Source organism: Salegentibacter flavus, from assembly GCF_900115145.1.
Classification (GTDB): Bacteria; Bacteroidota; Bacteroidia; order Flavobacteriales; family Flavobacteriaceae; genus Salegentibacter; species Salegentibacter flavus.
The window spans coordinates 1-57671 of sequence record NZ_FOVL01000007.1; the positions used below are offsets into that span (position 1 = coordinate 1).

Annotated in this window: 53 protein-coding genes; 27 read left to right on the plus strand and 26 right to left on the minus strand. The window is 40.4% G+C overall.

Features of this window, described 5'->3' with window-relative positions:
* Positions 1-346: 346 nt before the first annotated feature.
* The 4 genes from BM266_RS06940 (at position 347) to BM266_RS06955 (ending at position 5959) form a co-directional block, all read left to right on the plus strand.
* Positions 347-1102, plus strand: coding sequence for a 3-keto-disaccharide hydrolase (locus BM266_RS06940; protein WP_093407599.1), 756 nt, complete (start codon positions 347-349; stop codon positions 1100-1102).
* Between the two features lie 3 nt (positions 1103-1105).
* Positions 1106-1699 (plus strand): 3-keto-disaccharide hydrolase, encoded by a 594-nt coding sequence (locus tag BM266_RS06945; RefSeq protein ID WP_093407602.1) that lies wholly within the window; start codon positions 1106-1108, stop codon positions 1697-1699.
* 242 nt (positions 1700-1941) lie between these two features.
* Positions 1942-3735 carry an excinuclease ABC subunit UvrC gene (gene uvrC / locus BM266_RS06950; RefSeq protein WP_093407604.1) on the plus strand — a complete coding sequence of 598 codons (1794 nt, stop codon included), beginning with the start codon at positions 1942-1944 and terminating at the stop codon, positions 3733-3735.
* Position 3736: 1 nt separating this feature from the next.
* Positions 3737-5959, plus strand: a complete 2223-nt coding sequence (locus BM266_RS06955; protein WP_093407937.1) for a patatin-like phospholipase family protein — start codon at positions 3737-3739, stop codon at positions 5957-5959.
* On the opposite strand, the gene BM266_RS06960 is transcribed toward BM266_RS06955, so the two are convergent.
* Positions 5942-6952, minus strand: a complete 1011-nt coding sequence (locus BM266_RS06960) for an LLM class flavin-dependent oxidoreductase (RefSeq protein ID WP_093407934.1) — start codon at positions 6950-6952, stop codon at positions 5942-5944. The genes BM266_RS06955 and BM266_RS06960 overlap by 18 nt on opposite strands.
* 182 nt (positions 6953-7134) lie before the next feature.
* Between BM266_RS06960 and BM266_RS06965 the strand changes: the two genes are divergently transcribed.
* From BM266_RS06965 to BM266_RS07000, 8 genes are all read left to right on the plus strand, one after another.
* The gene (locus tag BM266_RS06965; protein ID WP_093407607.1) at positions 7135-8292 is read left to right on the plus strand and encodes a homogentisate 1,2-dioxygenase; all 1158 of its coding nucleotides are present in this window, start codon (positions 7135-7137) and stop codon (positions 8290-8292) included.
* Between the two features lie 31 nt (positions 8293-8323).
* Positions 8324-9466: a 4-hydroxyphenylpyruvate dioxygenase gene (gene hppD / locus BM266_RS06970; RefSeq protein WP_093407609.1), complete on the plus strand. Its 1143-nt coding sequence runs from the start codon at positions 8324-8326 to the stop codon at positions 9464-9466.
* 303 nt (positions 9467-9769) lie between these two features.
* Positions 9770-10546: a DUF3108 domain-containing protein gene (locus BM266_RS06975; RefSeq protein ID WP_093407612.1), complete on the plus strand. Its 777-nt coding sequence runs from the start codon at positions 9770-9772 to the stop codon at positions 10544-10546.
* A gap of 1 nt (position 10547) precedes the next feature.
* The gene (locus BM266_RS06980) at positions 10548-11513 is read left to right on the plus strand and encodes a tryptophan 2,3-dioxygenase family protein (RefSeq protein WP_093407614.1); all 966 of its coding nucleotides are present in this window, start codon (positions 10548-10550) and stop codon (positions 11511-11513) included.
* A 5-nt stretch (positions 11514-11518) separates the two neighbouring features.
* On the plus strand, positions 11519-12751 hold the full coding sequence (locus BM266_RS06985) for a peptidoglycan DD-metalloendopeptidase family protein (RefSeq protein ID WP_175494773.1): 1233 nt from the start codon (positions 11519-11521) through the stop codon (positions 12749-12751).
* Between the two features lie 117 nt (positions 12752-12868).
* A complete protein-coding gene (gene pgi / locus BM266_RS06990; protein ID WP_093407617.1) occupies positions 12869-14500 on the plus strand; it encodes a glucose-6-phosphate isomerase in 1632 nt (543 codons plus the stop codon).
* A gap of 186 nt (positions 14501-14686) precedes the next feature.
* The gene (locus BM266_RS06995) at positions 14687-17311 is read left to right on the plus strand and encodes a TonB-dependent receptor (RefSeq protein WP_093407619.1); all 2625 of its coding nucleotides are present in this window, start codon (positions 14687-14689) and stop codon (positions 17309-17311) included.
* An 85-nt stretch (positions 17312-17396) separates the two neighbouring features.
* Complete coding sequence (locus tag BM266_RS07000; RefSeq protein WP_093407622.1) at positions 17397-17834, plus strand: hypothetical protein; 438 nt, start codon at positions 17397-17399, stop codon at positions 17832-17834.
* Between the two features lie 3 nt (positions 17835-17837).
* Here BM266_RS07000 and BM266_RS07005 read toward each other — a convergent pair whose 3' ends face one another.
* Positions 17838-18902: an endonuclease/exonuclease/phosphatase family protein gene (locus BM266_RS07005; protein ID WP_394333120.1), complete on the minus strand. Its 1065-nt coding sequence runs from the start codon at positions 18900-18902 to the stop codon at positions 17838-17840.
* A 134-nt stretch (positions 18903-19036) separates the two neighbouring features.
* On the opposite strand from BM266_RS07005, the gene BM266_RS07010 reads away from it, so the two are divergent.
* The 4 genes from BM266_RS07010 to BM266_RS07020 all read left to right on the plus strand — a co-directional run bounded on the left by BM266_RS07010 (position 19037) and on the right by BM266_RS07020 (position 23740).
* Positions 19037-21238, plus strand: a complete 2202-nt coding sequence (locus tag BM266_RS07010; protein WP_317040960.1) for a TonB-dependent receptor — start codon at positions 19037-19039, stop codon at positions 21236-21238.
* Positions 21239-21469: 231 nt separating this feature from the next.
* Complete coding sequence (locus BM266_RS17520; protein WP_310688030.1) at positions 21470-21772, plus strand: hypothetical protein; 303 nt, start codon at positions 21470-21472, stop codon at positions 21770-21772.
* 120 nt (positions 21773-21892) lie between these two features.
* Entirely contained in the window at positions 21893-23269 is a 1377-nt protein-coding gene (locus BM266_RS07015; protein WP_093407624.1) for a DUF5689 domain-containing protein, read from the plus strand.
* A 66-nt stretch (positions 23270-23335) separates the two neighbouring features.
* Positions 23336-23740, plus strand: a complete 405-nt coding sequence (locus tag BM266_RS07020) for a hypothetical protein (protein WP_093407627.1) — start codon at positions 23336-23338, stop codon at positions 23738-23740.
* A 48-nt stretch (positions 23741-23788) separates the two neighbouring features.
* On the opposite strand, the gene BM266_RS07025 is transcribed toward BM266_RS07020, so the two are convergent.
* From BM266_RS07025 to BM266_RS07080, 12 genes are all read right to left on the minus strand, one after another.
* Positions 23789-24526: a hypothetical protein gene (locus BM266_RS07025; RefSeq protein WP_093407629.1), complete on the minus strand. Its 738-nt coding sequence runs from the start codon at positions 24524-24526 to the stop codon at positions 23789-23791.
* 94 nt (positions 24527-24620) lie between these two features.
* A complete protein-coding gene (gene hflX / locus BM266_RS07030) occupies positions 24621-25844 on the minus strand; it encodes a GTPase HflX (RefSeq protein WP_093407632.1) in 1224 nt (407 codons plus the stop codon).
* Between the two features lie 146 nt (positions 25845-25990).
* The gene (locus BM266_RS07035) at positions 25991-26887 is read right to left on the minus strand and encodes a DUF3078 domain-containing protein (RefSeq protein ID WP_093407634.1); all 897 of its coding nucleotides are present in this window, start codon (positions 26885-26887) and stop codon (positions 25991-25993) included.
* An 89-nt stretch (positions 26888-26976) separates the two neighbouring features.
* Positions 26977-27489 carry a DUF2480 family protein gene (locus BM266_RS07040; protein WP_093407637.1) on the minus strand — a complete coding sequence of 171 codons (513 nt, stop codon included), beginning with the start codon at positions 27487-27489 and terminating at the stop codon, positions 26977-26979.
* A gap of 11 nt (positions 27490-27500) precedes the next feature.
* Positions 27501-27824: an SUF system Fe-S cluster assembly protein gene (locus BM266_RS07045; protein WP_093407639.1), complete on the minus strand. Its 324-nt coding sequence runs from the start codon at positions 27822-27824 to the stop codon at positions 27501-27503.
* Position 27825: 1 nt separating this feature from the next.
* On the minus strand, positions 27826-28203 hold the full coding sequence (locus BM266_RS07050; RefSeq protein WP_093407945.1) for a SufE family protein: 378 nt from the start codon (positions 28201-28203) through the stop codon (positions 27826-27828).
* Between the two features lie 164 nt (positions 28204-28367).
* A complete protein-coding gene (locus tag BM266_RS07055) occupies positions 28368-29606 on the minus strand; it encodes an aminotransferase class V-fold PLP-dependent enzyme (protein ID WP_093407642.1) in 1239 nt (412 codons plus the stop codon).
* A 46-nt stretch (positions 29607-29652) separates the two neighbouring features.
* Positions 29653-30969 carry a Fe-S cluster assembly protein SufD gene (gene sufD / locus BM266_RS07060; RefSeq protein WP_093407645.1) on the minus strand — a complete coding sequence of 439 codons (1317 nt, stop codon included), beginning with the start codon at positions 30967-30969 and terminating at the stop codon, positions 29653-29655.
* A gap of 74 nt (positions 30970-31043) precedes the next feature.
* The gene (gene sufC, locus BM266_RS07065; RefSeq protein WP_093407647.1) at positions 31044-31793 is read right to left on the minus strand and encodes a Fe-S cluster assembly ATPase SufC; all 750 of its coding nucleotides are present in this window, start codon (positions 31791-31793) and stop codon (positions 31044-31046) included.
* Positions 31794-31834: 41 nt separating this feature from the next.
* Positions 31835-32221 carry a hypothetical protein gene (locus tag BM266_RS07070; RefSeq protein ID WP_139220604.1) on the minus strand — a complete coding sequence of 129 codons (387 nt, stop codon included), beginning with the start codon at positions 32219-32221 and terminating at the stop codon, positions 31835-31837.
* 17 nt (positions 32222-32238) lie between these two features.
* Complete coding sequence (gene sufB, locus BM266_RS07075; RefSeq protein ID WP_093407652.1) at positions 32239-33684, minus strand: Fe-S cluster assembly protein SufB; 1446 nt, start codon at positions 33682-33684, stop codon at positions 32239-32241.
* Positions 33685-33736: 52 nt separating this feature from the next.
* A complete protein-coding gene (locus BM266_RS07080) occupies positions 33737-34066 on the minus strand; it encodes a HesB/IscA family protein (RefSeq protein ID WP_093407655.1) in 330 nt (109 codons plus the stop codon).
* 244 nt (positions 34067-34310) lie between these two features.
* On the opposite strand from BM266_RS07080, the gene thiL reads away from it, so the two are divergent.
* On the plus strand, positions 34311-35378 hold the full coding sequence (gene thiL, locus BM266_RS07085) for a thiamine-phosphate kinase (RefSeq protein ID WP_093407657.1): 1068 nt from the start codon (positions 34311-34313) through the stop codon (positions 35376-35378).
* On the opposite strand, the gene BM266_RS07090 is transcribed toward thiL, so the two are convergent.
* The 5 genes from BM266_RS07090 to BM266_RS07110 form a co-directional block, all read right to left on the minus strand.
* Positions 35375-35626 (minus strand): hypothetical protein, encoded by a 252-nt coding sequence (locus tag BM266_RS07090; RefSeq protein WP_093407660.1) that lies wholly within the window; start codon positions 35624-35626, stop codon positions 35375-35377. The two genes, thiL and BM266_RS07090, sit on opposite strands and share 4 nt — an antisense overlap.
* A 73-nt stretch (positions 35627-35699) precedes the next feature.
* Positions 35700-36470 carry an alpha/beta fold hydrolase gene (locus BM266_RS07095; protein ID WP_093407662.1) on the minus strand — a complete coding sequence of 257 codons (771 nt, stop codon included), beginning with the start codon at positions 36468-36470 and terminating at the stop codon, positions 35700-35702.
* Between the two features lie 97 nt (positions 36471-36567).
* Entirely contained in the window at positions 36568-37860 is a 1293-nt protein-coding gene (locus BM266_RS07100; protein ID WP_093407665.1) for an aminopeptidase P family protein, read from the minus strand.
* A 105-nt stretch (positions 37861-37965) separates the two neighbouring features.
* Positions 37966-38256: a chaperone modulator CbpM gene (locus BM266_RS07105; RefSeq protein WP_093407667.1), complete on the minus strand. Its 291-nt coding sequence runs from the start codon at positions 38254-38256 to the stop codon at positions 37966-37968.
* Entirely contained in the window at positions 38253-39200 is a 948-nt protein-coding gene (locus tag BM266_RS07110; protein ID WP_093407669.1) for a DnaJ C-terminal domain-containing protein, read from the minus strand. The genes BM266_RS07105 and BM266_RS07110 overlap by 4 nt, the downstream gene beginning before the upstream one ends.
* 252 nt (positions 39201-39452) lie before the next feature.
* On the opposite strand from BM266_RS07110, the gene BM266_RS07115 reads away from it, so the two are divergent.
* The 6 genes from BM266_RS07115 to BM266_RS07140 all read left to right on the plus strand — a co-directional run bounded on the left by BM266_RS07115 (position 39453) and on the right by BM266_RS07140 (position 45641).
* Positions 39453-40115 (plus strand): succinate dehydrogenase cytochrome b subunit, encoded by a 663-nt coding sequence (locus BM266_RS07115; protein ID WP_093407672.1) that lies wholly within the window; start codon positions 39453-39455, stop codon positions 40113-40115.
* A 12-nt stretch (positions 40116-40127) separates the two neighbouring features.
* The gene (locus BM266_RS07120) at positions 40128-42131 is read left to right on the plus strand and encodes a fumarate reductase/succinate dehydrogenase flavoprotein subunit (protein WP_093407674.1); all 2004 of its coding nucleotides are present in this window, start codon (positions 40128-40130) and stop codon (positions 42129-42131) included.
* 65 nt (positions 42132-42196) lie between these two features.
* A complete protein-coding gene (locus BM266_RS07125) occupies positions 42197-42940 on the plus strand; it encodes a succinate dehydrogenase/fumarate reductase iron-sulfur subunit (RefSeq protein WP_093407677.1) in 744 nt (247 codons plus the stop codon).
* A gap of 94 nt (positions 42941-43034) precedes the next feature.
* Positions 43035-44201 carry a methionine aminotransferase gene (locus tag BM266_RS07130; RefSeq protein WP_093407680.1) on the plus strand — a complete coding sequence of 389 codons (1167 nt, stop codon included), beginning with the start codon at positions 43035-43037 and terminating at the stop codon, positions 44199-44201.
* A 9-nt stretch (positions 44202-44210) separates the two neighbouring features.
* Positions 44211-44843, plus strand: a complete 633-nt coding sequence (gene pdeM / locus BM266_RS07135; RefSeq protein ID WP_093407682.1) for a ligase-associated DNA damage response endonuclease PdeM — start codon at positions 44211-44213, stop codon at positions 44841-44843.
* A 6-nt stretch (positions 44844-44849) separates the two neighbouring features.
* Entirely contained in the window at positions 44850-45641 is a 792-nt protein-coding gene (locus tag BM266_RS07140) for a hypothetical protein (protein WP_093407685.1), read from the plus strand.
* A gap of 50 nt (positions 45642-45691) precedes the next feature.
* On the opposite strand, the gene BM266_RS07145 is transcribed toward BM266_RS07140, so the two are convergent.
* Complete coding sequence (locus BM266_RS07145) at positions 45692-47050, minus strand: dihydrolipoyl dehydrogenase family protein (RefSeq protein ID WP_093407947.1); 1359 nt, start codon at positions 47048-47050, stop codon at positions 45692-45694.
* 135 nt (positions 47051-47185) lie between these two features.
* Between BM266_RS07145 and BM266_RS07150 the strand changes: the two genes are divergently transcribed.
* From BM266_RS07150 to mfd, 3 genes are read left to right on the plus strand one after another with little or no spacing between them, the layout of a single operon-like run.
* A complete protein-coding gene (locus BM266_RS07150) occupies positions 47186-47422 on the plus strand; it encodes a hypothetical protein (RefSeq protein WP_093407687.1) in 237 nt (78 codons plus the stop codon).
* Entirely contained in the window at positions 47419-47712 is a 294-nt protein-coding gene (locus BM266_RS07155; RefSeq protein ID WP_093407690.1) for a type II toxin-antitoxin system RelE/ParE family toxin, read from the plus strand. The genes BM266_RS07150 and BM266_RS07155 overlap by 4 nt, the downstream gene beginning before the upstream one ends.
* Positions 47713-47763: 51 nt before the next feature.
* Complete coding sequence (gene mfd / locus BM266_RS07160; protein ID WP_093407692.1) at positions 47764-51144, plus strand: transcription-repair coupling factor; 3381 nt, start codon at positions 47764-47766, stop codon at positions 51142-51144.
* A gap of 157 nt (positions 51145-51301) precedes the next feature.
* On the opposite strand, the gene BM266_RS07165 is transcribed toward mfd, so the two are convergent.
* Both BM266_RS07165 and BM266_RS07170 read right to left on the minus strand, forming a co-directional pair.
* Entirely contained in the window at positions 51302-52105 is an 804-nt protein-coding gene (locus BM266_RS07165) for an NAD(P)H-binding protein (protein ID WP_093407694.1), read from the minus strand.
* A gap of 146 nt (positions 52106-52251) precedes the next feature.
* The gene (locus tag BM266_RS07170) at positions 52252-54567 is read right to left on the minus strand and encodes a M20/M25/M40 family metallo-hydrolase (protein ID WP_093407696.1); all 2316 of its coding nucleotides are present in this window, start codon (positions 54565-54567) and stop codon (positions 52252-52254) included.
* A 117-nt stretch (positions 54568-54684) separates the two neighbouring features.
* On the opposite strand from BM266_RS07170, the gene BM266_RS07175 reads away from it, so the two are divergent.
* Positions 54685-55152: a CBS domain-containing protein gene (locus tag BM266_RS07175; RefSeq protein WP_093407699.1), complete on the plus strand. Its 468-nt coding sequence runs from the start codon at positions 54685-54687 to the stop codon at positions 55150-55152.
* Between the two features lie 3 nt (positions 55153-55155).
* Here BM266_RS07175 and BM266_RS07180 read toward each other — a convergent pair whose 3' ends face one another.
* The 4 genes from BM266_RS07180 to BM266_RS07195 all read right to left on the minus strand — a co-directional run bounded on the left by BM266_RS07180 (position 55156) and on the right by BM266_RS07195 (position 57515).
* Positions 55156-55503 (minus strand): hypothetical protein, encoded by a 348-nt coding sequence (locus BM266_RS07180; protein ID WP_093407701.1) that lies wholly within the window; start codon positions 55501-55503, stop codon positions 55156-55158.
* A 72-nt stretch (positions 55504-55575) separates the two neighbouring features.
* On the minus strand, positions 55576-56190 hold the full coding sequence (locus tag BM266_RS07185) for a DEAD/DEAH box helicase (RefSeq protein ID WP_093407704.1): 615 nt from the start codon (positions 56188-56190) through the stop codon (positions 55576-55578).
* Positions 56191-56363: 173 nt separating this feature from the next.
* Positions 56364-56840, minus strand: a complete 477-nt coding sequence (locus tag BM266_RS07190; RefSeq protein ID WP_093407705.1) for a hypothetical protein — start codon at positions 56838-56840, stop codon at positions 56364-56366.
* Positions 56841-56879: 39 nt separating this feature from the next.
* Positions 56880-57515: a hypothetical protein gene (locus BM266_RS07195; protein ID WP_093407708.1), complete on the minus strand. Its 636-nt coding sequence runs from the start codon at positions 57513-57515 to the stop codon at positions 56880-56882.
* Positions 57516-57671 lie beyond the last annotated feature (156 nt).

Consider the following 57671-nt stretch of genomic DNA (forward strand, 5'->3'; position numbering starts at 1 on the left):
TGGTCACCTTAGAAAACTGGGATTTGATGTAAGGCTCACCCCGGTAGCCTAAAGATAAACCTGGAGCTCGTTTTTTTTACTAGGAAATTAAACCTGTGTATGAAATTGAGTCGAAAACTGGATAAGCACAAACACTTGTCGTAAAGAAAGGTAGCAATACCTTTTGGAAGCACGCATATGAAAATTTACATCTTTCTTATCCTTTTATAATCACGTACCTCTTAAATATAGATAAACCATTAAAATTGGGCCTATGGCACACTTTAATTAGTGAAAACCGATAATAGAGCAGCAAGCCCTACGGGAAGTTTTGGCCCCAATTGAAGAAATTTAAAATAAAACACATATGAAAAAAATTATTTTAAGTGTTTTTGCGGTCTCAGCAATGATGGCCTGTAAAAATTCTTCTGAAAATTCAGAAAATAAATCGGAAGTGAAAACAGAAGAAAAGAATGAACAAGCAAGTCAGGATGGAGATTGGCAATATCTCTTTGACGGCCAGGATGCTGATGGCTGGCGGGCATATAATGGGGAAGATGGAGAAGGTCTTCCTGAGGGGTGGATTATAGAAGATGGCACTTTGAAGTCTCTTGGTAAGGGAGGCGATATTGGTGGAGACATAGTTTATGAGGAGGAAGAATTTGGAGAATTTGAACTTTATCTCGAGTGGAAGATTTCTCCTGAAGGAAATAGTGGTGTTTTTTACCACGTGATAGAGGATGAAAAATATGATGCGCCTTACTTCACCGCTCCTGAATACCAGATTATAGATCAACTTGGTTTTCCTCAGGAGCTGGAGTCCTGGCAATCTATTGGTGGAGATTATGGAATGTATGATCCTGAATATAATGAAGATGATCTAAAAGAAATTGGGGAATGGAATTCCAGCAGAATCAGATTTACCAACGAGAAAGTTACCTACTGGTTAAATGGCGAGAAAACGCTTGAATTTGAGCCCTGGTCTGAAGATTGGCAGAAAAGAAAGGAAGAAGGAAAGTGGAAAGACTTCCCGGACTACGGAAAAGCAAAATCCGGACTGATTGGCCTGCAGGATCACGGCAGTTTTACATGGTTTAGAAATATAAAAATCAAAGAACTTTAAAAGATGAAGAATACAGGAATTTTATTGGCTCTTCTATTTGTAGCCTTAGTGGGCTGTAAATCGGAGTCCAATCTTTTTAATGGAAAAGACCTTGATGGATGGCAAGTTTATGGTACCGAAAAATGGTATGTGGAAGATGGTTTATTGGTTTCCGAGAGCGGCCCGGATGCCGAATACGGATACCTCGCAACCGATAAGAATTATAAAGATTTTGAATTGGAACTGGAGTTCCTGCAGGAAGCTGATGGAAACAGCGGAGTCTTTTTTCGTTCCGATATTGAAGGCACAAAAATTTCAGGTTGGCAGGTTGAAGTTGCACCACCAGATTTACATACAGGCGGTGTCTATGAATCCTATGGGAGAGGATGGCTTATTAAACCCGAGGCTGACAAGGAAAATGTTCTCAATTATGGAGATTGGAATAAGATGAAAATAAGAGTTGAGGGTGATAAAGTTCAAACCTGGCTCAATGGGGAGGAAATGGTTAATTTTTCTGATGAAAAAATTGGTGAGGCTAATGGGAAAATAGCCCTGCAAATCCACGATGGAGGTGGCATAAAAGTATCTTGGAGGAATATAAAGATCAGAGAATTATAGGAACAGTAAATTATAACTACAAGATTAAATCGGTGATTAAGTAATCGTTAGTTGTTCGGAAGCGCCTGTTTAAAGACAGGCGTTTTCATTTAATACATCCAAACCTATTCAGGCTTAAATGGTTTTTTTCTTTGAATTTGATAGGAAAATCTTTCTTATCGAATGAAAATATCGTTTTTAAGGAGTACCCAAACAATTCCAAATTGCAGGTGTGAAACTTAAAAAACTATACCTTTGGGGTAATGGAAACGCCCGCTTTAGATCTTCAGCTTAAAATCTTACCTAATAGTCCTGGAGTTTATCAGTATTTTGATAAAAACGGGAGAATACTCTATGTAGGTAAAGCTAAGAACTTAAAGAAACGCGTTACTTCGTATTTTACCAAACGCCACGATAGTCATAGAATTGGGGTGATGGTAAAGAAGATTCACGAGATAAGGCATATAGTTGTCGCTTCAGAGACCGATGCACTTTTGCTGGAAAATAATCTTATCAAGAAACATCAGCCGCGTTTTAATGTGATGCTGAAGGACGATAAAACATACCCCTGGATCTGCATTAAAAATGAACGTTTTCCACGTGTATTTCCCACCCGAAAACTCATAAAAGACGGTAGTGAATATTACGGTCCCTTCACCAGTTTCAAAACGGTAAACACCCTGCTCGAGCTCATAAAAGGACTTTATAAGTTGCGCACCTGTAATTATGATCTTGCCGAGGATAAAATAAGAGCGGGGAAATATAAACTTTGCCTGGAATATCACCTAGGAAATTGCAAAGGGCCATGCGAGGGCTTGCAGGCAGAAGCAGAATATAATAAAAACATCGAGGCCATACGTCAGATCGTAAAGGGTGACTTCAAAGATTCGTTGCATAAGTTCAGAGAGCAAATGAAAGAGCACGCCGATAAGATGGAATTTGAGGATGCGCAGCTGATAAAAAATAAAATTGATGTCCTCAAAAATTATCAGTCTAAATCTACGGTGGTCAACCCGAAGATAAGTGATGTGGATGTCTTCTCCATTGTAAGCGATGAAGGTTATGGATATGTAAATTTCCTTCAGCTCTCCCATGGCGCGATTATCAGGAGTCATACCATTGAGATGAAGAAAAAACTGGACGAAAGCGACCCTGAGTTGCTGGAACTGGCAATTACTGAGATAAGACAACGTTTTAATTCTAATTCAAAAGAGATTTATGTGCCTTTTAAGGTTGAAGCCGGAGAAAATGTAAAGATTACTGTTCCAAAACTGGGCGATAAAAAGAAGATTGTAGAGCTTTCTCAGCGGAATGCAAAATATTACAGGCAAGAACGGTTTAAACAGATGAAGATTGTAGACCCAGACAGGCACGTGAATCGAGTGATGGCCCAGATGAAAGAAGATTTAAGGCTCCATGAAGAACCAAGGCATATAGAATGTTTTGATAATTCTAATATCCAGGGAAGTAATCCTGTGGCGGCTTGTGTAGTCTTTAAAAACGGAAAGCCCAGTAAAAAAGATTATCGTAAATTTAATATCAAAACAGTGGAAGGCCCCGATGATTTTGCTTCGATGGAGGAGGTGGTCTTCAGGCGCTACCTTCGCTTGTTGAATGAAGGAGAGCCATTGCCTCAGTTAATAATAGTAGATGGTGGGAAAGGGCAGTTATCTTCAGGAGTAAAAGCCCTGGACAGACTTGGTCTGCGGGGAAAGATCGCCATAATCGGAATCGCAAAACGCCTGGAGGAATTATTTTATCCCGGGGATTCAATTCCGCTTTATTTGGATAAAAAATCTGAAACGCTAAAGATAATTCAGCAATTGCGAAATGAGGCGCACCGGTTTGGGATCACCTTCCATAGAAATAAAAGAAGTAAAGCCGCTCTTAATACCGAACTTGAACAAATTTCGGGAATTGGGGAAAAGACTGTAGTGGAATTATTAAAACATTTCAGATCGGTTAAAAGAATTAAAGAAGCCTCACAAAAAGATTTAAGTGAGGTGATAGGCAATGCCAAAGCTGCAATTATTTATCAGCATTATCATGCATCTTAATATGAAAAAAGTCCTCTTTATATTTATGGTACTCTGGTCTTTCCTGGGAAAAGCACAGGAAGAAGACTTAAAAGTAGGTCTTGTACTTAGTGGAGGCGGCGCCAAGGGGCTCGCCCATATTGGAACGCTCAAAGTCTTGGAAGAAGCCGGAGTTCGCATAGATTATATTGGAGGAAGCAGTATGGGGGCGATTATTGGGGGGCTTTATGCTTCAGGGTATTCGGCTGACGAATTGGATTCTATATTTCACGAAACTAATTTTAATATTCTTATCCAGGATAACCTTCCGCGTGATGCCAAAACCTTCTATGAAAAAGAAGATTCAGAAAAATATGCCTTAACTCTACCCTTTGATCGATTTAAGATAGGTTTGCCTTCAGGCCTTTCCCGAGGTCAAAATATTTATAATTTAATGTCCCAACTTACCATGCATCTGGGAAATGTAAATGATTTCAGCGAATTGCCTATCCCGTTTTTTTGCATAGCTGCCGATGTGGAAACCGGGGAGGAGGTTATCCTCGATGAAGGTTCCCTGGCTCAGGCGGTCTCGGCCAGTGGTGCGATTCCTTCTATATTCAGTCCGGTTAAAATAGGGGATCGCTTACTCACCGATGGAGGTGTGGCCAATAATTACCCGGTGGAGGAGCTGCGAAGGCGTGGTGCTGAATTCGTTATTGGTGTTGATGTACAGGACAGTTTAATGGATCGCTCTGAGCTAAAAGGAGTTTTTGATATTCTTACCCAGATTAGCAATTTCAGGACGATAAACGATATGAGGGAGAAGATCCCGAAAACCGATATCTATATTAAACCAGATATCTCTAAATTTTCTGTTCTCTCTTTCGATAAGGGGAAGGAGATTATAGACTCGGGGAGGGTGGCTAGTGAGAAAAGGATTGATGATTTAAAGGAGGTTTCTAAAAGGCAGAAGCCTCGCGATTCAGAATTTATGATTCCTCGTATTGATACCCTACAAATTAGTACTCTCACCCTGGAGGGCAACAACAATTATCCCAGGGAATATATTATGGGAAAACTCCGCCTTAACTATTTTACCAAATTCACTTTTGAAGACCTCAATAATGGTATTAACAACCTTTCGGCTACAGGAAATTTCAATCGGATAAACTATCGGTTAATTCCGAATGAAGACGATAGATTTTTTACCCTAGCCATGCAAATCGAAGAGAGTCAGAATAAGACTTTTCTCAGACTGGGAGTACATTTTGACGAATTATACCGGAGTGCCGCTTTAGTGAACGTTACCCATAAAAGTTTGCTTTTTACCAACGACGTCACTTCCCTCGATGTTATTGTGGGCGATAACTTCAGATACAATTTCGACTATTATCTGGATAAGGGGTATTACTGGAGTTTGGGAATACATTCCCGATATAATAAATTCAGTGATGATATTTCTTTTGATTTTGCGCGGCAAAATGCCGGTCTGGAAGACCAAGCGGTGAGTAGGCTGAATATTGATCACATCGATTTCACCAATCAGATATATTTTGAAACCACCTTTAAACAGGTTTTTTCCTTCGGAATTGGAGCGGAACATAAATTTCTAAAAATAAAAACCGAAACCCTGGAAAGCAGTTCTGCCCAGATTCCGGATAATGTTTTTGAAAACAGCCATTTCCTGAGTGGTTTTGGGAATTTAAGGTTTGATTCCTACGATAATAAATACTTCCCGTCTACAGGTTTTTATTTAAACAGCGATTTCCATCTTTACCTGTATTCGTCAGATTATAACAAGAATTTCTCTGAATTTTCAATCGCAAAAGGTGAAATTGGCTACGCGGTAACGCCTTTAAATAAATTATCCCTTAGGCTTAAAGGTTCGGCTGGGTTGAAAATTGGTAACGATAATACCAATACCCTGGATTTCTTTCTTGGAGGTTATGGTAATAACCTGATCAATAATTTTGAGCCTTTTCTGGGGTATGATTTTATAAGTATTTCAGGGGACAGTTATATCAAAGCTCTGGCGGAACTTGATTATGAGTTTACAAGAGGACATCACCTGATTGGCAGCGCAAATTATGCCAACGTAGGAAACAGGCTTTATTCCACCGGGGAGTGGTTTTCTGGCCCTGATTTTTCTGGCTATGCCCTGGGCTATGGGTTCGAGTCTTTTATTGGCCCCCTCGAGATAAAATACACCTGGTCTCCCGAATCACAATCCAGTACCTGGTTCTTTAACTTAGGATTCTGGTTTTAGATCAAAAGCTTCGGCTACCAGTTCAAAAGATCTCAAGCGCAACTCCTTTGAATAACTCATTGTAGAAATCATTACTTCGTCTACTTCAAAATCGGCAGCAAGTTCTTCCAATGGTGTTTTTACAGATTCTTTGGTGCCTGAAACAATTCTTCCCGAATTTCGCTGCAGCAATTCTCTTTCTCCTTCACTGAATTCATATTTTTTTATTTCTGAAAACTCCGGGTAATTCTGAAAGTTTCCTCGTTCAAACTGAAGCAGGATATATTCGATGTATTTCCGCATATTGGCAGCGATCTCTTCGGTTTCACCACACATCAAAAATACAGACACAAAAGCCTTTGGGGATTTGAAGGTCTCTGATGCTTTAAAAAGTTTGCGATATTCCTTAACCACTTCAGGAGAAACCAGTCCGTTAATGAATTTGGCTACAGACAGGCCCATCCCCATTTCAGCGGCAATTTTCGCGCTGCCACCACTAGAACTCAGGATCCATTGCTGTGGTATGGAATTCACTTGTGGGATAGCATATACTTTGCCTTTTTCAGTTCCGGCGGTGTCGGTGAAAAAATGCTGGAGATGTTCAAGCTGGGTTAAATAGTCTTCCTCTTTAAAAGTGTTGGAGGGATTTAAAAGGTAAGCGCTTACGCGGTCTCCTCCCGGAGCTCGTCCCATCCCTAAATCGATACGGTTTGGATAGAGCGCTTCCAGGGTTCTGAAATTTTCGGCAACCTTAAAAGCGCTGTGATTGGGGAGCATAATCCCACCGGAACCAAGTCTGATCTTTTGAGTTTCAGCGCCAAGCCTGCTTAAAAGCAATTCGGGAGCCGAGCCGGCGATAAATTTTGAGTTGTGGTGTTCAGAAAGCCAAAATCTGTGAAACCCTAGTTTATCGGCAAGTTTTGCGGTTTCTATAGTTTCCTGTAAAGCTTCTTGTGGGGTGGCACCGGTTCTAACAATTGATTGGTCGAGTATGCTGAGTTTAATTTTTGTCATATTCATATATAGTTAATCGAAAGGGATTAATGTTCATTACAAATTGCTTCCAGGATTTAGTGATGTTTTAAGAATGTTTAGTGTAAAATTCCCGATATTTGTTTTTAAGTGAAATTAAGGCCTAAAAAGTAGTAAATTCTCAATTTTCTTTATAAAATTGGGAGGCCTAAAAAAACAAGAATATGCCTTTTTATCATAAACTCGGTAAAATTCCTCACAAACGTCATACGGTTTTCAAAAAACCAGATGGTAGCCTTTACTACGAGCAGCTTTTTGGAACTATTGGATTTGACGGGATGTCGTCTAACCTGTACCATGAACACCGCCCAACACAGGTAAAGGAAATAAAAGGAAGTTATAGTGTAAAACCAAAGATCGCTACAGAAAATAATATTAAATCCTATCGTTTTAAAGGGTTTCAGATCATGCCGCATCCTGATTATCTCGAAAGCAGGAAGGTGGTGCTTACCAATAGTGATGTGGATATTACCCTTGCTTCTCCGCAGGGTTCTACAGATGATTATTTTTACAAGAATGCCGATTCCGATGAATTGTTATTCATTCATAAAGGAACTGGAAAACTAAGAACACATCTTGGAAACCTGGATTTCAAATACGGGGATTATTTATTGATTCCACGGGGAACCATTTATAAGATCGATTTTGACGATGAGGATAATCGCTTGTTCATTGTAGAATCAAGAAGACCTATTTATACTCCAAAAAGATACAGGAACTGGTTCGGGCAATTACTGGAGCATTCTCCATTTTGTGAAAGAGACCTCAGGCAGCCTTACGAATTGGAAACCAATGATGAGAAAGGAGATTTTCTCATAAAAGTAAAAAAACAGGGAGAGATCTTTGATATGGTCTATGCTACACATCCTTTTGATGTGGTAGGTTACGATGGGTATAACTACCCTTACGCCTTCAGCATTCATGATTTTGAACCAATTACGGGAAGAATTCACCAGCCGCCACCGGTTCACCAAACCTTTGAAACCGATGCTTTTGTGGTATGCAGTTTCTGCCCGAGAAAATACGACTATCATCCTGATGCAATTCCGGCACCCTATTCTCACAGTAACATAGATAGTGATGAGGTTCTCTATTATGTAGATGGGGATTTTATGAGCCGAAATGATATTGAGGCGGGGCACATTTCCCTGCATCCTGCCGGAATCCCGCACGGGCCGCATCCGGGAGCTGTAGAAAGGAGTATTGGTCAGATAGAAACTGAGGAATTGGCTGTAATGGTAGATACTTTTAAACCATTAAAACTTACCGAAGAGGCGATGAAAATAGCCGATGACAGCTATCATAAGTCCTGGTTAGAGTAGAATTAATTCAAGAATATATAAAAATATTAATATGAGTACCGATAACACATCATTGAAACTGGAAAAAGTAATGCCCGAAGCAGAAGATTTTCTTCCAATTCTGGGCACCGATTTCGTTGAGCTATATGTAGGGAACGCCAAGCAGGCCGCCTATTATTACCAGCACGCCTGGGGATATGAACCGGTGGCCTATTCAGGTTTGGAAACCGGGAGAAAAGACCAGGTTTCTTATGTATTACAACAAGGAAAAATTAGAATCGTTCTGACCTCACCATTAACACCTGGTGGAGATCTTAATGAACACATCAATAAACACGGGGATGGGGTTAAAATGATAGCTCTTTGGGTAGATGATGCCCGAAAAAGCTATGAAGAAACCACCAAAAGAGGCGCGAAATCCTACGTCGAACCTTATGAGCTGGAAGATGAGCAAGGGAAGGCAGTAATTTCCGGGATACATACCTATGGTGAAACCATTCATCTTTTTGTGGAACGAAAAGATTATACCGGTCCGTTTTTACCTGGTTATAAAGCCTATACTTCAAGGGTGGAAACAAAAGAAACCGGTCTGAAATTTATTGACCATATGGTGGGCAATGTAGGCTGGAACGAAATGAACAAATGGGTGGAATTTTATGCCAAAGTAATGGGATTTGCCCAAATGGTTTCTTTTGACGACAAGGATATTTCTACCGATTATACTGCGCTTATGAGTAAAGTTATGAGCAACGGTAATGGAAGAATAAAATTCCCTATCAACGAGCCGGCTGAAGGGAAGAAAAAATCTCAGATCGAAGAATATATAGATTTTTATAACGGGGCAGGAGTGCAGCATATCGCTTTATCTACAGATAATATTATTGAAACCGTAACCGCACTCCGTGATCGTGGAGTAGAATTCCTGTACGTGCCAGAGACTTATTACGACACCCTCCTGGATAGGGTGGGTGAAATAGATGAAGAGCTCGAGCCGTTAAAAGAACTTGGAGTCTTAGTAGATCGTGATGATGAAGGCTACTTGCTGCAAATATTTACCAAGCCTGTTTTAGACCGGCCAACAATGTTTTTTGAGATCATTCAGCGAAAAGGAGCCCAATCTTTCGGGAAAGGAAACTTTAAAGCACTTTTTGAAGCGATTGAGAGAGAGCAGGATTTACGGGGTACATTAAGTTAAGAGGTAATATTTGTCAACTTGTATAATTATTTTGATAAAACCTTAAATTAATCACACCATTTTGGTTAAAGTCTATTTTTTGGTTGTAAATAAAGTGCCATTTGAGGACTTTTGCACTCGCATTTTTTGGAGTGGTTACCAAACAGTGTGATTTATTTTTTCATAATTTAAGTTTTAGTTGGTTAATAAGACAAAAACCTCATCATTAATTTGATGAGGTTTTTTGTTTAATTACATTTGGAATAGAAATTGTAAATATTGGTATTGTAACACGAATTTTACTTTTATCAGGAAGAAAAAGCCATGAAAAAAATATTTGCAATACTCGCCATACTTTTAACCTCCTTTTCTATGGAGGCACAATCACAGCAAGCTTTTGAGGCAGGAGAATGGTTCCGTTTCAGGATTCATTACGGTCCCTTTAATGCCAGTTATGCCACTATGGAGGTTGAGGAAACCACGCTGCGTAATAATCCTGTTTATCATATTAAAGGTCGTGGAAAATCTACCGGGCTACTACATCTCTTTTTTAAGGTGGATGACGATTATCAGACTTTTATCGATAAAAAAGATGGAAAGCCTTATAAATTCATCAGAAAGATTGATGAGGGTGGTTACACCAAAGACCTGGAAATAGACTTCAATCATAACAAAAACCAGGCGCATGTCTTCGATAAAAAGCATGGGAAAAATAACACTTATACTACCCAGGAAAATGTGCACGATATGTTGTCTGCATTTTATTATATTCGCAACAATATTAAGAGTGATGAGCTTAGTCCCGGAGATGAGATGAACCTCAATCTTTTTATAGATGATGAAACTATGAATTTCAAACTTAGGTTTCTTGGTCGCGAGGTGATCAAGACCAAGTTTGGGAAAGTGGCCACCCTGAAGTTCAGGCCTTTAGTGATGGCAGGAAGAGTATTTAAGGAAAAAGAAAGCCTTACTTTTTGGGTTTCTGATGATGCTAATAAATTACCTGTAAAAATTGAAGCAGATCTCAAAGTTGGCTCCCTGGATGCTGATCTGGACGCTTATAAAGGACTAAAACACCCCTTCAGAATAATTGTAGATTAACATGGAAATTAAGCCAGAGATTGCCGAAAGAATAGCTAAACTCGAAGAGAAATTCAGAAATTCAGGGCAGGACCTCGGCTCGTATCTTGACGGATTGTTATACGATAAATACCTTACCTATTGGGATTATATCAATATAGATACCCTTTTAAGTCTTCAAAAAACACTTACTCATTTTCCCGATGAGAAGATTTTTATCTCTTATCACCAAATTACAGAACTATATTTCAAACTGATTATTCATGAGCAAAAGCAAATAATTGAAGCCAAAAATGAAGATGGGGCGTTTTATATTGAAAAATTCCACCGCCTAAATCGATATTTCAGGATATTAACCGATTCTTTTGATGTGATGATCAAAGGAATGGACCGGAAACAATTCCTTAAGTTCAGGATGGCACTATTGCCGGCCAGTGGTTTCCAGTCGGCGCAGTTTAGAATGATCGAGATCTATTCGACACCCCTGGAGAACCTTGTTCCTTTTGAAACCCGGGAGAATTTTTCTGCTGAAAATGGTTTCGAGGAATTACTGGAAAATATCTACTGGAAAAGGGGCGGAATAGACTTTAAAAGCGGAGAGAAAACCCTAACTCTTAAGCAATTCGAAGATCGATATATCGAAAGCTTTTTAAAGCTTGCCCGCGAAGTTGAAGGGAAAACCCTTTATCAAATTTACTTAGATCTTCCGGAAGAGATAAAAAATAATTCGGGATTGATCAATGCAATGCGTAATTTTGACGTTTACGTAAATATTAACTGGCCTCTGATGCATATTGGTGCTGCTTATCGCTATTTGAATAAAGATAACAAGACAATAAAGGCCACCGGAGGTACCAACTGGAAAGAGTTTCTTCCGCCGGGCTTTCAGAAAAACAGCTTTTTTCCTAATTTATGGAGTGAAGAAGAATTTAAAGAATGGGGAAAAGAATGGGTGGAGAATAAGTTTAATACAGAAAAAACAGCTTGAAAAAATTGAAAAAATTTAGTTACCTTATCTTGATATTGCTGGCTGTGACCGCCTGCAATGATGATGTGAAAGATGAAGCCATTAATAAAAATATGGCCAAGGTGAAAGCACCACCGGTAGTGAAGGAATATGGTTTTGTGCTCAACGATTTCGAGGTGGTTGTAGATACGATTGCCAGAGGGGATTTTTTTGGAAGTATCCTTGATAAGCAAGGGGTGAGCCCCGGAAAAGTACATGAGATCTCAGAGAAGGTAAAAGATACTTTTAATCCTGCCAGAATTATAGCCGGAAAAAAATACATTATACTTAAAGATAAAGATTCTGCTCAAACCCCTAAATTCTTTATTTACGAGAACGACAAAATAAACTACACTGTTGTCAACCTTAATGAGCCCGCGGCATATAAAGCAAAACGCCCGGTTACTATAAAGAAGCGGGAAATATCCGGGGTTATTACATCTTCCCTTTCAGAAGCCATGCAAAATCAGGGTTTAAGTAATTTGCTGGTTTATGAACTTTCCAATATTTATCAGTGGAGCATAGATTTCTTTAAACTTCAGAAGGGAGATCAGTTTAAAATGGTTTACGAAGAAAAATATATCGATGACACCATTTTTGCTGGAATCGAAAATGTTGAAGCTGCTGTTTTCAAACATTCTGGAAGACCTTTTTATGCATTCAACTATGAAACTGATTCTATTACCGGAAAGGCCAATTTTTATGATGAAGAAGCTAAGGCCTTGCAGAGCTTTTTCCTGAAAGCCCCCTTAAATTACAGCAGGATTTCCAGCCGGTATACAAAGCGCAGGTTTCATCCTGTACAAAAACGCTGGAAAGCCCATCTTGGGACAGATTATGCTGCAGCAACAGGCACACCTATTGTAAGTACTGCCGATGGGACGGTTATCGCTTCAAGTTACACCTCGGGCAATGGGAATTATGTTAAGGTGCGCCATAACAGTAAATATACCACCCAATATCTTCATATGACAAAGCGAAATGTGCGCAATGGACAGCGGGTTAAGCAGGGAGATATAATTGGTTATGTTGGAAGTACCGGCCTGGCTACAGGACCTCATGTATGTTATCGCTTTTGGGTAAATGGTAGGCAGGTAGATCCCTATCGCCAGAACCTGCCAACTGCAAAACATATTGAAAACGAGCACAAAGAGGCTTACTTCGCTACTATAGATGAGTTGAAACAAAGGCTAGACAGTATTCCTTATCAGGAAATTTAATTCGATCCCAGTCGGGATTCTTAATCTCGGCAATTTTTAAGTTGATTACGAGGCTGACTTCGTATTTTCCTTTTTTAAATTTGCAATTCATTTGAATTTTTAATTAAAATAACTGCTGTGAAAAATATAAATCCAACTCAAACAACTGCCTGGAAGAAATTAGCTGAACATTATAAGGAGGTAAAAAATCTGGAGATAAAGGAGTTGTTCGAAAAAGATCCCGGTCGTGCCTCTGAGTTTACTTTAGAATGGGAAGATTTATATCTGGACTTCAGTAAAAACCGCATTACTTCAAAAACCAGAGGTTTGCTTAATGAGCTTGCCGAGGAGTGCGCTCTTCCTGAAGCTATAGAAGCCTACTTTACCGGAGAAGCAATTAATAGGACAGAAAATCGCCCGGTACTGCATACTGCATTAAGGGCTGCCGAGGATGCCGTAATAGAAGTCGATGGAGAAAATGTAATTTCTGAAGTTCAGGAAGTTAAAAGAAGGATCGAGAAGTTCACCAACTCGGTTATTGATGGGAGTAAAAAAGGTTATACAGGTTTGGCCTTCACCGATGTTGTAAATATCGGGATTGGAGGTTCAGATCTTGGGCCTAGTATGGTTACCGAAGCCTTAAAGCATTATAATAATCATCTTAAGGTACATTTTGTCTCGAATGTGGATGGAGACCATGTTCATGAACTCATTCAGGACCTTAATCCTGAAACCACACTTTTTCTGGTTGTTTCTAAAACCTTTACTACCCAGGAGACAAGGTCTAACGCGACTACTATAAGAAACTGGTTTAGAAAAAAGTCTCCTCAGGAGGCGGTTTCAAAACATTTTGTTGCAGTATCTACGAATATTGAAAAAGTAGAGGAATTCGGAATAGATATTCAGAATGTTTTCCCGATGTGGGATTGGGTTGGTGGTCGTTTCTCCCTTTGGAGTGCCGTAGGCTTGTCTGTTAGCCTTGCCGTAGGCTATAATAATTTTGAAGCCCTTCTGAAAGGAGCTCAGAAGATGGATCGTCATTTCAGAGAAACCGATCTTTCAGAAAATATTCCCGTGCAGCTAGCCATGTTAAGCGTTTGGTATAATAACTTTTTTGATGCTGAAAGCGAAGCTGTAATTCCTTATACTCAATATCTTCATAGATTGCCGGCCTATTTGCAGCAGGCTATCATGGAAAGCAACGGTAAGAGCGTAGACCGTAATGGGAAAAAAGTAGATTATCAAACCGGAACCCTTATTTGGGGAGAACCCGGCACCAACTCCCAGCATGCCTTTTTTCAATTAATTCACCAAGGTACAAAATTGGTCCCTGCAGACTTTATAGGATTTAAGAAAAGTCTTTTTGGTGACACCGATCACCATAATAAACTAATGGCCAATTTCTTCGCTCAAACTGAAGCTCTGCTTCAGGGAAAAACTCCTCAGGAAGTGATAAAGGAACTTGAGGAAAAAGGGATGTCGCGAGAAGCTCTGGAAGAGCTCCTGCCTTTTAAGGTTTTTGAAGGCAATAAACCTACAAATACCGTCTTGTTTGATAAACTCACTCCTGAAAGCCTGGGGAAACTAGTGGCTATGTATGAGCATAAGATCTTTGTTCAAGGCGTGATTTGGAATATCTTCAGTTACGATCAATGGGGTGTGGAATTAGGAAAGCAACTAGCGTCCAATATCCTTGAGGAAATCGAAAATAAACAGCTGAATGATCACGATTCTTCTACTAAAAACCTCTTAAAATTCTTTTTACAATAAAAATAACATAAATGTTAACATTTTCTTAATAGTTTTAATTCCTCTTGAATTAGATACTTGAAAAAGTTTTAATTTTGCGGCGTGAAAGATGCTGAAGTTAAAAATCTTAACATTTAGGTAAACCTGAATATTGAGGATTTAGCTTCTTTTGCGGCGAATATAAAACTCAACAAACAAAAATTAAACATGAGGAAACTATTAGCTTTAGCGTTGTTTTTAACAACTGCTACCATTTTTGCTCAGGGAACCATTACCGGAACGGTGATTGATTCTGAATTGAACAGTCCCTTGCCGGGTGCTACTATTATGGAAGTAGGCACTAATAATGGGACAACTACCGATTTTGATGGAAACTTTAGCCTGGATGTAAATTCGGCTACAGGAAGTATCAGCATTTCATTCGTAGGTTATGAGAAGCAAACCATTAGATTTAATGTTGCTCAGGGTGCGACCCAAGATCTTGGGGAATTTAACCTTAATCCTGATGCGGATGCTCTTTCTGAGGTAATCGTAGTAGGTAGAGGGGTAATTGACCTTGAAGAAGACCGTAGAACTCCAATCGCGGTTTCAACCATTACAAAAGCTGAAATTCAGAAAAAAGCAGCAGGTAACGTGGAATTTCCTGAAATTCTAAAAAACACTCCTTCGGTTTATGTTGCAAACCAGGCAGGTGGGTTTGGAGATTCCCAAATGTTTCTTCGTGGATTTAGCCAAAACAACACTGCATTCCTTTTAAATGGTCAACCTATTAACGGGATGGAAGATGGGAACATGTACTGGTCAAACTGGTCTGGTATTTCAGATATCGCCAATGCTGTACAGGTACAACGTGGACTAGGTTCATCTAAACTTGCTATTTCTTCTGTAGGTGGTACCGTAAACATCGTTACTAAAGCTACTGAAAGAACCGAGGGTGGTTTTGTAAGAGGTATGGTTGGTAATGGTAGCTACCTTAAAGGTACCGTTTCTTACGATACAGGAATTAACGAAAATGGATGGGGTTTTTCTTTCCTTTTAGATCACTGGCAGGGACACAGCAAGTATGCTGATGGAACTAAAGGACAGGGACAGAATTACTTTTTCTCTGTTGGTAAGAAAATGGGAGATCATAACTTTAACTTCCTTCTTACTGGTGCCCCACAGTGGCACGACCAGAATTTCTCTAAGAGCATGGATCTTTATGACGAATATGGTGTAAAATATAACAATAACTATGGTTTCCTTGAAGGGGAATATCTTACCAGCCGTAGAAACTACTATCACAAACCTGTTACGAACTTAAACTGGGACTGGAATATTTCTGAAAAATCAGACCTTTCAACTGTAGTTTACGCTTCGTTTGGTAGAGGTGGTGGAACTGGAACTTACGGAAACGGTCCTAACTATATAGACAATGGCTTAGATTCAAATCCAAGTGGAGCTTTTACTCAGGATGGATTAATCGATTGGGATTTTATCAAGAACGATTATAATGCTTCTATTGAAGGAGGGCTAAGTGAGGGTTACAACGGAACTTTATTAAGAGCTTCTGTGAACAACCACGCCTGGTATGGTGCAGTATCTAACTTTAGCCACGATACCGAAACTGGTTGGGCCTTTAACGTTGGTACCGATTTACGTTGGTACACCGGAGACCACTTCCGTCAACTTACCGATCTTTTAGGACTTCAGGGTAGAATTGAGCCTATGGGTAGCCGTCCTGACGGTTATGTAGTTTCTGAAACTTTTGAAGCTAACCCATGGTCTGCATTATTTGATTATGCCGATGAAGATCAGCGAATCAATTATGACTATTCTGAGGATATTAATTATCAAGGTGGATTTGGTCAGGTTGAATATGCTAATGATATGTTCTCTGTTTTCTTCCAGGGCTCTGTATCTAATCAATCTTACCAAAGAACAGACAGAGGTAACTTTGCTACCGCTAAGACCTCAGAGAAAGTAAATAAAACAGGTTACAACCTTAAGGGTGGTGCATCTTTCAATATCAATGAGCAAAATGTTGTTTTCGCTAATGTTGGTAAGTATTCTCGTCAGCCTTTCCTTGATAACATTTTCCCAAGCTATGCCGATAACACTGAATTGGCCGATCCCGAAGTAGAAAATGAAGAAATCTTTGGTTTGGAAGCTGGTTATAAATTTGAAACAGGTGATTTCCAGGCTAACCTTAACGCCTATTACACCAAATGGGAAAACAGATTCTTAAATGCTTCTGGTGAGTATAATCCAGCTGGAGGTGAAACCGTTCCAGATGCATCTTTCCTTTTTACCAATATCGGGCAGGTTCACCAGGGTCTTGAATTAGACGTAAAATACCGTCCTGTTTATGGTTGGACACTAAAAGGTTATGCAACCATAGGTGATTGGAAATATGAGGGAACTACTCCAATTAGAGTACGAAATAACGATACTAATGCTTTTGTTGATGAGCTGGAAGCTGATCTTACTGATACCAATGTAGGCCTTGCTCCACAATCTTCGTTAGGACTTGGTACTGATGTACAAATCACGGAGAATTTTAGTATGGATATGGATATTAATCATTACGCTAATCTTTATGGATTTGTTGATGTAGAGGATGTGGCTTTCGCTACCCTTGAAGGTGAAACATACCAATCTGAAAAGCTTGAGGCCTACACTCTTGTTGATCTTGGTGCATCTTATAAGTTTAACTTTGGAGGTCAGAATATTCAGTTAAGAGGTAACGTGTATAACTTGTTTGATAACGAGTATATTAACCAAAGAGACCAGTATGGTTACTATTATGGTAATGGTCTTACATGGAACTTCTCTGTAAAGTATAACTTCTAAGAATAACTCTATATATTCTTGAAACCACCCTATTTGGGGTGGTTTTTTTATTTAAAAATGTATATTTACCCTAAAATCAAGCATTATGTATCCAACCATACAATTCATACATTCTTACTGGGCTTATCTGACCTTAATTGTTCTACTCATTGCTGCCGTGAATGCCATTGTTGGCTATACCAGCAACAAGGAATATGGCGCGACCAATTTCAGGCTTGCACTATTTAGCTTGATAACTTCACATATTCAATTGTTAATTGGACTTGTTCTGTATTTTCTGACCCCTTCTTTTCAGGTTCTCATGGAGCAAGGAATGGGCGAAGTGATGAAGAATTCCACTCATAGACTATACCTAGTAGAGCACCCATTAATTATGATAATTGCGGTGGTGCTGATCACCATGGGCTACTCTAAACATAAAACGAAACTCACTTCGAAACCAAAATTTAAGATCCTCGCAATTTTTTATACTATCGCATTAATTTTAATGCTTAGCAGGATACCCTGGAGTGCCTGGTTTTAATTCCTAGTTAACTTCCTTGATTAGATAGATATATACCGGGAAATGGTCACTGTAGCCGCCTACATAGCCTCCGTAGCCATAACTCCGGAAGGGATACCCTTTATATTGCCCGTCTGGGGTATGTAAATAATTTTTGTTGAAGATTCCCGCTTTATAAAACTGGTATTCTGAATAATCTTTTTGAAGAAATCCGCCTGTCATTAATATCTGGTCAAAGAGATTCCAGCCATCACGATAGGCTAAGGTGCCCAGACCTTGTTTCAGCATTTTTTCCATGGGATTATAGATTTCCCTGAAAGCTGTCTCTTCCGGATTAGCTTTAGTTTTTAAAACTTTCTTAAAACTTATGTTGGTGGGATCGTCGTTAAAATCGCCCATACTTATAATTTTAGCATAGGGATCTACCTGAAAAAGGGAATCTATGATCTTTTGGTTTAGTGCAGCGGCTTTTTCTCTTTTGTAACTTCTTCTGGCTTCACCCCCGCTTCTGGAGGGCCAGTGATTTACCATAAAATATACTTTTTCCCCATCCAGCAATCCGCTAACAACTAGTTGATCTCTTGTATAAACCCGTTTTTCCCGATCTACAAAATCGTAAATCATTAGCCGGTGGGATTGGGAATTGGTAAGTTTAAAGATGGATTTCTTATAAATAAGAGCGACGTCAATGCCACGACGGTCGGGCGAATCGTAATGCACGATGCCGTAATTGGAGTTTATAAGGGCCTCCTCATTAAGAAGGTCTTCCAACACCTGCCGGTTTTCCACTTCACAAATGCCTATAATAGTTGGGGAAGTTCCGGTAACATCTGTTCCTATTTCAGCCAGAACTTTAGAGATGTTTTCAAGCTTGTCTTTGTACTTTTCTTCTGTCCAGACATCCTTTCCTTCAGGAGTGCGGTCATCGTCAAAAGTAAAGGGATGGTTTTCGGTATCAAATAAATTCTCCACATTATAAAACGCGATGGTATTAATGTTGAAATTTCGCTTTTCCTGAGCAAAGCAGCAATCAGCAAAAATCAAAAAACATAGATAAGCGGTTATCCCCCGTAATTTTCCCCTAAGCATTTCCTTACAAAAAAGTTTGATTTAGCCACATAATGTACTGATTTCTGGCTTATTATGAAATAAAAAGCTATAATTATAAGAGAGAATCAAGGAAAATTTTGACAAAGAAATTATTGATATTGATAAATTTTGGCATGTTAATGCTTTCGGCAGGAGCCCAGGAAACTACCATTAAGGGAAAAGTAGTTGATGCAGTTACCTATGATAATATTTCCGGGGTACAGGTTTCTATTGAGAATACTTCTTATCAAATAATAACCAATGCCACCGGTGATTTTGAATTTTCCGGGGAAGATCTGCCCTTCGGAAATCAGGTGCTGCATTTTTCTAAAAATAGTTATGTAGAATTGAGATTGCCGGTAATAATTGAAGAAGGAATAGAAAAGAACCTGGACCTGGTACTTCTTCAAACCGATCTTAATGATGAGCAGCTCCAGATAAGCACCATAAGTCTTTCTGATGACGAGTTGAACGACGATGAAGCCAATGTAGATAATATCGCCGGGCTGCTGCAGGCGTCCCGGGATGTTTTTCTGAACGCTGCTGCCTTCGATTTTAGCCAAACTTTCTTCCGGCCGCGTGGTTATGACAGTGAACATGGCAAGGTGCTAATAAACGGCATAGAAATGAACAAAATTTTTACCGGCCGACCACAATGGAGTAACTGGGGCGGTCTAAATGATGTGCAGCGCAACCAGGTATTTTCTATGGGACTTTCTCCCAGTGAAGTCAGTTTTGGCGGCCTGGCGGGAACCACCAATATCATTATGCGGGCCTCCCAGTATTCCAGGGGTGGGAGAATTTCCTATGCCTTTGCCAACCGTAGTTACAACGGCCGGATTATGGGAAGTTATAGTTCCGGGGAGTTATCGAAAGGCTGGGCATATTCAGTTTCAGCTTCCCGAAGATTTGCCGAAGAAGAATATAATGATGGAACGCTGTACGACGCAAATGCATTTTATGTTTCCGTGGAAAAAAAATTCAATGAAACCCACAGCCTGAATTTCACTGGACTTTACACTCCCAATATCAGGGGGAAATCTTCCCCGAATACCCAGGAAGTCATCGATTTTAAAGGACGACGGTATAACGCCTATTGGGGCTATCAGGATGGTGAAATTAGAAATTCCAGGGTTAGGGAGATCAAGGAACCCGTATTGATGCTAAATCATTTCTGGACCATTTCAGAAAAAATGGAAATAAATAATAATCTACTTTTTCAGTTTGGGAAAATCGGGAACAGTCGCATATATTATGGAGGCACAAGGCTGGTAATGTTAGGAGATCAGGAAAGTTTTGTGGGGGGAGGCGCCAATCCGGATCCCACTTATTATCAGAAATTACCCGGATATTTTTTACGTTTTACTGATAATCCAAATTTCGAAGCCGCCTTTCGAGCCCGGGATGATTTTGTTAAAAACGGGCAATTGGACTGGGCAAAATTATACGAGGCCAATCAGAGTGCCGGTTATACTATTTATGCATTAAGTGAAGATCGTAATGACGATAAGTTGATCAGTGCGAACTCGATTATTTCTTCTGAATTGAATGCAAACATCAGTCTTAATTCCAAATTGTCATTTACCAGCCTGAACAGTCATAATTTTGCTTCGGTTAAAGACCTGTTGGGTGGCAATGGTTATCTGGATGTGGATTTCTTTGCTGAAGGTGATGCTGAAACTTCCCTGGGAGACCGTGCCCAAAGTGATCTCCAGGATCCAAACCGAATAGTGGGAGTAGACGAACCTTATAAATATAATTTTGAACTGAAAGCTAACACGGCCGAGGCATTTGCCCAGCTTCAGTTCAATTACTCCAAAACCGATTTTTATGCAGGGGTAAATTTATCTCAAACTACATATCAGCGTAATGGACTATTTCAAAATGGTAACTACCCGGAAAATTCTTTAGGTGAAAGCGAAAAACTCCAGTTTACAGGCTTCGGAGTTAAAGCCGGTGGGACCTATAGATTGACGGGCCGGCACCTTTTTACTATAAATGCGGCTCACCTGGCTAAACCTCCCAATTTACGAAACTCATTTTCAAATTCCCGGCAGAATAATGAAACTGTGTTGGGACTGGATACCGAAAAGATCTATTCCGCAGACTTGAGTTATCGCTACCGGGTTCCTAAATTAAAAGCAAGACTTACGGGATATTTTACCCAAATAAATGATGCTACTGAAATCTCCACAGCCTTTGTTCAGGAGATTTTGACCGGAATTGGGAAACGCCATTTGGGTGCAGAATTTGGAGTTGAATCTCAAGTAACAACAACTATAAAGCTAAAAGCCGCGGCCGCAGTGGGGCAATATACATACAGCAACAATCCATAATTATATTTAACATCAGATGATTTTGAAGAAGCGGTACATTATGGCACTTCCTATCTCAAAAACTATAGGATTGCCGGGGGACCACAAAGAGCTGCGCAATTAGGTTTTGAATATCGGGATCCCGGTTTTTGGTGGTTTGGAGCCAGCGTTAATTTTTTCTCACATGCCTTTCTGGATATTAGTCCGCTAACACGGACGGCAAATTTTAAACTGGATACAGATGGTCTGCCCTTGCTTAATTTTGATGAAGATATCGCCCGGAATTTACTCGAACAGGAGCAATTTCAGGAGTATTTCCTGGTAAATGTAATTGGCGGTAAATCCTGGTTGGTAAAAGGAAAATACATCGGGTTCTTTGTGAGTTTGAACAATATTTTTGACGAGCTATATAAAACCGGTGGTTTTGAGCAATCCCGAAATGCCAATTACCGAACCTTAAAGACTGATCAGGAACGGGATTACCCGATTTTTAACCCGAAATACTGGTATGGTAGGGGAGCAAGCTATTATGCAAATTTTTATGTGAGATTTTAAAGAAGAAAGAGATGAAACCGGCATGCTGCCGGACCCAAAAAATGTCACCAAACAGGAATAGGATTATAGGTTTGGACCTAATTCCCCAATTGGGATATTAATTTTAAACAGATGAGAGTAATGAAAACATTTTTAATAGCAGTTTTATTTGGGTTTTCCATGACTTCCTGCGTGAAGACAGATGATTTTGAAACCCCAACCATAGAAACAGAAGAATTCACCTTTAATGGTAATCTCACTAATATCGCGGCGGTAAAAAATAATTTTGATCCTGAAAATAACGATATCTACACTTTTTCAGAAACAGAGACCTATATGGAAGCTTATGTGGTTTCCAGTGATGAAGGCGGGAATTTTTATAAAGAACTGGTCCTGCAGGATCGCCCGGCTAACCCTACAGCCGGGATTTTAATTCTTGTAGACGATAATTCTCTTTTTGAAACCTTTGAATTCGGAAGGAAGATATACGTGAAATTGGACGGACTAAGTCTTTGGCAAAATAACGGAGTTATTCAACTAGGAAAACAAAACAGAGGGGATGTGGTAGCTATCTCTAACTCTCTGATTGACGAACACCTTATCAGAACAAATGAGACCGCTGAAATCACAGCACTTCCTTTGGAAATTTCTGAATTCAAAACAGAACACCTGAATTTATATATAAAGCTTGAAAACGTACAATTTAACCGGCAGTTAATCCGGGAGGATTTACGCTTTACTTTTGCGGGAGAGCAAATAGACGAATACGATGGGGAGCGTCAATTAGAAAGCTGTGTTACCGGTGCGACTACGGTTTTATCGAGTAGTATTTTTTCCGATTTTAAATCGCTGTTACTTCCGCAGGAATCGGGAAGTATTGAAGGTGTGCTCTCCCGAAATTTTTACGATGACTTTTTTGTGGTAGCTATTAATACACCCGAAGCCATTGACTTTAATGAAGAACGCTGTGATCCCGAGTTTTTTTCTTGTGGAGATGTTACCACAGCCGGGCCGGAAGTTATTTTTGAGGAAAACTTCACTAACATTACCAGCAAAGAAAAATTTGAGGCTGAGGGCTGGACTAACCTTAATGTTAACGGAGGAAACGAAGTCTTTAAACCAGGGACCTTCGATGGCGACCGGTATATAAGAATCTCCGCTTTTAATACTGAAGAAAGTCCCCTGGAAGCCTGGTTGGTGAGCCCACCCATAGATTTAGGCAGTACCACTTCAGAGAGCCTTTCCTTTGAGATTATGGCCTCCTACGACAACGAAACTATACTGGAAGTCTTGATCACGAATGATTATTCCGGGAATCCTTTAACCACAGATTGGTTGCTCTTAGATGCAAAGATTCCGGTAGGTCCGTCGAATCAGTATGGGAAAAAGTATCTGAAGACTGAATTGGATATCTCCTGTCTGGATGGATCGATAAATTTCGCTTTCAGATATTTAGGAGCGGCGCCTGATAAAGCAACTACTTACGATATTGATAATATTCGTATTACAGGACATTGATTTTTTGCGTAAATTGAAGTTTTATTATTCAAATTCAGCTTGTGTATGAACTAACTTTACCAACCAATGAAACTTCAATTTTCCCTCTGTTTTTTATTTTTAAGCATTGGTGTTTGTGCCCAACAAACACAGGACCTGGAAGGAACCTGGCGATGGACTTCTCCAAACGGAGAAGATAACTTTGAGCTTACTCTCGAGTATATCGATGGCAGTAAGATACGAGGCAAACACTGTTCCGTATTTCATAACGGAGAAAAAATGGACTGCCAGAAAAGAGAAAACGATTACAGCATAAATCTTATTAAGATAGCCAAAAATATTTATGATGGCACGATAGAAAGCAGATACAGTGCGACATCCGGAAGGATTAGAGTGCAATATCACCCACAAGATGTTAGTTTAAGTTTTGTGTTGAAGGCCTATCCTCCCGGGGAATTTTACCTGCCGGACAGGGCTTTATTGTACAGATAAGAAAAAATCTGTCTTAATTTAGACAGCTTTTTCATTTTAATTGTATTCTTATTTCTGCTTTTGGTAAGCTTCCGAATACGGAGACCAGATCTCATAAATAGGATTTCCCTTTGAACTGGTGCCTTTGTGATGCCATTCGCCGTCCCTGACTTCATTTTCAAATTCCAGGCTTGCTCCTACACGGCTATCATCGCGGGAGAAAAATTCAATATTCTCGGTATATATTCCATTTTCTGCAGAATAGGTGCCTCCTCCTGTACCGCTAAATTCTTCTGTGGCCGAATTAAAAGCAATCCACTGGAAGCGTCCGCCGCCTAATATTTTAACCGTGCGGCGGTCTCCCGGAGACATAGTATTCATCTCCCCATTTCTTTCACGGCCTGTAATCACCCAATTTCCGGTGAGAGCATCACTTCTATCTGCCACTCGTTCCCAAATTTTAGTATGTACTCCATCAGAGACCTCAAGCCTGTCTTCACCTTCCCAGGAAATATTAAAATCTCTATCCACCCCAATCGCCTCAGGATCAGCGGTATCAAAATCTCTTTTTTCGCTAAGCGTTTCGTCATCGGTAAGTGAAAATTCGCCTCCGGCAGCACTCATAAAACTGTTATCAGGAAGGGACTTAACGCCGTGAGCGAAATATCCATCCTGGTAGATTCTGATTACTTCTCTGTTAGTGACATCTTCTCCGTTCATATGAACCAGTTTCCAGGAACCTTCAATGTTTTGGGCCGAAAGGATTCCAACCCAAAACAAGATTGGTAAAAAAAATATTTTTTTCATAATGTATGTTCTTGATTTCCATCCAATTTACAACAATTCAAGAAAAGACCTCTTAAAAGGAGGTTCTGGAAAATTAAAAAGGAGTGAGGAAGTGTTATTCTTTCTCTTCCCCGTATTTATCATATTCAGGATAAAGGAAATTATTATAGGGAAAACGGGTAATATGGATCTGTCTAACTGCTTCGTAAACCTTTTTCCTGAATTCTTCCATGTTTTCCTTGTTAAGCGCTGAGATAAAGAGCACATTTTCTCCCATTCGGTTCATCCAGGTGTTTTTCCATTCCTTCAGACTATAATGGGCAGAGGTTCTCTCCGTCATTAAATCGTCATCCTCAATGTTTTCAGCCTTATATTGATCTATCTTATTAAAAACCATGATAGTTGGCTTGTCATTACTTTTTATCTCACTTAAAATCTGGTTAACCGATTCAATATGGTCCTCAAAATTTGGGTGGGAAATGTCTACTACGTGTAATAATAAGTCGGCTTCCCGAACTTCATCCAGTGTAGATTTAAAGGATTCTACCAACTGGGTTGGTAATTTTCGTATAAATCCAACGGTATCGGTAAGCAGGAAGGGCAGGTTTCTAATTACTACTTTTCTTACCGTGGTATCCAGGGTTGCGAATAGCTTGTTTTCAGCAAAAACTTCACTTTTGCTTATGGTATTCATTAGGGTAGATTTCCCAACATTGGTGTAACCTACTAAGGCGACCCGAACAAGCTGTCCGCGGTTTCCACGCTGAACTTCCATCTGCTTGTCTATGGTCTCCAGTTTTTTCTTTAATAATGCGATCTTATCTCTTACAATTCGACGGTCTGTCTCGATCTCGGTTTCCCCGGGACCACGCATTCCAATACCTCCACGCTGACGTTCAAGGTGGGTCCACATTCCCGCAAGCCTGGGTAACAAGTATTCGTATTGCGCGAGTTCTACCTGGGTTCTGGCATAGCTGGTCTTTGCCCGCTGGGCAAATATATCAAGGATAAGCGTAGTTCTATCGAGAACCTTGCATTTCAGAATCTTTTCTATGTTCTTTTGCTGAGCAGGGGAGAGTTCATCATCAAATATAGCGGTACCGATCTCGTGTTCTTCCACGAATTCACGTACCTCGTTCATTTTTCCTGAACCAATAAAAGTCTTGGGATTTGGTGTGTCGAGCTTCTGGCTGAAACGCTTTACAACTTCCCCACCTGCCGTATAGGTGAGAAACTCCAGCTCATCGAGATATTCCTCCAGCTTTTCTTCATCCTGATGCTGGGTTACTATCCCTATTAAAACGGCTTTCTCGTGGGTTAAATCGGTTTTTTCAATCATATATACAAAGTTACAGAATAGATCGCTACTACGGTTTTTCCTGCTTTTAATTCAACATAAATTTAACGCAGACAGAGGTGAAAATTTAAAAAACCTGCAATGCCAGAGCATTTCAGGTTCTGTTTTTGCTAAAATTGCAGATGCTCCTAAAAGGCGTAATTGAATCCTAATCCGAATACCTCACGGATCTGGAAACCTTTTACCGCATTATCATCATAGATCGCCTGAAAAATAAGATTGGTAGAGAGATAATCGTTGATCTTCATATTCATGTTCATCGTATAATCTATATCTACATTCTGCGGATCTTCCAGATAATTCGAGTAAAGGTTCAGCAGGTTTTCCATTGAGACATTTTCAATAATGCCAAATTTGGCATAGGCCGAAATTGAGGCGCCAAGTTCCCAGCGGGCAGATTTTTCAGCATCTACTCCAAAATAATCCTCGTCAACATATCCCGGTGCCGAGGTGAAATCTGAATCTACCAGGATCATCCTTCCGGTAGCAGGAGATAAGTTTACATACAAATCTTCACTTTTTTTCCAAAGCATTCCTGGGCCAAACTGCAGATAAGCAGGAGAAAGAAAATTGGTGTATTCGGTTCGTATTATTTCTCCTGTTTCAGCATTTTCATCATAATTATAACCCTTGGTAATTTGCGTTCTGAAATTCAGAAAAAGCGAATAAAACCAGTTAGATTCCTTAATTTGCTTCCCTGCAATGGAGTTGAATTCAAGCCTGTCACTGGTTTTCCTCGCAAAATCATCAGTTTTCTGTTTAGTTAATCCATAATCCAGGATAAATTTATTATCCCAGGTGATATCATCTCTTAAATAATTGAAATTATAATTAAGTAAAAGGTTCCCAGCAAGGTTTGACGTACCCCCACCGGTCCACTCATCATTAAATGCCGACTGGTTAAAAAGAAGAGCAAAATTACCTTCCTTAGTCCAACCTTCTTGTTGTTCTTCCTGCACTTCTTCCTGGGCTTTTAAACTGAAAATCCCGGCAAAAAAGGCCAGGAAAAGTATAATTTTTTTCATTGATAAGTATTTAGAATTCCACTTGTTAAGTTACTAAACATTTTTTTCAGAGATTTCCACCTTCGCGGAAATGACTTTGATAATCTTAATTAACCTTTAGTCTTTTTATATAGTGGAACCGATGAACAGGCTTCCCCATACATCAAACTTTTAACAATTGGCTGAAGTTTCTCTATCAGAAGAAGATAGGCGTTCTTCGGAACCGGTTTGTGGGAACAGCCTTTTACAATTACCGGTTTGTCCTTAAGCTCACTTAGATCTAGTTTTTCTATAATCTCTGCATATAAAATGCTTTCAAGGGTTTCCAGGTCGCCGGTGATTACTTTTTTCGCATAAGGCTGAAGATAAGTTGCCAGGAGCATAAAAGCCCAGGCAGGAATAATCGCATCGCTGGAGCAGATTAAGGCAACATATTGGCCGTCATATTTACCCCAGTCATGGGCTTTGGCCTGTTCCCTGAAATCTTTTTCCCTAAGCACAAAACCATCCAGCAACCAGTCTTTGATATCAAAAAGCACACGTTCCCCTTCCAGATAGTGATCCTCCAGGTTAAAGGTGATTAATTTGCTGCTGGCTACGCGATTGATGATCTCTTCAGACATAGGTATTTTCTTTAAAGTAAGCCCAATTCGAGTTTTGCTTCTTCGCTCATTAGATCCTGGGTCCACGGCGGGTCAAAGGTGATCTCCACTTCTGCATCTTTTACCATATCCAGGGATTTCACACGCTCTTCAACTTCCATAGGCAACGATTCTGCGACCGGGCAGTTTGGTGTGGTTAGCGTCATTAGTATCTTTACTTCGCTATCGGTATTTACCATTACGTCGTAGATCAACCCGAGTTCATATATATCTACAGGAATCTCCGGATCATAAATGGTTTTTAAAACCTTTACAATCTTTTCGCCGAGTTCCTGAGTGTCTATTTCTTGTTCCATCTTAATTTAATTGGGTTTGGTATGCCACAGCATACATTTTAAGTTGTTTAATCATACTAACCAATCCATTGGCACGGGTTGGCGAAAGATGTTCCTTCAGGCCTATATCGTCAATGAATTTTGTATCTGCCTCGATGATATCTGCAGGATGCTGATTGGAAAATGCCCTGATAAGTATCGCGACAATACCCTTGGTGATAATGGCATCACTATCGGCAGTAAAAACCAGTTTGTCGCCTTCCAGTTCGGCGTGAACCCAAACTTTGCTCTGGCAACCTTTTATAAGGTTTTCATCGATTTTGTATTTCTCATCAATCAATGGCAGGTTTCTTCCAAGCTCGATCATATATTCGTAGCGCTGCATCCAATCGTCAAACATTGCAAATTCATCTACGATTTCCTCCTGTATTTCCTTTATATTACTCACTTTTCTTGATTTTTTGAAGCTTTAAAAGCTCGTTATTTTCTTTAGATAAAAATACCAATTCTTCCTCTGAAATTTTAACTTTTCTTATCTGCGGAAGAATTTCCCCGAAGGCTTCTTTATGAAAGCATCATTTTTGCTTTTTTCACACCTTCAACGAACCTGTCGACCTCTTCCTTAGTATTGTAAAACGAAAAGGAAGCCCGCACCGTGCCTGGAATCTTATAGAAATCCATAATTGGCTGTGCACAATGGTGACCGGTTCTCACCGCTATACCCATTTTGTCGAGTAAGGTGCCAATATCATACGGATGAAGCCCTTCAATATTGAAGGAGATCACAGCGGTTTTCTCCTTAGAGGTGCCGTAGATCTTCATCCCTTCAATTTCCAGGAGTTTGCCTGTGGCATATTCAAGCAATTCCTGTTCATAGGCTGCAATATTTTCAAATCCAATGGAATTCATATAATCCACAGCTGCTCCAAAGGCTATTCCTCCACAAATGTTTGGGGTGCCGGCCTCAAATTTATGAGGAAGATCGGCATAGGTGGTTTTTTCAAAACTAACCGTAGCGATCATCTCACCACCCCCCTGGTAGGGAGGAAGTTTTTTAAGCCATTCTTCTTTTCCGTAGAGCATCCCAACCCCGGTTGGGCCACACATTTTATGAGCTGAAACCACATAGAAATCAACGTCCAGCGCCTGAACATCTGCTTTTATGTGTGGGGCGGCCTGCGCGCCGTCTATCAATACAGCCGCTCCATGAGAATGCGCTTTATCGATAATATCTTTGATGGGGTTTATGGTTCCCAGCGCGTTAGATACGTGATTGAGAAAAACGATTTTTGTTTTATCTGAGACCATCTCTTCAAAAGCGCTGTAAATAAGTGTTCCTTCTTCGTTCATAGGAATCACTTTCAAAACTGCTCCCGTCTTTTCACAAAGCATTTGCCAGGGCACGATATTGGAATGATGCTCCAATGCCGAAACAAGGATTTCATCGCCTTCCTGCAAAAGAGAAGTAAAACCACTGGCAATAAGGTTTATGCCGTGGGTGGTGCCGGAGGTGAAAATGATCTCGTAGGACTTTTCAGCGTTAAAATGCTTCTGAAGGCTTATCCTTGCATTCTCATATTTTTCTGTGGCCTCCTGAGACAGGCTGTGTACCCCACGATGAATATTTGCGTTGTAGTTGGAATAATAATCTACGATCACATCAATCACCTGCTGCGGGGTTTGTGAGGTAGCCGCATTATCCAGGTAGACCAATGGGTAGCCATTAATCTTCCTTTTCAGAATAGGAAAATCTTTTCTGATTTTTTCGATGTCAAAAGCTATATGTTCAGTAGTCAGGCTCATGTGTTCTCTTTTTTAGGGTCATTTCAACCTGAAAATTCCAAAAATATTACAGGCTAAAACCTACTTCAACGCCAAGTTTTTCTGCGATAAGTTTGTTGATCCTTTTCTTTAATTCAGGGATTTTTACACTTTCCAGAACGTTGTTTGCAAAAGCATACATCATAAGACCCTGGGCCTCCCTTTTTGGAATTCCGCGGGATCTCAGGTAAAACAAAGCATCTTCGTCCAGCTGGCCGATGGTACAACCGTGACTACACTTTACATCATCTGCAAAGATCTCCAACTGAGGTTTTGAATTGATTGTAGCCTTATCTGTTAGTAAAACATTGTTGTTGGACTGATAGGCATTGGTTTTCTGAGCTTCTTTTTCAACCACAACACTGCCGTTAAACACCCCGGTGGAATTTCCATCGAAAATACCTTTATAATCCTGGTGGCTTTCGCAATTAGGCTCTATGTGGTGTACTAAAGTGTTATGATCTACGTGTTGTTTACCCTCAATGAGAGTAACTCCTTTTAGGGTAGAATCTATATGCTCACCCTTTTGATAGAAATTCAGGTTGTTCCTAGTCAATTTACCACCTAAAGAGAAAGTGTGTACCGAACAGAAGCTCTCAGACTGCTGCTCAATAAAGGTGTTATCAATAAGAGAAGCCGAAGTAGAATCGTTCTGGATCTTGTAGTAATCAACAATGGCACGCTTGGCTGCAAAGATCTCTGTTACCGAATTGGTAAGCACGGGCCTGTCGGTAAGACTTTGGTGTCTTTCTATGATCTGGACGTGAGAATTTTCATCTACCACGATAAGATTTCGGGGTTGCAATAGCATTGCCGATTCTTTTCCTGTAGATAAATTTATGATCTGAATTGGCTTATCGGCCATTTTATTCTTCTGAATATGAATATAGGCCCCTTCGCGGGTGAATGCGGTATTTAAAGCGTTCAATCCTGTTTTTGGAGCGATCTTATTGAAATAGTTATCGACAACCGCTTTATATGGAGCTTTGCATAATGCTGAAGACATTAAGCATACATCAATCTTATCGTGCGTGGTCTGGGAAAGATGAGAGGAATAGACCCCATCCACAAAAACTAAATCATAAGTGTCAATATTATCGATTAGGTAATCTTTAATATCGCGATATTCCAGGCTGTCGTCCTTTTTCGGAAAAAAGCTGTAATCGTGCTTTAATACTGAATTAAGAGACGTGTATTTCCAGGCCTCTTCCTTTTTTGCAGGGAAACCAATACGCTCAAAATCCTGGATCGCCTGGTTTCTTATGTTATGCAAATCATCATTCTCACCACCGAACTCTTCTTCGAAAGCCAGAAAAGATGACACTAATTTATCTTTTAATTCCATCACAAAATTCTATTTGTCGTTTTCGCGAAGGCGAAAATCTTTACTTTAATATTAGTGTTAAAACCTGAAACTAACTAAACCTGCTCCGGTTTCAACCATTCATAACCTTTCTCCTCAAGTTCCAGTGCAAGTTCCTTGCCTCCTGTTTTTACAATCTTTCCATCCACCATAACATGTACAACATCAGGTTGGATGTAATTTAGTAACCTTTGGTAGTGAGTTATCAGTAATACCGCATTGTCTTTAGTCCTTAATTTGTTAACACCTTTGGCTACAACTTTAAGGGCATCTATATCCAAACCTGAATCGGTTTCATCAAGGATAGCAAGTTTGGGTTCAAGGACTGCCATTTGGAAGATCTCGTTACGTTTTTTCTCACCTCCCGAAAATCCTTCGTTCAGGGAACGGGAAAGAAATTTGCGGTCAATTTCCAGCATTTCAGATTTTTCCTTGATAAGTTTCAGCATTTCATTTGCCCGCATATCCTCCTGGCCATTTGCTTTCCGGTGCGCATTGATCGCAGCTTTCATAAAGTTGGTTACCGAAACCCCAGGAATCTCAATAGGATACTGGAAGGATAGAAAAATTCCTTTGTGTGCTCTCTCTTCGGGATCAAGTTCTGAAAGTTCTTCTCCTTCAAAAACTATTTCTCCCTGAGTCATATCAAACTCTTCCTTTCCGGCGATAACCGAAGAAAGGGTGCTTTTTCCTGATCCGTTAGGTCCCATGATTGCGTGAACCTCTCCGGGATTGATTTCCAGATTTATCCCTTTCAGGATTTCCTTATCGTCTATACTTGCGTGTAAATTCTTTATTTTAAGCATATATTCTAGGTATGATTCCGCCGTTAACGGAATAGATTTATTTATTCTTCAATACTATCTGAAACCTTTTCGGTTTCCAGAATTTCTATTATTTCTCTTATTTCGATGTCTTCTTCCCAGCCTTCCTGGTTGGAACTGGGAACAATTTTTCCTTTTATTTTTACTGAAACCATATCGAAGTCTTCCTTCTGATATGGTTTGATTTTTTCGGACAGAGCTTGTGCCATAGAATCTACGGTAACACCATAAACGAAGCTATCTCCCCTGAAAACCGCAGCATCTCCCACAAAAATGATTTCACCGGTTAAGGTTGGAATGCTGTCTTGTTCTTTCTCGGCTTTAACAGGCTCCATTAGTTCCTGCCGGCTTTCATCCTGGCAGGCGGCTGCTGAAATCATTATAACAAGTATGAGTAAAAACTTTTTCATTGATTTTATGATCAATTTTATCCTACAGACCCTTCGAGTGAGATCTCCAGTAATTTTTGTGCTTCCACAGCGAATTCCATGGGTAGTTTATTCAGAACTTCTTTACTGAACCCATTAACGATTAGGGCGATTGCCTTTTCGGTATCTATGCCTCGCTGGTTACAATAGAAGATCTGGTCTTCCCCGATCTTGCTGGTGGTAGCTTCGTGTTCTACTTGTGCCGATTTGTTCTTCACCTCGATATAAGGGAAGGTATGAGCCCCACATTTATTTCCCATTAAAAGGGAATCACATTGTGAGAAATTTCTTGCATTTTCTGCACGGCCGTTTATTTGCACTAATCCACGATATGAGTTCTGGGAATTCCCGGCTGAAATACCTTTAGAAATAATTGTACTTCGGGTATTTTTGCCAAGGTGAATCATTTTTGTCCCGGTATCGGCCTGTTGAAAGTTATTGGTAACTGCGATCGAGTAAAACTCGCCTATGGAATTATCGCCTTTCAAAATACAGGAAGGATATTTCCAGGTAACTGCAGAACCGGTTTCCACCTGAGTCCAGGATATTTTGGCGCTCTTTTCGCAAAGTCCACGTTTGGTTACGAAATTATAAACTCCTCCTTTTCCTTCCTTATTCCCTGGGTACCAATTTTGAACAGTGCTGTATTTAATTTCAGCGTTATCCAATGCAATAAGTTCAACTACGGCAGCGTGCAACTGGTTTTCATCCCGGGTAGGGGCGGTACAACCTTCAAGGTAGCTCACGTAACTGCTGTCTTCAGCAATTACCAGCGTGCGCTCAAATTGTCCAGTCCCAGCCTGGTTGATCCTGAAATAAGTTGAAAGTTCCATTGGGCATCTTACGCCTTTTGGAATATAGCAGAAAGAACCATCACTAAAAACTGCAGAGTTTAATGCTGCGTAGTAATTATCGGATCTTGGAACAACAGAACCTATGTATTTTTTTACCAATTCAGGGTGTTCCTGAATAGCTTCAGAAATAGAACAGAAAATAATCCCTTTTTCAGCAAGTGTTTTCTTGAAAGTAGTGGTTACAGAAACTGAGTCCATCACTACATCTACGGCAACCCCGGCAAGCTTCTTCTGCTCGTCAAGAGATATTCCCAGCCTTTTGAAGGTATCCAGTAATTCCGGATCCACTTCGTCTATGCTGTTGTATTTTGGTTTTTTATTGGGAGCCGAATAGTAAGAAATATTCTGGAAATTCGGTTTTTCATAGTGCACATTAGCCCACTCAGGCTCTTCCATTTTCTCCCAGGCGCGATAAGCTTCCAAGCGCCAATCGGTCATCCACTCGGGTTCTTCTTTCTTTTTAGAAATTGCTCTCACAATGTCTTCATTGAGACCCACAGGAAAAGTGTCAGATTCTATATCGGTATAAAATCCGTACTCATATTCCTTTGTTTCGAGCTCTTTTTTTAAATCGTCTTCAGTATATGCCATTTCAATATTATTAATTCAAGGTTCAAAATTCAAGAGTTGAATTTCGAATAAATTACAGGGAAAAACTTTCCCCACATCCACAGGTGCGTTGGGCATTAGGGTTATTAAATACAAATCCCTTGCCATTAAGTCCGCCGGAATATTCGAGAATTGTACCGGCCAGATACAACACGCTACGTTTGTCAACCACGATTTTTATATCATTGTCTTCAAAAAGTTTATCCTCTTCGGCTTTTTGCTTATCAAAGTTTAATTCGTAAGACAAACCTGAACAGCCACCACTTTTTACGCCAACACGAACAAAGTCCTGAACACTGTCAAAACCACTTTCGTCCATCAAAGCGGCAATCTTTTTTTTAGCACCTTCGCTAACTTTTATCATAGCTTAACAAGATTAATTCTAAATTGGGGACAAATATACTACAAAACAGACGTTTTACCATAGAGCCATCATATGTTTTAAGAATGATTAGATAAGTCTTGCTAATAAGGGATTTCAAAAGAACTATTTATCTATTATGCTGATAATCAATATCTTTTAAAAAATTCATTTATGTCATTCTCTTAGATGTTTATGCTTATAGTTGAATAATATTCGTTTATTTTGCAGATTAAAATTTTACAATATGTTTGATGATAGTCAGGGAATGAAGACAAACCTTTCAGAATTAGGGGAATTTGGATTGATAGAACATTTAACCCGTAGCTTTTCTCCAAAATTAACTTCCACGATAAAAGCAATTGGCGATGATGCCGCAGTACTTAATTTTGAAAATAAATATACCATTGTGACCACCGATCTTCTTGTAGAGGGTGTTCATTTTGATCTGGCTTATATGCCGCTAAAACATCTTGGTTATAAAGCTGTAATGGTAAATGCCTCCGATGTTTATGCGATGAACGCTAAGGCTACGCAAATAACGGTATCCATAGCGGTTTCAAACAGGTTTCCGGTAGAAGCTCTTGAGGAGTTATATGCGGGGATACAACTGGCTGCAAAACTTTATAATATTGATGTGGTGGGGGGTGACACTACTTCTTCAACATCAGGACTTTTAATTAGTATAACTGCACTGGGTGTTGCAGATAAAGATGATGTGGTTTTGCGAAGCGGGGCTAAACCTAACGATCTTCTGGTAGTAACCGGTGATCTGGGTGCGGCTTATATGGGCTTGCAGGTGCTTGAGCGCGAAAAACAGGTTTTTAAGGCCAATCCTAATGCCCAGCCCGATCTTGATCAATATACTTATCTTATCGAAAGGCAACTGAAGCCTGAAGCCAGAAAAGATATTCCGCCGATGCTAAAAGAATTGGGAGTAAAGCCAACTTCTATGATTGATATTTCTGACGGACTCTCTTCTGAAGTTATACATATATGTAAGAATTCTCAGGTGGGAGCCAATCTCTACGAAGACAAGATCCCGCTGGATCCTGCTGTGATTTCGGTTTGCGAGGAATTTGATATTAATAGTACAACCATTGCGCTAAGTGGAGGTGAAGATTATGAATTGCTATTTACGGTTTCTCAGGAAGATTACGATAAGATCAAGGCAAATCCAAATCTAACGGTAATCGGTCATATGACTGAGGAAGAAGAAGGAATGCACTTAATCACCCGGGCAAATACTAAGATACCTCTTATTGCCAGGGGTTGGAATTCTATGGAAGATAAAAATAAAAAAAACGAAGATTAAGAGGCCTGGGCAAAGGTTTTTCTTTTTCTTCTTCTATGAATCTTGGCCAGGTAATCGTTGGTTTCTTTAAATTTTGGGGTTAAGCGCGCTAAAAAACCATTCGCTGTATCAGTCATTTCCATACCACATTTAGCACATTCGTACTCGTGAATATGTTCGGTGACATTTTTCGATACTCTTAGTTGGTGTCCAAAAATGCTGCAAAAAACCTTTCCGAACGAAAATAGGTTAGGGTTTCTTTTCTTCATAAAGGGTTGATTTTCTTGTTTCTGTAAATACTAAATTATAAAAAAAGGTTAAACTTTCGACAAAAAGTTAAATTTAATCGATGAAATGCATAAAATCCATTAAACCTTTTTTGTTTTCTATAAATGCCAGATGCCCATCGGGATAGCTCCTAAACTCACTTCCGGTGGCGGTTGAAATTCTTTTTACCTCTTCATAATTCAGGATCGGGTCTTTTTCTCCAGCCATAAGATATTTTGGATATTTTAAGCCTGCAAGCAACCGGCTGTGGTCAGCACGAATTTTCATTCCCTGGAGGGCGGCTATAATTCCTTCTTTTGGAAAATTAAGCGCCCGGTTTTTCAACTCGTCTACCTGTGGTTTGTATTTTTTGTTGTTTTCCGGTGTCAATAAATTAGAGATAGCCATATTCACAAAAGCTCTTTTGTTTTTTGCAACTATTCGGGTAGCTTTGTCACGATTTAATCTACGCTTCTTCGAGTCAGCTTTGGGAGTGGAATTGATTAATGCCAATCCGGTTGGTATTATAGGAAAAATATTTTGAAATTCCAAATTTACATAGCCTCCCATAGAGTGACCGGCAAGAAATGCTTTTTTAATATTTAATTCGTCTAAAACCGCTTTTACTGAAAGAGCCATATCTTTCATAGTATGAACTTTGTCTATGCAACCCGATCTTCCGTGCCCCGGCAGGTCTATGCAAACCACCTGCCTTTTTTCTGAAAGATTGTCCTGAAAATTTTCCCAGATCTCCAAAGATTCAAGAAAACCATGAAGCAGGACAAGGGGGTTGCCGCTGCCCTTGGTAGAATAATTAATGCTGGTGTTTTTATAATTGATTTCCATAAGATGGGTGTCGATGTTGAATAAAAATAAAAAGCCACGAATTACAAAATAAATTGTGCTTTCGTGGCTTTAAAATTAACTATCTCCGAAGAAAGGTTTATGAGTTCATAATCTCCTCAATCTCTCCAATTTCTATTGGAATATTGCGCATAAGGTTAAATGGCTCTCCTTTTTCCTGGATCACCACATCATCTTCCAGTCTAATGCCAAAACCTTCATCTGGCAGGTAAATTCCGGGTTCTACGGTAAATACCTGGTTTTCTTTCATAGGTTCGGTTAGAATCCCGTAATCGTGGGTATCCAGACCGATATTATGTGCGGTGCCGTGCATAAAATACTTTTTATAGGCCGGCCAGTCAGGATTTTCGTTTTGAACATCGGCTTTATCCAGCAGTCCCAGGTCTAATAGCTCTGAAGTCATTAGTTTTCCTACTTCCTTGTGGTACTCTGCCCAAATGGTTCCCGGCACCAGCCATTTTGTGGCTTCTTTTTTCACGCGGTTAACCGCATTGTAGATCTGTTTTTGCCTGTCTGAATATTTTCCAGAAACAGGAATAGTCCTGGTCATATCGCTGGAATAATTGGCGTATTCTGCACCGGTATCAATAAGGATAAGATCACCCGCTTTACATTGTTGATCGTTTTCGGTATAATGTAAGACATTCGCATTATTTCCGCTTGCGATAATTGGGGTGTAGGCAAATCCCCTGGAACGGTTACGAATCATTTCGTGCCAGTATTCGGCCTCAATCTCGTGTTCCCACACTCCGGGTTTGGTGAATTTTAATGCTCTGCTGAAAGCTTTTTCAGTGATATCACAGGCTTTTTGCATAAGATCCAATTCTATAGGGTCTTTTACCGAGCGGAGTCTTTGCAGAATAGGATTGCTTTTAGCCACTTGGTGAGCCGGATACTTTTCTTTTGTTTTTTTGATGAACCGCTCATCCCGGGTTTCGGTTTGAACATTTGCGCGGTAATGCTCGTTGGTGTTGAAATAGATGGTGTCACACTGCGACATCACTTCAAAAAAGACCTTTTCAAAATCCTGAAGCCAGTATACGGTTTTTATTCCGCTAACCTCAAAGGCTTTCTCTTTGGTGAGTTTTTCGCCTTCCCAAACGGCTATATGCGGGTTGGTTTCGGTTAAGAAAAGCATTTCCCTGTGCTCCGGTTTTGGCGCATCTGGAAAAAGAACCAGGATGGCTTCTTCCTGATCTACCCCGCTAAGGTAAAAAAGGTCGCGATTTTGCTGAAAAGGCATGGTGCTGTCGGCGCCTATGGGGTAAATGTCATTGGCATTAAAAACCGCCAGGCTGGAGGGTTTCATTTTATCCGTAAAATTCTTCCGATTTTTTATAAAAAGGCTCTTGTCTATTTGTTCGTATCTCATATTTAGAAGTGTTGAGACGCGTAATCGCGTCGTTTGTGTTCAGGTTTACAAAGTTATCAATATCTAAGAGAGTAAAAAGAAATAGCGCGATTCCCTCTTTCGGAATTATTCATATAAGCCTAAGCGGTTTTTGAGTTTGCGATTTTGATGTTGTAATTCTTCCAGTTGTGCCAGCAAATGTTGTATGGCCTCTAGACCTTCGAGATTGATGTCTAACTCATAATGTAAACGGCGTAGTTTTTCGAATTCTGCTATTTCATCACTTGGAACATATTGCGATTTCTCTACGGTCACGATTCTTATCAGGCCACTTTGGGAAAGCGAGCTTATAAAAGTTTGCTCTACTTTGTAGCGGGTACAAATCTCTTCGGTAGGTATTAGATCTTCTAAATTCATGAGCGTAGTTTTTGAAGTTCCCTGAATAGTTCTTTTTCTTTCGCGCTGAGGTTGGTTGGCATTTCAACATTGTAGGTGATGTACAGGTCTCCATACTGGTTTTCTTTCTTGTACTTCGGAAAGCCTTTTCCTTTAAGTTTTACCCTGGTACCGGATTGTGTTTCTGGCTTCACCTTAAGTTTTACCTTTCCGCTGAAAGTGTCTACGGTGATCTCCCCGCCAAGCATCGCGGTGTAAAGGCTGATGTTTACGGTGCTGTAGAGGTTCTCTTTTTCTCGCTTAAAAGTTGTGTTATTGATGATTTTAAAAGTGATATAGAGATCACCCCTTGGCCCACCCTGAACGCCGGGACCGCCGTGTCCTTTAATTTTAATGGTTTGTCCGTTCTCGACTCCGGCGGGAATTGTTAACCGGATGTTTTTGCCATTGATGGTAAGGGTTTGCTTCTGTCTGGTATATACATCGCTAAGATTTAGTTCTAACTCGGCATTATAATCCTGGCCTTTAAAATGCCTTTCCCTTCTCGATCCGTGCGCTCTGGCGCTACTGCCAAACATCTGTTCAAAGAAATCTGAAAAAGTGTCTTCATCAAAATTACCGGAGTAGGATTGCCCTCTTTGTCGGGCATCACCATAACCTTCAAAACCTCCAAAGCCGCCACCATATCCGGCGCCACCAGCGGTTTGTTGCTGCCTTCTGGCTTCTTCATATTGATCGGCGTGTTCCCAGTCCTTACCGTATTGATCGTATTTTTTGCGTTTCTCAGGATCGCTGAGAACTTCGTGTGCTTCATTTATTTGCTGAAATCTTGCTTGGGCTTCTTTATTATTAGGGTTAAGATCTGGATGGTATTTTCTGGCCAGTTTGCGATAGGCCTTTTTGATATCGGCCTGGGAGGCAGATTTGTCCAGTTCCAGTAATTTGTAGTAGTCTATAAATTCCATTGGTTCGGAATAAGGTTAGATTGATTTATTACCTGAAATTACTAAAAATGCTTCCAACTTGCGTTAAGTTTTTGCAAAAAGAAAAATGCGGTTAAGTGCTTTGTATTTAAAGGATTTTCAACAGCAGAATGAGGCTTAAAAAATGCTTCTTTGAATTAATTCTAAATTGATGCTGAATTGGCAATGAAAGTTTGTGAGTAAGTAATTCAAAATGTATTTTTGTTGTTAAAATATTCATAAATAACTTAACTAATGGGTGGAATACTTAATTCTTCAATAGCAAGAAAAGTTGCTATGGCCTTATCCGGACTTTTTCTTGTACTCTTTTTACTCCAGCATTTCATAATAAATTTCACTTCTGTATTAAGCGCTGAATCTTTCAATGAGATTTCCCATTTTATGGGAACCAACTTTATCGTTCAGTTTCTAATTCAGCCTATCCTGATCTTTGGAGTAATTCTGCATTTTGTTTTAGGAATTGTTCTCGAATATAGAAACAGAAGCGCCAGGCCAATAAATTATGTGCGTTTTAATGGAAGCGCCAACTCCAGCTGGATGTCCAGAAATATGATCTACACCGGGCTTGTGGTTTTAGCTTTCTTAGGGCTTCACTTTTATGATTTCTGGGTACCTGAAATTGTACACAAATACGTAGAATCTCATCCGGAAGACCCCACTCGATATTACCACGAAACAGTGGCTAAATTTGAGTCTCCGGTAAGAACAGGATTATATGTATTATCTTTTATCCTGTTAAGCCTTCACCTGTATCACGGGTTTTCGTCTTCATTCCAGTCTATGGGATGGGCGAACAAATATGCTAAAGGCTTGAGAGGTTTTACAGTGGCCTATGCCATTCTTATTCCTTTAGGCTTTATATTTATAGCCCTGTATCACTATTTTAATAACGTTTAATACGTAAGATTTATGTCAGTTTTAGAATCAAAAGTACCGGCAGGACCACTTGAAGAAAAGTGGAAAAACCATAAGAATAATATCAACCTGGTTAACCCGGCAAACAAACGTAATATTGATGTTATAGTAATAGGAACAGGACTTGCCGGAGGTAGTGCAGCTGCTACGCTGGCCGAGCTTGGTTATAATGTTAAGACTTTTTGTTACCAGGATTCTCCAAGAAGGGCACACTCTATTGCTGCCCAGGGAGGTATAAATGCAGCGAAAAACTATCAGGGAGACGGTGATTCAGATTACCGGCTATTCTATGATACTATAAAAGGTGGCGATTATCGTTCACGCGAATCCAATGTTTATCGCCTTGCCGAAGTTTCAGGAAATATAATAGACCAGTGTGTTGCACAGGGAGTTCCCTTTGCACGTGAATACGGAGGCTTACTCGATAACCGCTCTTTTGGAGGGGTGTTGGTATCCCGTACTTTTTATGCTAAAGGTCAAACGGGCCAGCAGTTACTTTTAGGAGCTTATTCTGCAATGAACCGACAAATAAACCGGGGTAAGATCAAATCTTATACCCGTCATGAAATGCTTGATCTTGTAATTGTAGACGGAAAGGCAAGAGGTATTATTGCTCGCGATCTGGTTTCGGGAGAAATAGAAAGACACAGTGCTCACGCTGTGGTAATAGCTTCAGGAGGTTACGGCAACGTATTTTATCTTTCTACCAATGCGATGGGAAGTAATGTTACCGCATCCTGGAAAGTTCATAAAAAAGGAGCCTTTTTTGCAAATCCTTGTTTCACACAAATTCATCCAACCTGTATTCCGGTTTCAGGAGATCATCAGTCTAAATTAACTTTGATGTCTGAATCTCTTCGGAATGACGGACGAATTTGGGTGCCTAAGAAACTGGAGGATGCCAAGGCTATCCAGGAAGGCCGCTTAAAACCTACCGATCTTAAAGAAGAAGATCGTGATTACTACTTGGAAAGAAGATATCCCGCCTTTGGTAACCTGGTGCCTCGTGATGTGGCTTCCAGAGCAGCCAAGGAGCGTTGTGACGCCGGATACGGCGTTAACAAAACCGGGGAAGCAGTATTCCTTGATTTCAGTGCCGCGTTTATGCGTTACGGTCAGGAAGCAGCCAACACCCAGCATCTTAAAAATCCTTCAGATGAACAGATAAGGGATCTGGGAAAAAAAGTTATTGAATCCAAATACGGGAACCTATTCCAGATGTACGAAAAGATCGTAGATCAGAACCCATATGAAACACCAATGATGATTTATCCTGCGGTTCACTATACTATGGGTGGAATCTGGGTAGATTACAATCTTGAGACCACCATCCCAGGATGTTTTGCAACCGGAGAGGCTAACTTCTCAGATCACGGTGCCAACAGACTTGGAGCTTCAGCCTTAATGCAAGGTTTGGCAGATGGATATTTTGTTCTTCCTTATACCATAGGTAATTATCTTGCCGATGATATTAGAACAGGACCAATCCCAACCGATAGCCCTGAATTTGATGAAGCTGAAAATGCTGTTCGCAGTCAGCTGGAAAAACTTTGTAATAATAAGGGAACAAAATCTGTTGATCATTTCCATAAACGTCTCGGGAAGATTATGTGGAATAAAGCAGGAATGTCCCGTAATGCCGAAGATCTGAAATCGGCGGTGGAGGAGATTAAAGCGCTTCGGGAAGAATTCTGGAAAGATGTTAAGATTCCGGGAGAGGTAAATGAACTAAATACCGAGTTGGAGAAAGCAGCCCGTGTAGCCGATTTCCTTGAACTAGGTGAATTGTTTGCTGTAGATGCCCTACACCGTAACGAAAGTTGTGGAGGACACTTCAGGGAAGAATATCAAACCGATGAGGGGGAAGCCCTTAGGGATGACGAGAACTTTATGTATGTAGCTGCCTGGGAATATACCGGTAAACCAAGCGAGGCAGTTCTTCATAAGGAAGATCTTAATTACGAATATATCGAAGTTAAAACAAGGAGCTATAAATAGAATTGAGATATAAGTATTGGGTTAGATGCTCAATACTTATTACTCACTACTCAATACTGTACAATATGAATCTTACACTCAAAATATGGCGTCAGAAGAACGCTACAACTAAAGGGAAACTCCAGACTTACCCGATAAGTGATATTTCTCCGGATATGTCTTTCCTGGAAATGTTGGATGTACTGAATGAAGAGTTAATCGACAAGGGTGAAGACCCTGTGGTTTTTGATCACGACTGCCGGGAAGGTATCTGTGGAACCTGTAGCCTCCAGATCAATGGAGAGCCACACGGGCCCGATCGAGCCATTACTACCTGCCAGCTGCACATGAGAGTGTTCAAGGATGGGGATACCATTACTATTGAACCATTTAGAGCAGCGGCTTTCCCTGTCATTAAAGATCTTATGGTAGATAGGGATTCTTTTGAAAGAATTCAACAAGCCGGAGGATATGTATCTGTAAATACCTCAGGAAATACTCAGGATGCCAACTCTATCCCAGTACAAAAAGACAATGCCGATAATGCATTTGATGCCGCTACCTGTATAGGTTGTGGAGCCTGTGTTGCCGCTTGTAAAAACGCAAGTGCAATGCTTTTTACTTCGGCTAAGGTGAGCCAGTTTGCTTTATTGCCTCAAGGTAAAGTTGAAGCTACAAGGCGAGTACTCGCAATGGTCGAGCAAATGGATAAAGAAGGTTTTGGTAACTGTACCAATACCGGGGCCTGTGAAATAGAATGCCCTAAAGGAATCTCCCTGGATAACATCGCCAGAATGAACCGGGAATACCTTAGTGCCAGTATGGAATAATACAGGTTAAAATATTTATAATACTAATCCCGGACTTTGCAGTCCGGGATTTTTTTTTGACCTTACTAAGAAAGCCTTTTAATTACACAACACTATGCCCAATTTTCAGCATTTACCTTCTAAACTCCCTGCAGGGAAGACCAGCATTTTCTCAATAATGAGTAATCTATCCCGAAAACACAAGACTATAGACATGTCCCAGGGGTTCCCAAATTTCGAAACAGACATGAAGCTGAAGGAATTGGTTTGTAAAGCCATGAAAGATGGGTATAACCAGTATCCGCCTATGAATGGCATTCCTGAATTGAGGGAACAAATAGTGGCTAAATTTGATAATCTCTACGGCAAAAAGTATGATGAAACTACCGAAATCATTTTTACGGCCGGAGCTACCCAAGCTTTATATTGCGCCATCACCGCATTTGTTCATCCCGGAGATGAGGTGATCGTTTTTAAACCAGCTTATGACTCTTATGAGCCCGATATTAAACTGGCCGGAGGAAAACCTGTTTTTGTACAGTTGAAGGGGGAAGACTTTAAGATCGATTGGGAAGACCTGGAACAAAAGATCAATTCCAAAACCCGAATGATCGTTATCAATACCCCCCATAATCCCACAGGGACTATTTTGAGAGAAGCCGATATGCTGAAACTGGAGAAATTGTTGGAAAACACCAACATTATCCTGCTAAGCGATGAGGTTTATGAGCACCTGATCTTTGACGGAGAACAGCACCAGAGTGCTTCTAAATTTCCCGGCCTGGCAGAAAGAGCTATCGTTTGTGCCTCCTTCGGAAAAACTTTTCATAATACCGGTTGGAAAATGGGTTATTGTGTGGCTCCCGAAATTTTGATGAAAGAGATCATCAAATTTCACCAGGCCACCGTTTTCTGCGTTAATCATCCTATGCAAAGAGCTTTTGCTGAATATTTAAAAGAACCTGAACATTACCTGGAACTCGGCGATTTTTACCAGGAGAAACGCGATAAATTTCTTGAACTCATAAAGGATACAAGGTTTAAGGCTGTAATTTCAAAGGGCACTTACTTCCAGGTCCTGGATTACTCAGAAATCACCGATGAATATGATGTGGATTTTTCCAAAAGACTGATCACCGAATTCGGTTTGGCCAGCATCCCGGTTTCGGTGTTTAATATTGACGGGAAAGACAACAAGCAACTTCGGTTCTGTTTTGCGAAAACCGATGACACCCTGGAGAAAGCTGCGAAGATTTTAAACAGAATAAGCGAGGAGCTTTAGGCAGTCTAAATGGAAATTGAGCTAGAAAACCAACACTTCGAACTTCACCCCAGTGGTGCTGCTTTCTGGGAAGAACAGGAAATCTTGATTATTAGCGATGTGCATTTAGGCAAGATCTCGCATTTCAGGAAATTTGGAAGTCCTGTGCCATACAAAGCTATTAATGCGAATTTTATAAGACTGAGCGAAGTGGTGGGCAAATTCCGCCCGAAAACTGTTTGTTTCTTAGGTGACCTTTTTCATAGCAACTTGAATAATGAATGGAAATTATTCGAAAATTGGCTGAGTTTTGTAGAGGCAGATGTGGTTCTGGTCGCGGGAAATCACGATATAATTTCCCCGCTGAAATACGAAAAATTGGGATTGAAAATTCATTCTGAATGGCAACTGAACGGATTTCTGCTTACCCACCATCCCGAGCAGAGAGAATTTTTTTTCAATATCTGCGGGCATATTCACCCGGGTTATCGATTAAACGGTAAAGCCAGGCAAAGTCTTAAGCTACCTTGTTTTTTCCGAAGAAAAGATCAGCTTATTTTTCCTGCTTTTGGCGAATTTACCGGAAATTATATGATGGAATTAAACGAAGGGGAAGCTGCTTATGCAATTACCCAAAAAGAAGTAATTTTAATCAGTAAATAAAAGAATATGGAAAAGCGACTGGCAGTTTTAAATTCGATCTCTGTGATTCTGGTTATTGCTGTAAGCTATATCTCCCAAACCGGAATCATTAACGGCAATACTATGGGCAGCCTAAGCGCCGAGTATTACAATTTATTCACGCCGGCCGGCTATGCATTTGCTATTTGGGGTATTATTTTCCTCGGCCTTTTGGTTTTTTCGGGTTACCAATTCTATCAGGCTTTCGGAGCTAAAAATGATCTCGATTTTCTTCGAAAATCAGGTTACTGGTTTTTTATTGCAAACCTGGCTAATGTCGCCTGGGTCTTGGCGTGGTTAAACGAGTTCACTGGACTTTCAGTCTTATTGATGTTTCTCATTTTATTTTCCCTGATAAAAGTGATTCTCAACACCAACATGGAGCGCTGGGACGCGCCTATTAACATCATCGCTTTTAGCTGGTGGCCAATCTGCCTGTATTCCGGCTGGATCGCGGTGGCGACTATTGCCAATGTTTCAGCCTATTTGGTGAAAATTGGGTGGGAAGCCCCATTTTTGTCCGAAGAAATATGGACGGTACTGCTCATTATAATTGCAGGAATTATAAATGTCGCGATAATCTATCTTCGGAATATGCGCGAATTCGCCGCAGTTGGAGTTTGGGCATTGATCGCCATATATTTCAGACATTTTGACGAGGTTCCTCTAATCTCCTATGCAGCATTAATTACCGCCGTGATTATTTTCTCAAATATTGTTTACCACGGGTGGATGAATAGGAAAACCAACCCGATGTATAAAATTCTGAATAAAGAATAAATCTCCTCCTCCTTCGGAGGGTGCTGGGGGGGAGACTTGCAGGGGGAGGATTACAACATTCCCTTAATATCATTTCCCCAGGTGGGATAGGCAAAGATCATTTTTTTTACGTCCTGGCAATTCAGCTTCCCGCACATTACCATTACAAACATATTGATCACTTCTGAAGCTTCCGGGCCTATTAGATGAGCGCCTATCACCTGACCGGTTTTATTGTCAATGAGGGTTTTGTAGGCATAAACCTTTTCATTGATGTGCTTGGCATTAAACCAATCAGTGGCAAGTTTATGTTTTACTTTAAAGTCGTATCCCTGTTTCCGGGCCTCTTCTTCCAGCAGCCCTACCGAAGCGAGTTTAGGTAAAGTAAATACTACTGTGGGTTGCGGAGGATAATGAGCTTTTTCAGGCTTGTCTTTGTTGAGGAGGTTAGCGGCCACCACCCGGGCTTCCTGTGAAGAAAGCGGAGTTAGAGGTAAACCCTCACTAGCTGAAACATCACCGCAGGCATACACATTTTTGTTGCTTGGACTCTGAAGATATTCGTTAACAACGATCCCTTTTCTGCTGAATTCTACATTGCCTTTTTCCAGATCCAGGTCATCAATAGAAGGAACTCTTCCGGCGGTATTTAAAACCATTTCGGCTTTTACTGAAACTTCTTTTCCATCCTGAATTGCAGTCACCCTGAAATTCTTTCTAAGTTTTTCAATTTCGGTGACTTCGGCATTGAAGATAAAATTGATCCCCAGTTCTTCTTCTGAAACCTGCTGCAGATATTTACCCATATCCTCATCAAAAGTGTTAAGGATTCTGTCTGACATTTCAATCATAGTGACCTTTACCCCAAGGCGGGCTGCAACGTGGGCGAACTCCATCCCGATGTAACCAGCACCTATAAAGATCATTGATTCCGGTAGTTTTTCGAGATTGAGAAAGTCGTCGCTGTAAAGCGCGTGATTACGGCCTGGGATGCGCAATTCCATTGGTTTGTGCCCGGTGGCAATCACGATCTTATCAGCGGTGACGGTTTTACCTTCTACCGACAGGGTATTTTCATCGAGAAATTTGGGCGATTGGTGATACATTTCGATACCCAGTTTTTTTAATTTTTTCTCGGTAGCGGCTGGAACGGCATCAACGAAGGTATTTTTAAACTTCATCAGATCTTCCCAGGAGAACCCCGGGCCACGGGTAATTCCCTTGCCTTCCATTTTTTTGGTGCGGTCCAGGATTTCGGTGAACCCGGTTAGTACTTTTTTGGGATCGCAGCCCCGATTAGCACAGGTGCCGCCATATTCCCGATTATCGGCGATTGCCACCTTCAACCCAGCATCAATACAGGCATAAGCTACTCTTTTTCCGGCAGTCCCGGTTCCTATTATGAATACGTCAAAATGTTTAAAGCCCATAGTTTTTAATTCTATTCTGAAATTAATAAACGCCACCCGTTTTTGCTGTTAGGGAAATGGTAAATCTTAAAATGAGATTAGATCTGAGATTGAAATTTAAAATTTGTAAATTTATAAGACTAATAAAATGGTGATATGGAAGCTGTAGAACTTAAAAACACGGTATTGAAATATGTCGATAAAGCCGATGAACGTCTTTTGGAGATGATGCTTTCCCTTGCAGAAAATTATGAGGAGAAATTATCTAGACCTCTTAGCGAAACAGATTATCAGGAAATGGATCAAAGAAGATTAAATCATTTAAACGATAAAAGCGAATCCTATACCTGGGAAGAGGTTCGGAAAAAAGCTAAGAATACTTTAAAAAAATGACATTTAAACTTATAATAAAAGAGGAAGCCCAATTAGAGATAATTGAGGCTTTTCTTTATTATGAGGAAAAGAAAGTAGGGCTGGGTGGCTCATTTTTAGATCATCTGGATTCTTATTTCAAATGGATAAAGAACTATCCGTTTCATTTTTCAGAGAAAAGAAAACCATTTAGGGAGGCTGTAATTAAGCGCTTTCCATATCTCATCATTTACGAAGTTTTGGAGAATGAGGTCATTGTCTACTCAGTATTTAATACTTGGCAGAATCCAAAAAGTAAGTTGTCACGTTAAAAAAATGTTGACTTGTTGCGAGGCCCATATTGGCGAATTATCTTTGCGCCAATGAGTAAATCTGTTATCGCCCAAAGCTTTGCACGGTCCCCGCAACAGCAGGAATTGAGGGAGACCCTTGTCTCTTCTGAAAAAAATGATTTTAAAATTCAATTAAAAGGCCTTGTTGGCTCTGCCTTTTCCTTTGTGACAGCGAATGCTTTTAAGGAAGCCGACAAACCCTTTTTACTGATCTTTAATGACAAAGAAGAAGCTGCTTATTATCTTAACGATCTCGAGCAACTACTTGGGGATAAGAATGTACTCTTTTACCCGGGAAGCTACCGCCGCCCTTACCAGATCGAGGAAACCGATAACGCCAATGTTTTACTTCGGGCTGAGGTTTTAAACCGAATAAATTCCCGGAAGAAACCGGCTGTAATCGTCACTTATCCCGATGCTTTATTTGAAAAAGTAGTTACCCGGAAAGAGTTGGATAGGAGCACATTGAAGATCTCTGTTGGCGATGAACTCTCCCTGGATTTTGTAAACGAAGTACTTTTCGAATATAAATTCAAGCGGGTTGATTTTGTGACTGAACCGGGCGAGTTTTCGGTGCGCGGGGGGATTATTGATGTTTTTTCCTTTAGTAATGACGAGCCTTACCGTATTGAATTCTTTGGCGATGAGGTGGACAGCATCAGGAGTTTTGATGTGGAAACCCAGCTTTCCACCGATAAGGTGAAGAAGATCTCGGTGATGCCGAATGTGGAAGACAAGCACCTGGACGAGATCAGGGATAGTTTTCTAAGATATATCTCGAATCAAACCGTAGTCTTTGTTAAAAACCTTGACCTGCTCACCGCCCAGGCCGATAAACTTTTCAGCAAGGCAAAGGAAGCTTTTCAGAAACTTTCAGAGGAAGTAAAACATAGTGAACCCGAAGCGCTTTTCTGTGATGGCCAGCTAATTAAAAGTCAGTTGCAGGAATACACTGTGGTGGAACTCAGTAACCAGGCCTATATGGAGCCTGAAAAAGTCATCGAGTTTCAAACAAAGCCGCAGCCTTCTTTCAATAAGCAGTTCGATTTGCTCATCGATAACCTTATCGAAAATCAGGAGAACGGCTATAAAAATTATATTTTTTGCGTTAGTGAACAACAGGCGAAGCGATTCCACGACATCTTTGACGACCAGGAAAAGGAAGTGAAATACGAAACCATAACTCTATCTCTCTTCCAGGGTTTTATAGATGAAGTTGGCAAAAATGTTTGTTATACAGATCACCAGATCTTTGAGCGCTATCATAAATTTCATCTTAAGAATGGTTACGCCAAAAAACAGGCGATAACCTTAAAAGAACTTAGCAATCTTGAAGTTGGCGATTACGTAACCCATATTGATCACGGGATAGGGAAGTTTGGAGGACTTCAGAAAATTGATGTTGAAGGTAAAAAGCAGGAAGCCATAAAATTGTTCTACGGCGAGCGCGATATTTTGTACCTCAGTATCCATTCGCTGCATAAGATTTCGAAATACAATGGAAAAGACGGGAAAGAGCCCAGAATCTTTAAACTGGGGAGCAATGCCTGGAAAAAGCTAAAGCAAAAGACAAAAGCCCGCGTTAAGCACATCGCTTATAATCTAATCGAGTTATATGCAAAACGCCGACTTCAGAAGGGTTTTGCCTTTGGACCCGATTCTTATTTGCAGCACGAACTGGAAGCCTCTTTTATGTATGAAGATACTCCGGACCAGGGTACAGCAACCCAGGCGGTAAAAGAGGATATGGAAAGCGAAAGGCCTATGGATCGTTTGGTTTGCGGTGATGTGGGCTTCGGAAAAACCGAGGTGGCGATTCGTGCGGCTTTTAAAGCTGTGGATAACGGTAAGCAGGTTGCGGTTTTGGTACCTACTACTATTCTGGCCTTTCAGCATCACCAGACATTCACTGAACGCTTGAAGGATTTCCCTGTCACTGTGGATTATTTAAACCGCTTCAGAACTGCCAAAGAACGCCGCGAAACCCTAGCTGATCTTGAAAGCGGAAAGGTAGATATCATCATAGGAACTCACCAGCTGGTGAATAAGGCGGTGAAATTTAAAGATCTCGGACTTTTAATCGTAGATGAAGAACAGAAATTCGGGGTTTCGGTAAAAGATAAGCTCAAGACCATTAAAGAAAATGTAGATACGCTCACGCTCACAGCAACACCAATTCCGCGAACACTTCAGTTTAGTTTAATGGCCGCGAGAGACCTTTCTACCATTGCCACTCCGCCACCAAACCGTTATCCTATTGAAACCAATGTGATAAGATTTTCCGAAGAAACCATCAGGGATGCGATCTCTTATGAAATTCAACGGGGCGGTCAGGTGTTTTTTATTCATAACAGGATTGAAAATATAAAGGAAGTCGCGGGAATGATCCAGCGGGTAGTGCCTGATGCAAAGATTGGCGTAGGTCACGGGCAGATGGAAGGTAAGAAACTGGAAAAACTGATGTTGAGTTTTATCAATGGTGAATTTGATGTGTTAGTTTCCACAACTATCGTGGAAAGCGGTCTGGATGTGACCAATGCGAACACCATTTTCATCAATAACGCGAATAATTTTGGAGTTTCCGATCTGCACCAGATGCGGGGGCGGGTAGGCCGAAGCAATAAAAAGGCTTTTTGCTATTTTATTACGCCACCTTTTTCGGCAATGACCGAAGATGCCCGTAAGCGAATAAGTGCGTTGGAACAATTTTCTGAACTTGGGAGCGGAATAAATATCGCGATGAAAGATCTGGAGATTCGCGGTGCCGGAGACCTGCTGGGCGGCGAACAGAGCGGATTCATCAATGAAATTGGATTTGAGACCTACCAGAAGATCCTTAATGAAGCTATTGAAGAGTTGAAGGAGAATGAGTTTAAGGATCTATATGCCGGCAACGAGGATATTGAAGACAAAAACTTTGTGAAAGAAACTCAAATCGACACCGATTTCGAGATCCTTTTCCCTGATGATTACATCAATAATATCACTGAAAGGCTGAATCTTTATACGCAGCTGAATAAGATCACTTCGGAAGAGGAATTGCAGAAATTTGAAGCCGAGCTCATAGACCGTTTTGGGGAACTGCCCGTCCAGGCGGTAGATCTGCTTAACAGCGTGCGCATCAAATGGATCGCTTCAAAGATCGGGCTGGAGAAAGTTTTACTGAAACAAGGCAAAATGATAGGTTATTTCATAGCCGACCAGCAATCACGTTTCTATCAGACCAATAATTTTACCCGGGTTTTGCAATATGTGCAAACCCACCCGCAGATCTGTAAGATGAAGGAAAAACAAACCCGAAACGGCTTGCGACTGCTGCTTACTTTTGAAAATATCAACTCGATAGCCAAAGCTTTAAAGGTTTTAGAGCCTTTGGATTTGAAGGTAAAGGTGGAGGTAGAGGAGAAATAAAACTTCCTAAAAATTGGATTTAAGAGATGATTTTTTACAGACCTCACAGGTTTCCAGAACCTGTGAGGTCTCGTGATCTACTAATTAGACCATTGACAACTTAATTGGCGAATGTTCATTATCCACCATCACTTATACGATATAATCTTGACCACCATTAAATCTCTTTCAAAAACTCAAATCCCAGTATTTCCTCTAACCTCACTGAGCTTATCATTTTTCCTTTAGAAACCCCGGTTTGGTCAAATTCGGGAGGCTTTAAATTCTGTTCTTTGGCTGCACGGGTATAGTAATCTTCTTTGGTGGGATGTTCGGGGTAGGCAGCGTTAAAAGTTATGTTCCAAACATCCTTTTTAATGATCTGCAGAATGATTTCTATACACTCTTCCTGCCTGATGAGATTTACCGGGGCTTTCGGGTTTTTTAGCCCGGTTTTACCGGCCAGATATTTAACGGGGTGCCTGCCTGGGCCAAGCAAACCTCCAAAACGAATAACCGTGGTTTGAAAATTCTCGTTCTTCAGTAACATTTTTTCTGAGGAGATTAATTGCTTTGCTGCTTCTGAAGTGCCGTTTGCTTCATCTTGCTCGGTGTATTCGGGGAAACCTTCCCTGTCTTCATAAACCGAAGTAGAACTCACGAAAATTACTTTTTCTACCGGGGACTTTTCCACATAATCGATTATGCGGCCAATTTTGCCTACAAAATCGGCTTCGGGAACGCTTCTCAGTCCGGGTGGGATATCGATGATTAAAACTTCGGCATCTGCCAGGAAGGAAGCGAGATCGCCTTGTACGCCTTCGGTAAAGACCTTGATCTGGTATGGGGTGATTCCCGCTTCCTGCAGCTGCTCCATTTTTTCCCGGCGGGTTACCGAGCCTTTTATACTATGTTCAGCCTCGATAAGTGCTTTTCCCAGGGGCAAGCCCAGCCATCCGGTTCCTAATATTGATATGTTCATGGTCCTCTCCCAGCCCTCCCCGAAGGGAGGTGTTTTTTATTTTAATAAAATAGCTTTGCTCATTGTGATGAGATTCTGATTTAATCCCGATAACTTGCGGGACAGAATGACGATTTTTGCATCACTTAAAACTACAAAACCTAAGGCTACTCTAGGCTTATGGTTTTCTTAAAAATTACCGCGTCATTGACTACAAATGGCCTCGGGATCATGGTTTCAGATCTTTTTGGAACATTTAATTCCTCGTTTTCCAGGAGGTCAAAGCTGGATTCGTAAAGGGTGAACTCAGGTTTTTCATCATTCTTCAGACTGAATTCTATCCGTAAAGTGTCTCTCCCGGAAACATGCCATGTGAGCAGTCGGTCGTGCCATCGGCGGGTATGTACATTAAATTTGTTATCTCCCAATAGGGTGTCATCGGCTTGCAGACCGTTCACAGTAAACTCTTCAAAATCCACACTGCGGTCGGCGAAAAGTTCGAGGCGGTGGATTTTTCGGTTGGGAGCGATCTTAAGGGAATATCGGGTAATCTCTTCTGTTGTTTTCAGACTATCGAAAAGAATGGCTGGAGACTCCAGGTTTATTGAAGGCGCTTCAGCTCTCCATGTGAAATTGGACCCGTATTTACTGCTGAAGGTTTTTTCACTTGAAGGAATTATCACCGGATCCTTTCCGAAGAAATTTTCAGTCCATTCATCCGGTATTTTATCGTAGGAACGCCAGTGAGCGGTATTTTCATCGGCATCAAAAAGATAAACAAGAGAATTGGGTTTGGGGCTTTCCTCGTCGAATTTCGACTTGAAATGCGCGGTGAAAAAGAGAATATTGAAGATGAGGAAACTGAGTACTGCGAGAGCTTTCTTTCTTTTAAAATAAGCAAATACCGGGAGCATTAATGTAAAAAGTAAAACGCAGAGCAGGGCAGAGGCGAAAAGGATCTTTAAGCCCAAGGCTACCGGAAATTGCACGAGGAGCGGCAGAAAAATGAAAAGTGCCGGAAGGCTTAAAAAAGCCATAAGCAGATTGTTAGGTCTTTTTTGCCTTATCATCAAAAAGAATTGCAGCAGCCCAAAATAAACCGGGATGATAAAGTATGCCGCGCCTTTTAAGTAAAAGCCAAGAAAGGTGCATAACAACAACCAGAAAAACAACGGAAAAACAAAAAGGGAAGCCTGGTTATCGGTTTTGTGATATCGGTGATAAGTGAAAAAAGAGATCGTAAGACTCAGGAAAAGAAAAGCGGCGATATAGTAATAGCCGTTATAGGTAAATCCCTGCTCCATTTCCGAATATTCAGGGTAGATATAGAGGTTGAATTTCCATAAAAGGTAAACAAGCAACCCGGCAATACTAAAACTTAGAATGAAAGCCAGAAATCCCGTAAAAACCGCTTTGCCTTCAAGGCTTTTCCGGGAAAACCCATAAACCAAAAGTAGGATAAAGATCACTACAGCGATCAAAAGCATAGGAATAATCCAGGAGAAAGGGTAACTGATCATTTCCCCTCCCGGCAGGTTGAAAAATATCAGTTCTTCTTCGGTTTCAAAGTCAGAAAGATCATTATCCTTAAATGTCTCGAGCAAGGGTATAAGATAGCTGCCTTGGTGAGCAAGGCTTTCCTTGTCCAGGTTCTTCGGGGTATCGGTGGCGGTGTGATAATCGAAATGATCATCGATAAACGCAAAATTGAATCCGGGGATATTTGCCTGTTCACGTAGCACCGTAAGATCGGTATCGTTGGGGAGCATTTTATAAATGCTGTAAACAAGGGAATTTGTGACCGGGTACTCGGGATTTGCTTCCTGGAAAGCCTTAACCAATTTAGCGTTTCCGGAATTTGTTTCGAGAAACATAAAGGAGTTTCCGCCACTGCCACGGGCTTCAAAATTTAATACAAGTCCGGCGTCCTCGACCCAGGGATGATCTTTCACAAAAAGTTCTGCTCCATTGAGACCAACTTCTTCAGCATCGGTAAAAAGGATGATGATGTCATTTTCGTGGGATTTGTTTTGAGCAAGAAAAGCGCGGATACCTTCCAGAATAGTCGCCACGCCACTGGCTGCATCGCTGGCCCCTAAAGAGGAATGCGGATTGCTATCGTAATGAGACATCAGCACCAGTGCCGGGCCATCACCATCACCTTCGATTCGGCTGAGGATATTTTGAGGGCTTACCAGGCTTCCGTGTTTATTTAAAGTGTAATCTTCCTGGGTTTGCACCAGCAGGTCCATTTTTTGAAGTTCATTTACGATATAATTGCGTACCCGGCTGTGCTCGGCAGTACCGATATAATGAGGCTGTTGAGCCATAGCTTCAACGTGTTGGAAGGCGCGTTGGGTAGAAAACTCTGTTTCAGGGATAGCTTCATCAGTTATATTTTTCGGCTGGCTACTATAGAAAGTAAACCAGGCAGCAACGGCGATAAGAATAAGAGAAAAAACGGGAGGTATACTTTTCAGCATAAGCAGAACTTGAAATTATTCAGCAATAAAGATAATCAAGATTTTAAGAAGGAAAGCGCTTTAACCCTAATAGGAAATTTCTTATATTTAAGAGTTTAATACACAAATTATTATGCTATGGCTATCAAAAATTATCAAGGAAAGCAGGCGGCTCCCGAAAAACCGGAGAGTTCGCCAATGCTGGTAAAAGACTATATGACCACCGACCTGATCACCTTTAGGGAAAATGAGAATATTATGGATGTTGCTGAAAAACTCCTCAAACATAAAATTTCCGGGGGCTGTGTTGTAGACGAAAAAAATAATTTATTGGGAATGATCTCTGAGGGGGATTGTATGAAGCACGTTTCAGACAGCCAGTATTACAATATGCCTCTGGAAGATACTACTGTTGGGAAACGTATGAACTGCAATGTAGAAACCATAGATGGGAATATGAATGTGATTGATGCCGCCAAGAAATTTATCGAGAAACGTTACAGAAGGTTCCCAATTGTAGAAAATGGTAAGCTTGTTGGGCAGATAAGTCAGAGCGACGTTTTGCGCGTGGCGACTAAACAAAAAAGCAATAACTGGCACCTATAAATCTTAGTTTCTTTTAACCAGTGCATATATCCCGTTGTCTAGCGGCAGGTAACCCTGATCATACACAAAATAATAAACCTTGCCGCTTTTGGTAGTGTAAATGCTTGTGATATAATCGAAATTAAAACCCTTGGTCAATAGCCTGTTTTTAGTCGTAGTGGTTTTTTCGGTGGGATTGCATTCTTCCAAAATCCGGTAGTTCTTTCGAAGTCGGTTATTTACGTTTCTAACCAGGTTTTTCCTGTCTTTGTTTAGGTTGTTGTGGTAAGCATTACGGCAATAATCGCTGCAGAATTTTTTATCTGCGCGGCCCACAATTTTTTCTCCACATTCCAGACAGGCTTTCTGCATTTTTTAATGTTTTCACAATAAATATAAGAAAAACCTGAATATTGCAAGATATTGGAACTTAAGCCTTTATAACTATTTCATTTTCAAAACTTCTGCACGAGCCATAAAAGAATCCCGTAATCTTTCGATTTTTGAGTTGGTCTCACTGGCAAATACAAGGTATTGACATTTTGAAATATGCTGGGGTATTCTAATTAAATCGTTGAAAATGCCAGTATTGGTAATGAATTCAGCATCTTCCACAATAAGTAATTTTAACTGACTCACATTAATTCCTGTAATGGAAAAAAGCTTGAATAGTTTTTTAGGCGTCGCAATCACAATATCTACGCCTTCGTAAATTGCAACTTTCTGGACTTCTATATCGGGTTCATCATATGCACTGAAAATCCGGAGATCCATATACCTGGTGAATTTTTTAAATTCCTTTTCAAGTTCCTTCGCGGCTTCTTTGTCTTTCACATAGATCAACGCCCGGGGAGCATCTTCAAAAGCAGCACTTTCCAGTTTTTGAATAGTACTAATTACCAGCGCAGTGGTTTTTCCGGAATTTTCCGGGGCGAAAATGTAAAGATCCCTTCCGCTTTTTATTTTTGGCAATATTTTCTTCTGAAAAGGCAAAGGCTCTTCAATCCCTAATCTTTCCAGAGCTTCTTTTAAGGGGGGATTCAGTTTTTTAAAGGACATTTCGGTATGATTTTAACCTGATTTTTATTTAATTCTTTGGTAAGAATCAAGATGCTACAAAGGTAACCTTCCCGATTTTGACCCTACTATAAATCCACTTCAAATTTGAATAAACCTGAATATCATTAATCCCGGCGAAAATATCAATACTGATAAAAGCTCCATTCTTTACTTTATAAATTAAATTCTTCTATCTGAAGCCTGTAATCATATTGCAAATCTTCGTGTAGCTTCTCCAATTTTGTATTAATAAGCTGAAGCTGCCGTTCATAAAGGTTCTGAAGGGTTTTGTTGCGGTGTATAGGTTTTGGGAAAGATTTCAACTTCGCACAGAAATAAATAAGAAGCTCCACCTCGGTTTCTGTTTTCCCTGAATATCGGGCATGCTTTTTTACATCCTTCAGAATTTTCCTCACACTCTTTTTTATAAAATACCAGGTGCGGGTGTTGATGCCGGCAAATTGCTCGTCTATCTCTTTTTTTACTTCGGAAATAAATTCGGCTTCATTATCAGATTCGAATAGCAGATAGGTAAGCAACTCTTTATTCTCTTTTTTGAATTTTGAAAGCCTCAGGCAAAGTTCCAGAAGTTCGTCCTGAGACCGAAAGGCGAGTTCTTTTTTTAATTGACTAACACTGGCTGCTTTCATAAGTTTTCTGATCGCGGTGAGCTGATAAAAATAAGAATTTTAGTTACCAATTAATTCTGGAAAGTCTTTTTCAATGGGGAAGCCTTTAATTCCTGTTTTGTTTTCCAGGTACTTTTGAATTTCTGAAGGCGACAGCTTATAGGTTTGCTTAAGTCCTTCAATAATTATCTTTAAATAATGTTCGTTGGGTGCATTTATTTCGTTTTCGAGATATTCTTCATTGGTAAAGGTAAAAATGGGGTGGCCTTCTTCATCGCCCAGGTAAATAATTTGCCCGTACCAGGAATCGTTTTTCATATCCAACGAACCTTCTTCAATTACCTTTTCGAGGTTAATATCGAATTCCCCTTCAAATTTTATCTCCTGTTGCACCAGGTCAATGAATTGCTGTCGGATGATGAGATACATACGCCCCAGAGTTTCTACATTTTTGTCGAATTCTGATTTAATGAAGGCAGCACCACCGCCGCTCCAGGTCTTCGAGCTTTTAGCGAAATACATTTCCCTGTTAATGATCAGGCCTTTGGTGCCGGTTGGAAAAGTCTTGTTGGTACATCCGGGGTAAATACGATGTGCTCCTTTTGGCTGCCCACCACCTATATAACATCTGAAACGCTCTTCCAACAGGTTGGAGCCATAACAGGCGTACCAGACTCGTTGTTCTTCTTTCGGCATTTTTTTATGCAAATAAAGCTTTTTATGGGAATAGCCAAATCAGGCTCGTCGATTTATCTATTTTTTTAAATGATTTTTTCTGAATTCAAACGTTTACAAACGCCTATAAACGAAAACAAATAATTCCCAACCGATTAATATTTGTGTTCAGATCTA

Excerpts from the sequence above, each read along its gene's own strand:
- BM266_RS06940 (WP_093407599.1), top strand. The coding sequence starts at position 347 with ATGAAAAAAATTATTTTAAGTGTTTTTGCGGTCTCAGCAATGATGGCC.
- BM266_RS06945 (WP_093407602.1), top strand. The coding sequence starts at position 1,106 with ATGAAGAATACAGGAATTTTATTGGCTCTTCTATTTGTAGCCTTAGTG.
- uvrC (WP_093407604.1), top strand. The coding sequence starts at position 1,942 with ATGGAAACGCCCGCTTTAGATCTTCAGCTTAAAATCTTACCTAATAGT.
- BM266_RS06955 (WP_093407937.1), top strand. The coding sequence starts at position 3,737 with ATGAAAAAAGTCCTCTTTATATTTATGGTACTCTGGTCTTTCCTGGGA.
- BM266_RS06960 (WP_093407934.1), bottom strand. The coding sequence starts at position 6,952 with ATGACAAAAATTAAACTCAGCATACTCGACCAATCAATTGTTAGAACC.
- BM266_RS06965 (WP_093407607.1), top strand. The coding sequence starts at position 7,135 with ATGCCTTTTTATCATAAACTCGGTAAAATTCCTCACAAACGTCATACG.
- hppD (WP_093407609.1), top strand. The coding sequence starts at position 8,324 with ATGAGTACCGATAACACATCATTGAAACTGGAAAAAGTAATGCCCGAA.
- BM266_RS06975 (WP_093407612.1), top strand. The coding sequence starts at position 9,770 with ATGAAAAAAATATTTGCAATACTCGCCATACTTTTAACCTCCTTTTCT.
- BM266_RS06980 (WP_093407614.1), top strand. The coding sequence starts at position 10,548 with ATGGAAATTAAGCCAGAGATTGCCGAAAGAATAGCTAAACTCGAAGAG.
- BM266_RS06995 (WP_093407619.1), top strand. The coding sequence starts at position 14,687 with ATGAGGAAACTATTAGCTTTAGCGTTGTTTTTAACAACTGCTACCATT.
- BM266_RS07000 (WP_093407622.1), top strand. The coding sequence starts at position 17,397 with ATGTATCCAACCATACAATTCATACATTCTTACTGGGCTTATCTGACC.
- BM266_RS07005 (WP_394333120.1), bottom strand. The coding sequence starts at position 18,902 with ATGCTTAGGGGAAAATTACGGGGGATAACCGCTTATCTATGTTTTTTG.
- BM266_RS07010 (WP_317040960.1), top strand. The coding sequence starts at position 19,037 with ATGTTAATGCTTTCGGCAGGAGCCCAGGAAACTACCATTAAGGGAAAA.
- BM266_RS07015 (WP_093407624.1), top strand. The coding sequence starts at position 21,893 with ATGAAAACATTTTTAATAGCAGTTTTATTTGGGTTTTCCATGACTTCC.
- BM266_RS07020 (WP_093407627.1), top strand. The coding sequence starts at position 23,336 with ATGAAACTTCAATTTTCCCTCTGTTTTTTATTTTTAAGCATTGGTGTT.
- BM266_RS07025 (WP_093407629.1), bottom strand. The coding sequence starts at position 24,526 with ATGAAAAAAATATTTTTTTTACCAATCTTGTTTTGGGTTGGAATCCTT.
- hflX (WP_093407632.1), bottom strand. The coding sequence starts at position 25,844 with ATGATTGAAAAAACCGATTTAACCCACGAGAAAGCCGTTTTAATAGGG.
- BM266_RS07035 (WP_093407634.1), bottom strand. The coding sequence starts at position 26,887 with ATGAAAAAAATTATACTTTTCCTGGCCTTTTTTGCCGGGATTTTCAGT.
- BM266_RS07040 (WP_093407637.1), bottom strand. The coding sequence starts at position 27,489 with ATGTCTGAAGAGATCATCAATCGCGTAGCCAGCAGCAAATTAATCACC.
- BM266_RS07045 (WP_093407639.1), bottom strand. The coding sequence starts at position 27,824 with ATGGAACAAGAAATAGACACTCAGGAACTCGGCGAAAAGATTGTAAAG.
- BM266_RS07050 (WP_093407945.1), bottom strand. The coding sequence starts at position 28,203 with ATGTTTGACGATTGGATGCAGCGCTACGAATATATGATCGAGCTTGGA.
- BM266_RS07055 (WP_093407642.1), bottom strand. The coding sequence starts at position 29,606 with ATGAGCCTGACTACTGAACATATAGCTTTTGACATCGAAAAAATCAGA.
- sufD (WP_093407645.1), bottom strand. The coding sequence starts at position 30,969 with ATGGAATTAAAAGATAAATTAGTGTCATCTTTTCTGGCTTTCGAAGAA.
- sufC (WP_093407647.1), bottom strand. The coding sequence starts at position 31,793 with ATGCTTAAAATAAAGAATTTACACGCAAGTATAGACGATAAGGAAATC.
- BM266_RS07070 (WP_139220604.1), bottom strand. The coding sequence starts at position 32,221 with ATGAAAAAGTTTTTACTCATACTTGTTATAATGATTTCAGCAGCCGCC.
- sufB (WP_093407652.1), bottom strand. The coding sequence starts at position 33,684 with ATGGCATATACTGAAGACGATTTAAAAAAAGAGCTCGAAACAAAGGAA.
- BM266_RS07080 (WP_093407655.1), bottom strand. The coding sequence starts at position 34,066 with ATGATAAAAGTTAGCGAAGGTGCTAAAAAAAAGATTGCCGCTTTGATG.
- thiL (WP_093407657.1), top strand. The coding sequence starts at position 34,311 with ATGTTTGATGATAGTCAGGGAATGAAGACAAACCTTTCAGAATTAGGG.
- BM266_RS07090 (WP_093407660.1), bottom strand. The coding sequence starts at position 35,626 with ATGAAGAAAAGAAACCCTAACCTATTTTCGTTCGGAAAGGTTTTTTGC.
- BM266_RS07095 (WP_093407662.1), bottom strand. The coding sequence starts at position 36,470 with ATGGAAATCAATTATAAAAACACCAGCATTAATTATTCTACCAAGGGC.
- BM266_RS07100 (WP_093407665.1), bottom strand. The coding sequence starts at position 37,860 with ATGAGATACGAACAAATAGACAAGAGCCTTTTTATAAAAAATCGGAAG.
- BM266_RS07105 (WP_093407667.1), bottom strand. The coding sequence starts at position 38,256 with ATGAATTTAGAAGATCTAATACCTACCGAAGAGATTTGTACCCGCTAC.
- BM266_RS07110 (WP_093407669.1), bottom strand. The coding sequence starts at position 39,200 with ATGGAATTTATAGACTACTACAAATTACTGGAACTGGACAAATCTGCC.
- BM266_RS07115 (WP_093407672.1), top strand. The coding sequence starts at position 39,453 with ATGGGTGGAATACTTAATTCTTCAATAGCAAGAAAAGTTGCTATGGCC.
- BM266_RS07120 (WP_093407674.1), top strand. The coding sequence starts at position 40,128 with ATGTCAGTTTTAGAATCAAAAGTACCGGCAGGACCACTTGAAGAAAAG.
- BM266_RS07125 (WP_093407677.1), top strand. The coding sequence starts at position 42,197 with ATGAATCTTACACTCAAAATATGGCGTCAGAAGAACGCTACAACTAAA.
- BM266_RS07130 (WP_093407680.1), top strand. The coding sequence starts at position 43,035 with ATGCCCAATTTTCAGCATTTACCTTCTAAACTCCCTGCAGGGAAGACC.
- pdeM (WP_093407682.1), top strand. The coding sequence starts at position 44,211 with ATGGAAATTGAGCTAGAAAACCAACACTTCGAACTTCACCCCAGTGGT.
- BM266_RS07140 (WP_093407685.1), top strand. The coding sequence starts at position 44,850 with ATGGAAAAGCGACTGGCAGTTTTAAATTCGATCTCTGTGATTCTGGTT.
- BM266_RS07145 (WP_093407947.1), bottom strand. The coding sequence starts at position 47,050 with ATGGGCTTTAAACATTTTGACGTATTCATAATAGGAACCGGGACTGCC.
- BM266_RS07150 (WP_093407687.1), top strand. The coding sequence starts at position 47,186 with ATGGAAGCTGTAGAACTTAAAAACACGGTATTGAAATATGTCGATAAA.
- BM266_RS07155 (WP_093407690.1), top strand. The coding sequence starts at position 47,419 with ATGACATTTAAACTTATAATAAAAGAGGAAGCCCAATTAGAGATAATT.
- mfd (WP_093407692.1), top strand. The coding sequence starts at position 47,764 with ATGAGTAAATCTGTTATCGCCCAAAGCTTTGCACGGTCCCCGCAACAG.
- BM266_RS07165 (WP_093407694.1), bottom strand. The coding sequence starts at position 52,105 with ATGAACATATCAATATTAGGAACCGGATGGCTGGGCTTGCCCCTGGGA.
- BM266_RS07170 (WP_093407696.1), bottom strand. The coding sequence starts at position 54,567 with ATGCTGAAAAGTATACCTCCCGTTTTTTCTCTTATTCTTATCGCCGTT.
- BM266_RS07175 (WP_093407699.1), top strand. The coding sequence starts at position 54,685 with ATGGCTATCAAAAATTATCAAGGAAAGCAGGCGGCTCCCGAAAAACCG.
- BM266_RS07180 (WP_093407701.1), bottom strand. The coding sequence starts at position 55,503 with ATGCAGAAAGCCTGTCTGGAATGTGGAGAAAAAATTGTGGGCCGCGCA.
- BM266_RS07185 (WP_093407704.1), bottom strand. The coding sequence starts at position 56,190 with ATGTCCTTTAAAAAACTGAATCCCCCCTTAAAAGAAGCTCTGGAAAGA.
- BM266_RS07190 (WP_093407705.1), bottom strand. The coding sequence starts at position 56,840 with ATGAAAGCAGCCAGTGTTAGTCAATTAAAAAAAGAACTCGCCTTTCGG.
- BM266_RS07195 (WP_093407708.1), bottom strand. The coding sequence starts at position 57,515 with ATGCCGAAAGAAGAACAACGAGTCTGGTACGCCTGTTATGGCTCCAAC.